Here is a 57,671-nt window from a genome sequence, read left to right as displayed (position 1 = left end):
GAACAAAATGGACCTGAGGCAGTAGAATTATCTGAAGAACTTATTTGGGACATTGAAGATTATGATATTTTAATAGTACAATTTACACCTGTGTCTAAAAAATTGATAGAAAAAGCTAAAAATTTAAAGCTTATAGGGGTATTAAGAGGAGGAGCGGAGAATATAGATTGTGAATATGCAGCAGCGAAGGAAATATCGGTTATGAATACACCGGGGCGTAATGCAAGAGCAGTAGCTGAATTTACTATTGGTATGATACTTTCTGAAATTAGGAATATAGCAAGATCCCATGCTGCTTTAAAGAATGGGGAATGGAGAAAAAAATTTCCTAATAGTGGTTTTGTGCCAGAACTAAATGGAAAGATTGTTGGACTTGTTGGATTTGGTTCCGTTGGAAAACTTGTAGCAAGTTATTTAAATGCTTTTGGATGCAAAATATTAGTTTATGATCCGTTTTTTAAAGGTAATATAGATTATATAGAAATTGTTGATCTAGAATATTTACTTAAGAATTCAGATATAATTTCTATTCATGCAAGACTTACAGATGATACTTATCATATGATTGGTAAAAAAGAAATATCATTAATGAAATCGACATCTGTTATTGTAAATACAGCACGTTCAGGGTTAGTTGATGAGAAGAGTATAGTAGAAGCTCTTGACGAAGGTAAAATCTCAGGGGCGGCAATAGATGTTTTTGATGTTGAACCTATAGTGAAAAATGATAAAATACTACAACTTGATAATATAACAATTACACCACATATGGCAGGTTCTACAAGAGATGCATTTATTAATAGTCCGAAATTCATGAGAGATATTTTAGCGAGAGCGTTAGACAAAAATGAAAATTTACCGATTGTAAATGGTATAAACCCGGAATTTTAAAATTATAACTATAATAAGAATAAGTTAACAAAAATGTAAACGAATATAATTGACAAATGAATAATAATCAAGTATAATTAAAGTAAAAAATAAGTTAATTTTTATTGTATACGTTTTTTTATAAAACAAAATAAAGTTAGTTGAATGGTGAAAATGAATTCGACTTAAGACTATTGTCAATAATAGTCTTGGGTCGATTTTTTTATTATTAAAAAGAAAAGGGGAATGAATTATTATGAAAAAGACAAAGATTTTACTTGTATCCGATGGTGGAGTTACTTCTGAATTGATGCAAAAAATGTTTGAACTTGAACAGTATGGTGAAGAGGTTACTATGATAGAAGATAAAGATATGTACGCTATGGGTCCAATTACTGATCGTATGCTTCAAATTGAGTTAGGCGGCGTTGATGCTGCACCTACGTACAAACCTCTGCTGGATAACTGCAAGGATAAAGATATTATAGTAGTTCATGTTGCTTCTATAAATAAAGAAATTATTGATGCTTGTGAAAATTTAAAGGTTGCTGCTGTATTGCGTGGTGGCTATGAAAATGCTGATGTAAAAGAATTAACTAAACGAGGAATCAAGCTTATAAATGCACCATGGCGTAGTGCTCATGCTGTAGCTGATTTTACCGTTGGTATGATGATTGCTGAAAATAAAAATATTGCACGAAGTCATAAACTTATTTGTGAAGGAAAATGGTGCAAAAAGTTTGTAAATCAGGAATACATTCATGATATGCGTGCATGTACTGTAGGAATAATTGGATTTGGATATATAGGCAGACGTGTTGTTGAAAGATTGAAGGGCTTTGGTTCTAATATTGTTGTATATGATCCATTTTTAGATCCTAAAGTTATAGAAGAAGCTGGATGCACAGCTGTAACACTTGAAGAATTGCTCGAACAATCTGATTTTATTACAATACACATCCGTCTTTCAGAGAAGACCAATAAGTTTATTGGAACAGAACAATTTGAAAAGATGAAACCTACTGCATATTTTATAAATACAGCACGTGCTGGAATAGTTGACACAGATGCCCTCATTCATGCTTTGCAGACTAAATCTATAGGTGGTGCTGCAATAGATGTATTTGATGAGGAACCACTTCCAGCTGATAGTCCATTCTTAAAACTTGATAATGTTACGCTTACATCACATCTTGCAGGAACTTCATGTGATACTATGCGTAATTCTGTAGAAATAGGTTTTGAAGATATTAAGAACTATTTACAGGGATTGCCAATGAAAAATGTGCGTAATTAAATTGTAAAACATTGTATTAAGCTAATATTGACAAATAGCCGATGGGTATATATTATGTAGTTATAATATAATAAAAATTCAGAGAATTGGAGAAAATTTGATGAATAGTGAAGATAACAGATTTCTAATAATTCCATCGGTAAGGATGAACAAGAATGTTTCATATGCACTTTCGCTTGATAATGAGTATATACTGCTTAGTGAGACACATATAGGAAATTTGAAATGTCTTGTTGATAAGTGTCATAAAGCTAATAAAAAGGCAATAGTTAATGCCGAATTAATAGGAGGTTTGAACCTGGACAAAATAGGGATTAACCTTTTGAAACAGCTGTATAAGGTTGATGGAGTAATTGGTGCCAATACTCCTAAAATGAATATGATGAAGGAAATTGGATTAATGACAATCCAGAGGATTACATTGATGGATTCAAAAGCTTTTGATACATCTTTAAGACTTATTTCAAACTCCAAATGTGATGCTATAGAGATAAGACCATGTATATACGGACTGAAGTTTGGTGATGAAATAAAAAAGGTAAAAAATGTTCCACTTTTATTAGGTGGTTTCATTGATAATGAAGATATGATTTATAAAGCGAAAGAGGCTGGATTTAGAGGAGTTACTACAAGCTGTAAATCTTTATGGAATATAAAAACAAAATAAATTAGTTGAATAGTGAAATTGAATTCGACTGGAGACTATTGTTTATAATAGCCTTTAGTCGAATTTTTTTATGAATAATGTAAATAAATTTATCTGATAATAAAAAATAAGGGGAGGAATTAAAATGTCATTAGTAAATTTAGAAACTATATTAGGCGATGCTAGAAAAAATAAATATGCAGTAGGTGCTTTTGATGTAAGCAATAATGATATGGCAATGGCAGTTATTGAAGTGGCTGAGGAACTAAAATCACCAGTAATTTTGATGGGATTAACAATTGATTTACAAGGAGATAAATTAAAATACTGGACAGATTCACTAAGGGATATGGCAAAAAAAGCTAGTATACCTGTATGTTTGCATTTAGATCATGCAACAGATGTAGATTTTATAAAGAAATCAATAGACAGTGGATTTACATCGGTAATGTTTGATGGATCTGTACTACCAATTGAAGAAAATATAAAAATCACAAAAGAAGTTGTAGAATATGCACATAAATTTAATGTATCAGTAGAAGCAGAATTAGGGCATGTTGGTGATGGAATTGTTGGAAATTCAGAGACGGGAGCAAAAAAGGATGACAAAGACGGATATGATAACCCTGATGATTTTTTAACAGATCCAAAAGAAATGAAACATTTCATCGATAGTACTAATATTGATGCATTGGCTGTTGCAATTGGTACTGCACATGGCGTATATGTACATGAGCCAAAACTGCATTTTGACAGACTGGATACTTTAAATAAAATTTCAACAGTTCCAATGGTAATGCACGGCGGTTCCGGAACACCGGATGAAGCACTAAAAAAATCAATTGAACTTGGAATTTGTAAAATAAATATATTTTCAGAGATGCTTACAGGATTCTTCACTTCACTAAAGGAATTACTGAATAGCAAGGAACATATGGCTATATGGCCATCCACAGCCTATGCTAAACCATTAGAGGCAATGAAGGATGTTGTTAGGGCAAAGATGACATTGTTAGGATCTAAAAATAGAGTAAAATAAGTATATCAAGCAAAGAAATATATTAAGTAGATAGAGATGAAAAATGCTCTATCTATTTTTTTGCAAATAAAAATATGTAATATTTTATTCATAATTTAAAATTAATGAATAAATACTATGTAGATTATAGTTTAAATATAGGATAAAATATATATTATGCGTCATCAATAAATTATTTCTTGTAAATTTTAAACGAAAAACTACGGATTATATAAAATTATGAAAGGGGTTTTTTTATGCATAAAAATAATGCTGATATAGGCGAGAACCTTGAGAGAGGACTGGAAGAAAGACATATTCAATTGATAGCACTTGGTGGTGCAATTGGTGTCGGACTATTCTTAGGATCAGCAGATACTATAAAAATAGCAGGACCGTCAATTTTATTGTCATATCTTTTAGGTGGATTTATTTTATTTTTTATAATGCGTTCACTTGGTGAAATTGCAGTTGAAGAACCATTATCAGGTTCGTTTAGCGCATATGCCAATAAATATATAGGACCACTTGCAGGATATTTGACAGGATGGACTTACTGGTTGAACTGGATTTCAATATGTATGGCGGAAGTTACAGCAATAGGTATATATATTGATTTTTGGTATCCATCTGTTCCAAAGTGGGTATCTGCCTTTACAGCTCTTATTATTATGATAATTATAAATTTAATTAATGTAAAAGCCTATGGAGAATTTGAATTTTGGTTTTCTATTATAAAGGTTGTAACTATTGTTGGTATGATAGTAATTGGTACCATTATGATTACAACAGGAATTGGAAATAAGGGAGTTATCGTTGGATTATCAAATCTATGGACTAATGGGGGCTTTTTTCCCAATGGAATAAAAGGTACAATTAAGGCTCTTCCTATGGTTACTTTTTCTTTTTTTGGAACTGAACTTATAGGTATTACAGCGGGTGAAGCTAAAAATCCTCAAAAAACAATACCATCAGCTATAAATAAAGTATTTTGGAGAATATGTATATTTTACATAGGATCACTTACAATAATAATGTCCATTTATCCATGGAACAAAATAGGAGTAATAGGAAGTCCTTTTGTTTTAACTTTTAGCAAACTTGGAATAAAAGTTGCAGCTGGAATTATAAATTTTGTTGTGCTTACAGCAGCACTGTCTTCCTGTAATAGCGGTATATATACAACAGGACGAATGGTCTATAATCTAGCACTTCAGGGTTCTGCACCGAAAGTATTCAAAAAGGTTAATGCTTCAAAAGTGCCTAGAAATGCTATTTTGGCTTCTTCGGCCTGTATGTTTATTGGTGTTGCGCTTAATTATTTTGTACCAAATAAAGTATTCACCTATGTGGTAGCAGTTGCAACTTTTGCAGGAATTTTTGCATGGTTTATGATTTTACTTGTTCATATAAAATATAGGAAGACTCTTACAGAGGACAAGATCAAAAATTTAAGATTCAAAGTCAAGGGCTATCCTTATGTAAATTATATTAGTCTTGCATATTTAGTATTTGTGTTTATAATGATGGCATTTAATAAAGATACAGTAATTGTTGTTGTCTTAGGACCATTATGGATTATTGCTTTAATTGCTATTTACTATATTTTTGGTTTAAATAAAAATGCTGATAACTAATACATGATATTAATAAAAAATACAAAAAGCATTAATAAGTTCTTTTTGTATTTTTTGTTAGCTCTAGTGTAATTAAGCAGCCTATTCATTTTGTAATATACTTATAAAAAAATTTTTTACAGGAGGTAAAATCTTAAAACCTTCATGAGCTGCTCCTGCAACTTCATCATATTGGACATGTATACCATTTTCTTCGAAGTTATTCCTGAGTGATTTTAACCTTTCTATACGGTTATCCCCATATGGACTATAATCACTTAAATATTCAATGTCTTTGCTTCCTACTACCATTTGGACAGGTACTTTTTTCAATTTATTTATGTTTATGGGCCTGCCAAACTGTTCTTCAAAATCCGCAATTCCATTAAACCAGGCTTTTGATGTGTCAAGATATGTTATTCTACCAGGCGATCCTATGGATACACCAAGCAAGCGATCAGGGTGGAGATAGAAAAAACGATGGGCAAATTGTCCGCCGCCTGAGAAACCATGCATTAAGAATTTTTCTTTTATAATTGAATATCTTAAAGCAACATCATCTATCATGGAAAGCAGAACCATATCAAAACGAATATCATGAAATTTTATGAATTTGTAATTATCCATATCAGCAGGTTCTATTACACCGCATGGAAAAAGGGGTGCTAAAATTATTGTATTTGTTGATTTTGCAAAGTCAATAAACTTGTCTCTATATTGCTGAGAAGCTCTTTCGGTTCCATGTATAATTACAACAAGTGGATATTTTTTATTTTCATCATAATTACGAGGTACATATAGACAGTATGAAAATCGTTGATCATACTGGCAGGCATAAAATGGAGTTCGTCGTCACAGTAAAAATTTATATGGCGCAAATTTTTCTTCATTACCAATATTTTGCCTTTTTTATTTTTGGCAGACTTATACTATTGTATTTTAAGTGCTTTTTTAATAAATTATTACATTTATAGTATTTTACTCATAAAATCAAAGGTCGATAGACCCTTTAATATTTGTTGCATTCTTGTAACTTTGCCTTGTCCATATAGTATACTGCTTTGTATATTTTCATTATACTTTGTAGGCTTTTTCTGCTGCTTTAAAAGTATTTTAACTTCGTCACTTATGGTTCTTTTAGACTCATTTAACTTATCTATAATCATTTTATTTATATCTATGAAGTCTACGACTTTGCTATTTTTTAGTATTTTCTTAAGCTGTTCATGTAAATCTCCAGAATGTTTAAGACAAAGAAGTTTGCTCATATGATTTGCACCACTTATAGACCAAGCAGTTCCATTGTTTTTCATTCTTAAAACTAGCACATTTCTTATACTACTCTCCATTGTACCTAATCCTTTAAATTCTATCCCGTCAGGGGGTTGAGGTAAGAAAATATCCTTTTTATCTTGATATCTGATCAGTGCATCAAAGTTATTATTATAATAGTTAAATACTTCTTTTAATTCTTCCTTAGCTTTTTCATCAGTTTCTTTATCTATAAATTCTTTGAGTTTTTCTATAGTTTCAGCATATTTCTTTTTCTTTAATAGTTTTTTAATTTTCTTTCTAGCTTCTTTATTTTTTATCTTTCGATTAGCTTTTTGATATATATGAAACAAATCTAATTGATAGATCTTATTTAAGCTATTTTCTGTTTCAGCACTAATCCAGGATGCTCCATCTCCATTTAATATTATATATTGAATTCCATCTTCATTATATACTTCAGCTATGCCACTATTAATAATGCTATCAAAAGCTTCAGTGCCTTCATATCCTGCATAATAACAGGTACCTACAGTATGATATGATTCATTATATTTACGCCAACCCTCATATACCTTTGCTAGCTTAAGTTCCTGCTTATGTTTCTTTCCCTGTATTCTCAAGAAGACTCCGTCTTTTTCTTCAAAAAGTATTTTAGATTCTTTCTCTCCTTTAAGTTCATTATTCAGATATTTTTCAACCCTTACATTTTCAAGCTTTTCAATGGCTGTTCCTACAAAATCTACTTTATTTTTTATAGTTTGATGGCTTACTTTAGTTACTGTTGTATTTTCTATTTTTCTAGCACTTTCTCTATAAGAATTGTCAACTGCATTGTCAATAATTCTTTCAACAAGATTTAAACTTGTTCTTCCTATAGTGTCTAAATCTAAAATATTGTCCAAAAGACATATTCCTTCTCTTGTATGCTTGTCTATATAATATCTTCTTTGAAAAGTTAAATCTCCCATAACAGTTTGAATAGTCTTTTGTGTTTTAAATTTATATCTATATTTCTTTTTATCTCTGCTGTTGAATAACTCTTCATCTAAATTTTCCATTAGCCCTTTAACAATTGATAAGCCTGCTTCACAAACGATTCCAAAAACTACCTTCTCAATTTCATTGAAATTTACTCTATCATGATTTAAAATAATATTATTCATACTAATACTCCTTTCTTTATGTTTTTTTATGGTAAAACTATTATAAAAGGATTTTAGTATGAATTAAAGGCCTACCGGCGAGGTAATTGCTGGTGGGCCTTCCTTATTTTTTGCCTAAAAATATTTTACTTACACAATTCTGAAAGTGGAAAATTATTTTTCATTACTTCAAGTCTCCTTTTTTAATATTCCTAAAGTTGTTTTACTTTTATTAATATAATTATATATCTTATAAATAAACATAAAAATATTTATTTAATATAAAGTTTGAAAATTGTATGGTAATTTATCTTGAATTACTATACAATTTTTATATACATTAACTATTAATTCTTCACTTTTAACTATTAACTAAAAAGTTAAGCATCAATTTACAAGGAGTGAGTGGAAATGACTAAAAAAGGTTCGGATAAAAAACAAACCAATATGCTTGCTGCGGCATTTATGCTTTTTATTTTACCTATACTTTCTGTATTTATAGGAACATTTTTAGGTTGGTATATTGGAAAATCGGCTGGGTTATCTATTAAAGTTTCAGAGGTTATAGGAGGTGCAGCTGCATTTATAATAGCAGTTATACTTATAAAATTATTTGATAAATCTGCTGTAGTAGATGAAGATCAGGAGAAGATTACCTGGGATGATATGTAATAGAAATTTGTAAGAAGAAAATGGATGCATATATTGAAAAGCATCCATTTTTGTATTAAACTTTGCTCATAAAAAAACTTATAATTAGTATGATAAGTACGGCAGTTGTGATTTTTACGTATAAGAAATCCTTTTCTTTGAAGAACACTATTATGGAAACAGCAACTCTGAGTACAGGTATCGCTATCAATACCATTAGTCCTAACATTATGATGGCATATGGTTTAAGATTCAAGCATCCTTTAAATACATCCATGGGGTGGGTTGGATATGAAGTTCCAGGATAACCGCTTTTCCCTGAAATCAAAAACATTAAGAGTCCGGTGAGTATAATTACGGAACTGGTTAAAATGCCTATTCTTAAAAATGTGCTTATTACAAGATCCATTTCTTTTACATTTTCTTCAATTTTTGAAAGTTTACCTTCATCCATTATAATCCCATCACTCCTTTATAAGCCATTTGAAGTGCTATGTATACCAGAAAAGGTATAAATATTCTTCTTATGGTTTTACTATTCATATGCTGCATAATTCTTGCACCTACAGTAGCACCTATAAGAACTCCAAGAGCAACAGGAGCCGCAATTTTTGGATCTATGGTACCCCTTAAAAAGTATACTCCGGCACTGGCAGCAGCAGTAACTCCCATCATAAAATTACTTGTAGCACTTGATACTTTCATTGGAAGCTTCATAAATAAATCAAGAGCCATAACTTTAAAACTTCCACTTCCTATACCCAATAGTCCAGACATAATTCCGGCACCGTACATTACGCTGAAACCGGCTGGAATATTAGCTACCTTGTATTCAACAGTTTTCTTTAGGGCAATGTCATAGTATTTACCATTTAAATTCAACTTTTTTGCCAGTGGATGTTCTACAACATTTTCAGGAAGTTCGCTTTTCCCTTTTTTAAACATGGCATATGCAGAATATAAAAGAAATATTCCAAATACTACATATAAATAATTTGCATTTACCAGACTTCCTAAAAATGCTCCTGTTATAGCACCTACGGTTGTTGCTATTTCAAGAAACATGGCAGCCCTTATATTTGTCATTTCGTCTCTTACGTAAGCAACAGCCGCACCACTTGATGTGGCGATTACTGAAATTATACTGGCTCCTATGGCATATTTTATATCAACTCCAAATAGGAGAGTTAAAGCGGGAGTTACCACAGTTCCCCCACCAAGGCCGAGAATAGACCCTGCTATGCCTGCTACAATAGATATTAGCAGTATTTTTATAGCGAATATTGACAAAATGTCATCTCCTTTACATTGAATAAATTCTAACTTTCAATTATTATTATATCAAGTATGTATGTATATTAAAAATATTAAATATATATCGATAATATATAAAAATTGTATATTAAATTTGTTGTTTATTAAAATTTGAAAGGTGATATTAAAATGGATATTAAACAGCTTAAGTATTTTCTTGCAATTGCAGAAGAAGGAAAAATAACAGGTGCAGCTAAAAAACTTAATATAGCTCAGCCGCCTTTAAGTTATCATTTGAAGCTCCTTGAAAAAGAGCTTGGAATAAAACTTATGGACAGGGGAAGCAGAAAAATTCATCTAACAGATGCGGGAGAGATATTAAAAAATAGAGCAGAGCAAATACTTGAGCTTGTGGATACTGCGACAAAAGAGCTAAAAGATTTTAATAAAGGAGCACGTGGAACACTATCTATTGGTACTGTGTCATCTTCGGGAGCTGCACTTTTACCGGATATAATAGAGAATTTTAACAAAAAGTACCCAAATATAAATTTTGAAATATGGGAAGGAAATACATATAATATACTGGAAATGTTAAACAGGGGAATAATACAAATCGGTATAGTCAGGACTCCATTTAATTCTCAGGGATTAAGCATAGAATATTTTTCAAAGGAGCCTATGATAGCTGTTTTTAAAGATGACTCTGGCTGGTTTGATGGTAAAAAGTTCATATGCTTAAAAGACCTTAAAAGTAAACCGCTTATTATATATAGACGGTTTGAAAAAATTATATTTAAATGTTGTTATGATAATAATTTTGTACCAGAAATAATATGCAAATGTGATGATGCAAGAACAACTCTTTTGTGGGCAGAATCAGGCATTGGAATTGCAATGGTCCCTAAAACGGCTATTGAACTTATAAAGGCTCCAGGGCTTATTTATAAAATAATTAATGAGCCGACTTTGGAAACTTGTATAGCTGCAATATGTGAAAAAAACAGATATATGTCTACTGCTGGAAAGAATTTTTTAAATATGATTTCAAATGTAAAAGACTGTTGACTTTATTATATACAAAGAATATAATAATATGCATATAAAACGTAACTATAATATTAAAATTAAATAGATTTATTCTTATCCAGAGAGGTGGAGGGAAAGGCCCTATGAAACCCAGCAACCAGCAAAGTTATTTGCCAGGTGCTAATTCCTGCAGTTTTAAACTGAGAGATAAGAGAGCGTGACCCTCTTTTATCGTAAAGAGGGTTTTTTACATATTAAAACAATTTTTGAAAGGATGCGTTTATTTTGCCTGAATTAAGTAGTAAATTGATTAATTTTACGGATTCTGTTATAAGGAGAATGACAAGAATATCTAATAAATATGGAGCTATTAATTTATCTCAGGGTTTTCCTGATTTTGATCCTCCAAAAGAAATAAGAGAGGCACTTAAAGTTGCAGCAGATAAAGGACCACACCAGTATTCGATTACCTGGGGTGCACAAAATTTTAGAGAAGCTCTTGCAGAAAAGCAGAAAAGATTTATGGGAATTGACATTGATCCGGAAACTCAAATAGCAGTTACTTGTGGAAGCACTGAAGCTATGATGGCATGTGTCATGACAGTTTGTGACCCGGGAGATAAGGTTATAGTTTTTTCTCCTTTTTATGAAAACTATGCAGCAGATGCAATATTAAGCGGAGCTGTTCCTATATATGTACCACTTAATCCACCTGAGTTTTCTTTTGATAAAGAACAACTTGAAGATGCTTTTAAACAAAAACCAAAGGCTCTTATACTTTGTAATCCATCTAATCCAACAGGAAAAGTATTTACTTTGGAAGAGCTTAAATATATTGCAAGTTTAGCTGAAAAATATGATACTTTTGTAATAACAGATGAAGTGTACGAGCATATAGTAATGGATCCGTACAAGCATATTTATTTTGCATCACTTCCAGGTATGTTTGATAGAACCTTAAGCTGTAGTTCTCTTTCGAAAACTTATTCTATAACAGGTTGGAGACTTGGGTATGTTATAGGAAACAAGAGAATAATAGAAAATATAAGAAAAGTTCATGACTTTTTAACAGTAGGAGCGGCAGCACCACTTCAAGAAGCAGCTGTAACAGGACTTAAGCTGCCTGATGAGTACTATGAAAAACTTAAAAATCTTTATACAAGGAAAAGAGATTTATTCCTTAAAGGATTGGATGAAGCTGGTCTTAAATATGTTAAACCTCAGGGAGCCTACTATGTTATAGTGGATGTTTCAGAATTTAATGTAAAAAATGATTTGAAATTCTGCGAATGGCTTGCAAAAGAAGTAGGAGTAGGAGCTGTTCCAGGTTCAAGTTTCTTTAAAGAAGATATAAATTATTTGATAAGATTTCATTTTGCAAAGAAAGATGAAACTCTTTTAAAAGCTATTGAAAGATTAAAGACACTCAAGGAAAAAGCTAAGTTTTATAAAGAATAAGAATAAGAATTGATTAATAGTTCGATAAATCATTAATTTTATTATTTTTTTAATATTCATTATATTCACTAAAGTATTATTAATATAAAGAGTTATACAAAATAAGGAGATGACTATATTATGAAAAGAATAGGCGGAGTTTTATTATCATTAACTTTAGCATTAGGTATATTTGCAGGATGCGGAAGCACCTCTGGAAAATCTGATGCTAAATCAGATACAATTAAAGTGGGAGTTACAGCAGGCCCTCACGAAGAGATAATACAAAAGGTTAAAGAGGTTGCAAAAAAACAGGGATTGGATGTAGAATATACTAGCTTTAATGATTATGTTCAGCCAAATACGCAGCTAAATGAAAAACAGATAGATGTTAATATATTTCAACATGAACCATATCTAAAACAATTTAACAAGGATCATAATATGAATTTGGTTAAGGTTGCAAATGCTGTAACTTTTCCAATGGGAGTATATTCAAGCAAGATAAAATCTTTGGATAAACTTAAAGAAGGAGACAAAATTTCTCTACCAAATGATCCTACTAATGAAGCTAGAGCGCTTGCACTTTTGGAAAAAGGTAAGGTTATAAAATTGAAAAGTGGAGTTGGCTTAAAAGCAACAAAAAAAGATATAGTACAAAATCCTAAAAAAATTCAATTTCTAGAGCTTGAAGCACCAATGGTTCCACGTTCATTAAATGATGTTGCAGTTGCAGTAATAAATACTAATTATGCGATAGAGGCTAAATTGGATCCAAATAAAGATGCAATATTCAAGGAACCAAAGGATTCACCATGGGTTAATATTATAGCTGCAAGACAGGATAATAAAAATGCTGAAAATGTAAAAAAATTAATTAAAATATATCAATCGGATGAAGTTAAGAAATTTATAAATGAACATTTTAAAGGATCGGTTATAGCAGTATTCTAGCAGTATAAACAGGAGGAATAAAATTGAGTAAATATAATTTTAAATATGGAAAAGATGAAATTGAAATAGATTTGGAAGGAAGGATAAATAATGTTCTTCCCAATAAATCAGATTATATTAAAGATGTAAAAAGCGAAATTATTAAATCTATTGAAAATCCTACAGGTACAAAACCTTTAAAGGATATAATCAAACCTGGCGAAAAGGTATTATTTGTAGTTTCGGATATTACTAGAGCATGGGTTAAAACGGGTAAGTTTTTGATACATATAGTTGATTATTTAAATTCAATAGGGGTTAAGGATGAGGATATTTCTGCTATAGTTGCAGTAGGAACTCATAGACCTGCTACAGAAGAAGAAAAGAAGATTATTGTAGGGGAAGAACTTTATACTAGAATAAAAGTATTCAATCATGACAGCAGAAATAATGATGAATTGGAGTACATAGGGACATCAAGTTTAGGCACTCCTGCATATATAAATAAGGCGGTTATTAACTCTGATAGGGTAATACTTGTAGGTGGAATTACATTTCACTTATTTGCTGGCTTTGGAGGAGGAGCCAAAAGTGTAGTTCCAGGAGTAGCTGGCATTGAAACTGTTCAGCATAACCATAGATTGGTTTTTAATAAAGGAGAACATTCAGGATTAAATTTAAATGCTAGAGCAAATAAAATTAAGGGAAACCCTATGCGAGAGGATATTACAGAAATATGTAGAAAAGTTTCTCCAGACTTCCTGATAAATGCTGTACTTGACTCAGACGGAAACTTTATACAATTTGCAGCAGGTGATTTTGAAAAAGCATGGCTTGAAGGGTGCAATACTACTAGAGATTTATATGGCATAAAATTAGAAAATAGGTCAGATATTACTATTGCATCAGCTGGTGGATATCCAAAGGATATAAACTTATATCAATCTGTGAAAACTATTGATAATAGCCTTTATTCAGGTAAAGATGGAAGTGTTCTTATATTATTATCACAATGTGTCGAAGGACTTGGAGCAGATGAATTCATGCAGTGGTTTAAATATGAAACATTAGATGACATGGAAACAGCATTAAAACAAAATTTTACTGTACCAGGTTATGCTGCTTATAAAACATTGTATGCAGCTAAAACGAGAAAAGTATTACTTTTATCTTCTCTTGATGATGATGTAGTTAAAAAATTTGGATTTACTCCTGTAAAATCATTAGATGAAGCTGTTAAGACAGCATATAAATTAGCAGGTGAAAATCCAAATGTAGTGCTTATGCCATATGGAGGAAGTACTCTCCCTGTATAAACTAATAAAATAGAAAAAAATTTTTACTGTATGTAAATTTTTATGATGGTTGATTTGTGATATACTATTATAAAGTAATTTCAAAATATAAATTAAAATAATTATAGGAGATATCATGATGAAACTTAAAAATACTAATTTAAATTTTAACATAAAATTATTATGTTTTTCAGCATTTATAACTTCGGCTTATTTTTTTATTAATAAACTTCAATTTATTGCAATTATACCTATATTAATGTGTATATATGATGGATTTATCATATTTAAAAATATCAAGAATAGGGATGGATTAAAAATAAGTGCTTTTTTAATTACTATTTTATTTTTAATAATTATACTTCATGTGGTGATTGTATATGGATTAGCCAGTCCTGTTCCAATATTTTTGACATTTATACTTACTAACTTATTTTTTATATACAATGTTATTTTACATATATATAATAGGTATAAGAAGTTAACCATGGCACTTCTCATAGTACTTTGGGTTATATGTGACAGTTTGCCTATTTTAATGATAATGGTATTGTCAGCTGGTCTTTCAAGTGGAATTTCCGGCTAAAATTGAAAAGTTAAATTGCTAATAATGTTTTTAAATCTGTAGATACTTTTTATAAAGTTATTTGCAGATTTTTTTTATAAATCTGTTGCTATTTTATAATACTTGTTATATATTATATATAACAAGTAGAAAAGGAGGTACTTTATGATAATAGAAATAGATTTCGAGTCTGAGATGCCGATATATGAGCAACTTAGAAGACAAATAATAGAAGGAATAGCTTCTGGCAGTTTAAAATTAGGAGAAAGTCTTCCGTCTGTAAGACAAATGGCAGAAGATATAGGTATAAATCTTCATACAGTAAATAAAACGTATAATGCCTTAAAGACAGATGGATATTTGAATATAGACAGGAGAACTGGAGCAGTAGTTAGAGACATTCTTCCTGAAAGTACTGAAGAATTTAATAAAAAATTTAAAGATGAATTGACTTATTTAATATCAGAAGCTTATTTAAGAGGAAACAAAATTGAAGATATTTTAAATTTATGCAGTAGTATATTTAATAAATATGATGAAAGTAGGTAGGTGAATTATTATGAATGAAAATTTATTTATGAGTATATATTTATTCTTTATATTTATAGTAATGCTTATAATGGGGATTTTTACCCCAAAGTTTACCAGAAAGGAAATTAAATTTGGAATAAGGATACCGGAAAATGAGGTAAATTCTTCAGAAATCAAGGATATAGAAAAAAAATTTATAACAAATAATTTAATAATAGGGATTCCTGTTATAGTAATATTTAGCATTTTAAATTATATGTTTCCTAATGTAATTATGATTCTTTTTACAACATTTGCATTTATATTTGTTATGTTTTTAGTGTATATGATATCAAACAAAGCTGTAAAAAAACTTAAGATTGAAAAAGGATGGCTTAAGGGAAATAAACAATCTGTAATTATTGATACTAATTTTTCAAAAGAAAAAAACAAAAACTTGGTAACACCATGGATTTTCTTGATTTCAGTAATTATCATTATTATAAATATAGTTTTAAGCTATAAATACTATAATTTATTACCAAATAAAGTTCCTACTCACTGGGATTTATCAGGAAATATAACAGGCTACCAAATTAAATCTAAAATGTTAATTTGGGAAATGCCTGGAACTGAAATTTTTACTACTATTCTATTTTTTATAGTATATAAAAGTATAGGTTGGTCAAAACAGCAGATAAATCATCAAGATCCAGAAGGTTCTGTAAAGAAAAATAGAATTTTTAGAAGAGCATGGTCAAAATATATAGCTATTTTTTCAATATTAACTAATCTAATTCTTACTGTGGGTACTCTTCAAATATTTAGAGTAGTTGATATAAATAATAAAATTATAAATGTAATTATTATTGGATTTTTAGTTATTACGTTAACTAGTACAATATTACTTTCTATAAAGTTAGGTCAAGGTGGAAGTAATATAAAGCTTAAAGGTGAAGATGAAAATAGCAAATTTGATAGTAGTTCCAGAGATGATGATAGATATTGGAAAGTTGCTAATACTATTTATTATAATCCGGACGATCCATCACTTTTTATAGAAAAAAGATTTGGAGTAGGGTGGACTATAAATGCGGGGAGACCACTTGGAATGGCTATATATATAGGAATGATTATATTTACTATAGTTATTGTAGTTATAGCAAGTTATGCTAGAAGATAATATTAATAAAAATTAAAAGAAAATAATATTAACAAAAAGTATATTATTATTTCGATAAATATATCATATGTTAATTACACAATTATCAAAAAATAGCTTGATATATTATCAATTTTCATTTATAATATGTGACATAACAATATTATAAATGAAAATTGATTTGTTTATATATCATTATGTCATCTTATATTATACTTAAAAATCTGAATAAAATTAAAATAGGGAGGAATTATAGTGAACAAATTTAAAAGAGGTTTATTTACTGCTTTGCTTTTGACTATTACAATTATTTTATCAGTTGGATGTGGAAGTACAAATCAAAATTCAAAAAATGAAAGTTCAGGACAATCAACACAAAAATCTATTAAGTTGACTGTATCTGCTGCAGCTAGTTTAAAAGATTCTATGAATGAGATAAAACAACTTTATATCAAGAAACATTCTAATGTAACTATTACTTATAATTTTGGAGCATCGGGAACACTTCAACAACAAATTGAACAGGGAGCTCCTGTGGATATATTTATATCTGCTGCAGTAAAGCAGATGAATTTACTCAAAGATAAAAATCTACTTGTAAATACTACGGTTAAAAATTTGTTGAAGAATGATATAGTGCTTATTGTTCCTAAGAATTCGACCAAAGTTAAAAATTTTGATGATTTGACAGACGATAATGTTAAAAAAGTAGCGCTTGGTGAACCTAAAAGTGTACCTGTTGGAGAATATTCGCAGGATGTACTTAAAAATTTAAAAATTCTTGACAATGTTAAATCAAAAGCTGTGTATGGAAAGGACGTAAAAGAGGTTTTAACATGGGTCGAAACTGGTGATGTAGATGCAGGAATAGTATATAAGACAGATGCACTTGTATCAGACAAAGTAAAAGTTGTTGCTTCTGCACCTAAGGATTCACATAAAGATGTGATATATCCTGCAGCAGTAATTAAAGGCAGTAAAAATATGGATGAAGCTAAGGAATTTATTAATTATTTATCAGGAGATGAAGCAAAAAAAGTATTTGAAAAGTATGGATTTAATGTTGGAAAATAACTAACTATTTAGTCCATTTAATCAATAGGGGGAGTATAGAATGGTATTTGATGTTTCACCAGCATGGATTTCATTGAAAACTGTTTTTACGGCTGTTGTAATAGTATTTTTTATAGGGATTGTGACTGCTTACTGGATGACAACTTACAATGGTAGGTTCAAGAGTATACTGGATACTATATTTACATTGCCTCTTGTACTCCCACCTACAGTAGCTGGATTTTTCCTGCTGCTCATTCTGGGTAAAAATGGACCTATTGGGAAACTTCTTTTAAAGATTGGAACTACATTAATTTTTTCTTGGCCTGCAGCAGTTTTGGCAGCTGTTGTTGTAGCATTTCCTTTAATGTACAGGACAACTAAAGGTGCTTTTGAACAGATAGATAATAATGTAATAAATGCTGCAAGGACGCTGGGCGTATCCGAGTGGAAGATATTTTGGAAAGTTATGATTCCGATGGCACGTCCCGGAATTGCAGCAGCTACAGTCCTTTCTTTTGCAAGAGCTCTTGGTGAATTTGGAGCTACACTTATGGTAGCCGGAAATATACCAAATAAAACTCAGACAATTCCATTAGCCATTTATTTTGCAGCTGAAAATGGGGACATGAACATAGCTCTTATGTGGGTTATATTGATTGTAATAATTTCTACTTTAGTAATGTTTTTAATGAATTATTGGAATACTCATCAACAGGAAAATATGTATGGATTCAGGAGAAGGTAAAATGGGGCTTTATGTTGATATTGAAAAAAAATTGAATGGATTTAATCTAAAAGTTAAATTTTGTACAAAAGATAATATTTTGGGATTGCTTGGGGCTTCAGGATCAGGAAAAAGTATGATACTTAGATGCATAGCAGGTCTTGTAACACCTGATACAGGTAAAATAGTTGTGAATGAAAAAATTCTATTTGATTCTAAAAAGAGAATAAACATGCCAATTAGAAATAGAAAAGTGGGATTTTTATTTCAAAATTATGCATTGTTTCCAAATATGACTGTAAGTCAAAATATAGGTTTTGCACTAGATAATATGGATAATAATAAAAAGATGAAAATAGTAAGTGAAAAAATAAGCATGATGAACCTTTCAGGTCTTGAAAATAGATTTCCAAGTCAGCTGTCAGGAGGTCAGCAGCAGAGGACAGCTATTGCAAGAGCATTGGCTGTAGAGCCTGAAATATTATTATTAGATGAACCCTTTTCAGCTTTAGATAGCCACTTAAGAAACAAGATGGAAGAACAACTTGTGAATATACTGGATAATTATTCAGGCTCAACAGTATTTGTATCTCATAATAGGGATGAGATATATCGTATATGCGAAGATATTGCGGTAATCAATAATGGATCTGTAGATGTCTATGGTGATAGAGAATATATATTTAAAACTCCACAAACTCTTTCAACTGCTGTACTTACCGGATGCAAAAATATATCAAAAATAAAAATAATAGATGATACTACAATAGAGGCTTTAGATTGGGGATGTACACTCAAAGTTGCTGAAAAAATAAAAGATGTTAGATCTTATGCAGCTATTAGAGCACATTACATAAGCTTTGATGATAAAGGTGATCTGGAAAATACTTTTAAATGCTGCCTTAATCATGTAATCGAAAGTCCGTTTACTGTTTCCGTATATTTAGATATTCTGGGTGACAAAACTTATACTAGAACTAAGAGTTTACACCTTGAAATTGAAAAGGAAACCTGGAATCGATTGAAAAAGAAAAATCAACCGTGGAATATAAAAATTCCTCCAGAAAAAATTTTATTATTGGTCAGATAAACTATAGAATATTTTTAATAGCTGCAAATTACAATTCAGCTATAATATTACCTGTTTCTGTGAGATCATATCCTCCTATTCCTAATAGTTCAGATTTGAATTCATCTGAGCGCAATATACTTATTATTGTTTTAAATGGAGATTTATCAAGGTCTTCTTTTTTTATAACTAATTCATATCTTTCTTTTTGAAGTGGTATAAAATCTATATTTTTAACTTGAAGACTTGTTTTTTCGTTACCCAAAGCCAAATTTGCACCACCTCTTGCTACAGTACTTGCTACTGCGAGGTGGGAAAAACATTCTTTATTATATCCTTTTATAGATTTTCCATCTATGTTGAGTAAACGAAGGTGTTCATCCAGGAGAATTCTAGTACCACATCCCTTTTCTCTATTTATTATGTTTATATCATGTCTTTTTAAATCTTCCCAGCCTTGAATTTTTTTAGGATTTCCTTTAGCGACATAAAAACCTTGCATTCTGCAGGCTAAATGAATTATTATTGTTGGAATCCCGGGAACCAATCTTCTTACAAAAGGTATATTATACTGTCCGGAGTCTCCATCCCACAAATGAGCAGTAGCTACTTGTATTTTACCAAGATAAAGAGCCAGTAGTCCATTGTAACTTCCAACGTATGAACGGAAAGTTCTAATATTAGGAGAATAAAGTTCTATATAGCGGGATAGAATATCAAGAAGTACATCTTGACCACATATTATAAAATTGTTAACATTGCCTGAATCTTGTTGAGAAAAAATATTTGTAGATGGTAAACTGTCATTTTTAATAGGAATAGATTGGATTGTTTTATTATTCTTGGTCTTATTTTTATAATTTTCCACATCCTTTAAATCAACTCTAATTTTTTTACCAACTTTATAACCATTTAATTCCCCTCTTTTAATTAATTCATAAACTGTGTTTTTAGCTACTTTCAACATTTCCGCTACTTCTTGTGGTGTTAAAGCTGTGTTCTCTAACATAAAATACCTCCTTTTATAAGAAATATAATAAATAGTCAATAAAATACTATATAAATTATAAATATGTATAATATTATAATGATTTTAATACATATCTAATAAAAATACAACTTTATTTAATATGAAACTAAATTTATATATAGTTATAAAAATAATCAAAACGTAACTACATATATATATGTAGTTATATAACGTTATATAAATAGATAAAACTTAACAAAACAAAATTTAAAAAGTACATTTTTTAATAAATTATAAGTGACTAATTAACAAAATAACAATTAAAAGAGCCTAATTTAACAATGTAATTATTTATAGCGTATATTTTTAATAAATTATCAAAAATCTATTGCATTTTTAAAATATGTGTGATATATTTTGTTATAAATTATTAAACAATAATTGAATTACAAAATTAAATTTTAAAAATCTAATTAATGTAAGGAGAGTTGAAAATGAGACAAGTAGCTATTTATGGAAAAGGTGGAATTGGAAAATCTACTACAACGCAAAATCTTACTGCAGGATTGGCAGAAATGGGTAAGCACATAATGGTAGTAGGATGTGACCCAAAGGCAGATTCAACTAGATTGCTTTTAGGTGGACTAGCTCAGAAGACAGTTTTGGATACCTTAAGAGAAGAAGGTGAAGATGTTGATCTGGATTCAATATTAAAGAGTGGGTTTGGAAAAATAAAGTGTGTTGAATCTGGTGGACCGGAACCAGGAGTTGGCTGTGCAGGAAGAGGTATAATAACTTCAATTAATATGCTTGAACAATTAGGCGCATATACTGATGATTTGGATTATGTTTTTTATGATGTATTAGGTGATGTTGTTTGCGGAGGTTTTGCAATGCCAATACGTGAAGGAAAAGCTCAGGAAATATATATAGTAGCCAGTGGTGAAATGATGGCAATGTATGCAGCAAATAATATATCAAAAGGTATAGCTAAATTTGCAAATACAGGTGGAGTTAGATTAGGCGGTATAATATGCAACAGCAGAAAAGTTGAAAATGAATATGAGTTACTTGATGCATTTGCAAAAAAGCTGGGAAGTCAGCTGATATATTTTGTACCAAGAAGTCCAGAGGTTACAAAAGCAGAAATAAACAAGCAAACTGTTATACAGTATGATCCAAAAGCTAAACAAGCAGACGAATACAGAGCATTAGCCAAGGCTATAGATGGAAATGACATGTTTGTAGTACCGAAACCAATGGCACAGGATGATCTAGAAGCCATATTAATGGAACATGGTCTTATGGATTAAAAATGAATATGAAATTTATAAAATATAAACTAGAAATAAATATCCCTTTAATTTTGAGCCAATTAAAGAGATATATATAAAATATTTAATAATTAAATTTTAACCATGTATAGTTTAACATAAAAAAGGGGAGTGTTCAATAAATGTTAATGGTAAAAGCTATTATAAGACCAGAAAAGGTTACAACTGTACTTTCCGAATTGTGTGATGCTGGGTTTCCTGCAGTTACTAAATTTGATGTAGTTGGCAGGGGCAAACAAAGGGGAGTAAAAGTTGGAGAAATATTTTATGATGAGATACCAAAACAAATGCTTCTGATAGTAATAAAAGATGATGACAAGGATGATATTGTAAAAATTATTACCAAGAATGCAAAAACTGGTAATAAAGGAGCTTTTGGTGATGGAAAGATATTTATAACTCCTGTAGAAGAAGCATATACAATAAGTTCAGGTACAAATGAATTGTAGAAGAGGGAGGAATGCATAATGAAAGAAGTTATTGCTATTATTAGGATGAATATGGTAGGCAAAACAAAAGATGCTCTTGCTAAAGCTAGTTTTTCTTCTATTACATGTAAAGATGTTCTTGGACGGGGTAAAAAAAAGGTGGATTTTTCTTTAATCAAGGATTATATATCTGAGGAAGATATATCAGATGTATCGAATAAAAAAATTATGGAGCAGATATCTGAAGTTCACAGATTGATTTCCAAGAGGATGATTATTATATTAGCCAAAGATGAAAATGTAAAAGAAGTTGTAGATACTATAATTGGAATAAATAAAACTGGAAATCCTGGAGATGGAAAAATATTTGTGTCTAAGATTACTGATGCTATAAGAATAAGAACGGAAGAAACTGGAGATGCAGCTATTTAGTTTTTATGAAAGGATGATTTTATGAAAAATGAATTAAGTAAAATTGTTGATGAAGTTTTAGAACCATATCCTGCTAAAACATATAAAAAGAGAAAAGAACACATTGTCATAAAGACAGAAGAAGATCCTAATCCAGTTATTACAGCGAATGTAAGAACTGTACCAGGTGTAATTACATCTAGAGGTTGTTGTTATGCTGGGTGTAAAGGTGTTGTTATGGGACCTATTAAAGATATGGTTCATATAACTCATGGACCTGTAGGATGCGCTTTTTATACTTGGGGTGGAAGAAGATTTAAATCAAAACCTAAGGAAGGCGGTCAAAATTTCAATGAATATGTTTTTGGCACTGACCTGCAGGAAAAAAATATAGTTTTTGGTGGAGCTGATAAATTGCAGAAAGCGATAGATGAAGCAATTGAAATTTTCCATCCTAAGGCCGTAGGTGTATATGCAACATGTCCTGTTGGGCTTATTGGTGATGATATACAGGCAGTTGCAGCTGCATCAAGAAAAAAATATGGTATACCAATACTTGCATTCAACTGCGAAGGATATAAAGGTGTAACACAATCAGCAGGACACCATATAGCAAATAATACTGTTATGAATGACATAATTGGAACTGGAAAAGGTGAGCACAAGAAGTATTCTATTAATTTACTTGGTGAGTACAATATTGGTGGTGATTCCTGGGAAATTGAAAGAATTCTCAATAAAATAGGATATACTGTTAGCGCTACTCTTACTGGTGATGCAAGTTATGGAGACATTCAAAATTCTAATTTGGCAGATGTAAATTTAGTACAGTGTTATAGATCGATTAACTATATAGCTAATATGATGGAAACTAAGTATGGAATTCCATGGATTAAATGTAACTTTATAGGCATACAAGGAACTATTGATACTTTAAGAGAATTAGCTAAAGTTTTTGATGATCCGGATTTGTATAAAAGAACAGAGGCTGTCATTGCAGAAGAGATTGGAGAAATTGAAGATGATATAAATTACTATAGGGAGAGACTTGAGGGAAAAGTGGCTTGTTTGTATGTTGGAGGATCAAGAGCTCAAACATATCAAGTATTACTTGAAGATCTTGGAATAAAGACTATTCTTGCAGGTCATGAATTTGGACATCGTGATGATTATGAAGGAAGTGAAGTTATTCCAACAATAAAAATGGATGCAGATACTAAAAATATACCTGAAATAACAGTTCATAAAGATGAAGAAAAATACCGTGTCATAATACCTGAAGAGAGGGCAGAAGTACTTAAATCAGAAGGTGTGCCATTAAATTATTATGGTGGTCTTGAAAAGCAAATGGATAATAATACTGTAATAATAGATGACATAAATGGACATGAGTTGGAAAGCTTTATAAAAAGATTACATCCGGATATGTTTTTGACAGGTGTAAAAGAAAAATATGTTATTGAAAAAATGGGAGTTCTATCAAGACAGCTTCATTCTTATGACTATACAGGACCATATGCAGGATTTAAAGGAGCAGTAATATTTGCTAGAGAACTTGCAAGAGGAGTATATACTCCGGCATGGAAGTATTTAACTCCACCTTGGAAAAAGCAGCCATTATTAGATGGAAAAGTAGCAGTTTCAGGAGGTGAAAAATAATGTTAGATGCAACACCAAAAGAATTAGTTAAAAGAAAAGCTTTGAGAATAAATCCAGCCAAGACTTGCCAGCCGGTTGGAGCTATGTATGCAGCTTTTGGTATCCACAATTGCTTGCCACACAGTCATGGATCGCAGGGATGTTGTTCTTATCACAGGACGGTACTTTCAAGACATTTCAAGGAACCAGCAATGGCTTCCTCCAGTTCATTTACAGAAGGTGCTTGTGTATTTGGTGGTGGGGCAAATGTAAAAGCTGCTGTTAAAAATATATTTGCAATGTATAATCCAGATATAATAGCTATTCATACAACTTGTTTGTCAGAGACTATAGGAGATGATTTGCCTAGTTATATAAGAGAGATGGAAATACCTGAAGGAAAATTAGTTATTCATACTAATACTCCAAGTTATGTTGGATCACATGTTACCGGATTTTCAAATATGGTAAGAAGTATGGTTGAATATCTTTCAGTTAACAGCGGAAAGAAGAACGACAAGATCAATATAATACCAGGATTTGTTGGACCTGCTGATATGAAAGAGATGAAGAGAATATTCAAACTTATGGATATCCCATATATAATATTTCCTGATACAAATGGAGTATTTGATGTTCCAAATACAGGAGATTATAAAATATTCCCTAAAGGTGGAACAAAAATTGAAGATATAGTAGATGCAGGAAATTCAGATGCAACTATAGCCTTTGGAAGTTTTGCTTCAGGGGATGCAGCTAAGAAACTGGAAACCAAGTGCAAAGTACCTTTTGAGACATTGGAAGCTCCTATAGGGATTGATGCTATGGATGATTTATTGATGACGTTAGTTAAATTAACCGGCAAGGAGGTACCCGAAGAACTTGAGGAGGAAAGAGGTCAACTGCTTGATTTAATGCTTGATAGTGCACAATATTTCAATGGTAAAAAAGTAGCTATAGTTGGTGATCCTGATGTGGTTATTTCACTTACCCAGTTTGTTATAACTTTAGGTATGATACCGAAATATGTAATAACAGGTACCCCGGGATCAATATTTGAAAAGAAAATCAAAAGTATGATGGACGATGCTGGTATAGATGGTGGAGTTGTTAAGGCTGATAGTGATTTCTTTGAGATGCATCAGCTCATAAAAAATGAAGGTGTGGATCTGCTCATATCCAATACTTATGGTAAATTTATAGCAAGAGAAGAGGATATCCCATTCGTTAGATTTGGATTTCCTGTAATGGACAGATATGGACATCAATATACTCCGAAGGTTGGATACTGTGGTGCAATAAAGCTTGTTGAGTCAATGTGCAATGTTATGCTTGACAAGGTAGAAAGAGAGTGTGCGGAAGAAGATTTTGAAGTAGTAAGATAAAAACTAATTGTTGTGGATGTCGCATTAAGAATTTTTAGAAATTATGCTTAGTGTGACATCCACTTTAAATAAGGCTTTTGGAGGCGAGTTTATGGAAAATAGAAAAGCTGAAATTATAGAAGATAGAAAAGAATTTGTATGTTACAATTCTAAAAATAATGAAAACAAACTTAAATGTGATCAAAACAGTGTATCGGGCGCAGTCAGCCAGAGAGCCTGTGTGTATTGTGGAGCTAGAGTAGTCTTAAATCCTATAACTGATGCCTTTCATTTGATTCATGGACCTATAGGATGTGCAGCTTATACGTGGGATCTTAGAGGTAGTTTGAGTAGTGGCTCTGAATTGTTCAGAAATAGTTTTTCTACAGACTTAAGCGAAACAGATGTCATATTTGGAGGAGAGAGAAAGTTAAAGGATTCTCTTGATGAAATTGTTGAGAAGTTCCATCCCAAAGTTATTTTTGTATATGCAACTTGTATAGTTGGGGTTATTGGTGATGATATAGATGCCGTTTGTAAAATGGCGGAGAAAAAGTATTCGATAAGAGTTATACCGGTAAAATCTCCTGGATTTTCTGGAAATAAATCAATGGGGTACAGAGCTGCCTGTGATGCAATAATAAAACTTATAGGCGAGAAAAAAAGCAAAAAGAAGGTAAATGGAATCAATTATCTTGGCGACTTCAATCTAGCAGGTGAAGTTTGGGTGGTAGAAAATTATTTGAAAAGAATAGGAATAGATATTGTTTCCAAATTAACAGGTGATGGAAAATATGATGAGATAATAAAGGCCCCCGAAGCCAAGCTGAATATAGTTCAATGTGCAGGCTCTATGGGATACTTAGCTAAAAAGATGGAAAGTTTATATGACATTCCATTTATAAAAACAAGTTTTGTAGGATTGGAGGACACAGAAAATTCATTGCTTCAAATTGCTAATATTATGGGAAATGAAGAGACGATACAGAAAGCTGAAGATTTTATAAGGCAAGAAGAAGAAAAAATTCAACCTGAATTAGATTATTATAGGAGAAGATTGACTGGTAAAAAAGCTGCTATATATGTAGGGGGAGGATATAAAGCAATATCACTTATAAAACAGTTTAGAGATCTTGGTATAGAAACTATTATGGTTGGAACTCAGACAGGTAAACCTGAGGATTACGATATAATCGAGAAGATTACAAATGAGGGAACTGTAATACTGGATGATGCCAATCCTTATGAACTTGAAAAATTCATGGTTGAAAAAGGAGCGGATATATTAGTAGGTGGAGTTAAAGAAAGACCACTTGCATATAAACTTGGAGTTGCATTTTGTGACCATAATCATGAGAGAAAACATATACTTGGTGGATTTCAAGGTGCGATAAATTTTGCAAAAGAGATAGACCTTACGGTAAATAGTCCTGTTTGGAATTATGTATAAAAGAAATTTTGAGGAGATGATTGATGATGAGCAATAAGAAACTGGTAAATGTAGATATAAATCCATGTAAGATGTGTATGCCAATGGGTGGGGTTATGGCGTTTAAGGGGATAGAAAACAATATGGTCATATTACATGGATCTCAAGGCTGCAGTACTTATATTAGAAGACATATGGCTACGCATTACAATGAGCCTGTGGATATAGCATCGTCTGCTCTTACTGAACAAGGTACTGTATATGGTGGAACTAAGAATCTTAAAAAGGGATTAAAAAACATGATTAAGATGTACAATCCTACTACTATTGGGGTGCTTACTACATGTTTGGCAGAGACTATTGGAGAGGATACTAGAAGAATAGTAGAGGAATTTTATGAAGAAGAAAAAAATAATGAAGAAATTAAGAATATAAAGATAATAACTGCATCTACTCCCGGATATGGTGCTACACAAGCTGAAGGATATTTTGTTGTACTTAGAAAAATTGTAGAACAAGTTTGTGAAAAATCAGAAAAAACTGGAAAGTTAAATATTATATGTGCCAATTTAAATCCAGGAGATGTGAGAAATATAAAGGAAATATTGAACTCTTTTGAAATAGGATATACTATTTTGCCGGATGTATCAAATACACTTGATTCACCGCATAATGAAAAGTATAGAAGAGTGCCTAAAGGAGGCACCAAGATAGATGATATAAAAAAGATGCCGGGTTCTATAGCTACAATTGAAATGGGAAGAACGGTATCAGATGAAAATTCACCGGGAATATATTTGAGAGATAAATTTGGAGTACCACTTTATAAATGCAATATACCAATAGGTCTTAGAAATACAAATGAATTTATCTCATTAATATCGAAAATAACAGGTTTTTCTATACCTGAAGATTATATAACTCAAAGAGGCAGATATTTAGATGCCATGATAGACAACCATAAATATACTGGTGAAGCCAGAGTAATACTGTATGGTGAACCAGAACTTGTATATGCAACTGCAAGACTGTGTCTGGAGAATGGAATACTTATAAAGATGGTTGGTATGGGATCTAAAAATGAAGCTTTGAGAAAAAGACTTAAGGAAGAACTTAAAGTTCAGAAGGAGGATTCTATTGTTTTAGATGACACTGATTTTGGTACTATGGAAAGTTATGCTAAAAAGTTAAAAATAAATCTTTTGATAGGAAATTCTGATGGAAGAAGAATGGCTAAAAGAATTGGAATCAAAATAATAAGAATTGGATTTCCTATTCATGATAGAGTTGGAGGACAAAGGCAAATAATAACAGGATATAATGGCTCATCATTTTTAATAGACAGTGTGGCAAATGCTATGCTTGAGCATGTACAGGATACCTATAGGGAGAAAGCATATAATGATTTTTATGCACCTATGGCTAAGATGAAAGATAATATGGAATTAAGTTGTAACAAAACCTCTACTCATCCGTGTTTTGGTGATAATGCCCATAAGTTTGCAAGAATGCATATACCTATAGCACCAAAATGTAATATAAGTTGTAATTACTGTAGTAGAAAATATGATTGCGCAAATGAAAGCAGGCCTGGAGTTACTAGTGAAATTCTAAGTCCTAAACAAGCACTTGAAAAATTTAAATTAGTTAAAAGTAAAATGAAGAATTTGACTGTTGTAGGTATAGCAGGACCAGGTGATGCGCTGGCAAATTTTAGTGAAGTAAAGGAATCACTTGAACTTATAAGAAAAGATTCACCAGAAACTACATTTTGCTTGTCAACTAATGGACTTATGCTTCCCTTCTATGCAAATCAACTTGTAGAACTCGGGGTATCACATATAACTGTAACTATAAATGCAGTGGATAAGAAAATAGGTGCAAAAATATATAGAGAAGTTAATTATTTGGGACATAAATATTATGGCGAAGAAGGAGCTGAAATACTTTTGAATAATCAGCTTACAGGACTTAGGTATCTATGTTCTAAAGGCACAATCTGTAAAGTTAATATAGTTATGCTAAAAGGAATAAATGATAAACATATCAAAGATGTGGTAAAAAAGGTTAAACAATGTGGGGCATATATGACTAATATAATGCACATGATACCAGTTCAGGGAAGTAAATTTGAAAAATTACCGCTTGTCTCCAATATAGAGTTAAATCAAATGAGAAAAGATTGTGAAGTGAACATAAAACAGATGTATAACTGCAGGCAATGCAGGGCAGATGCTATAGGAACTTTGGCACAGGATTGTTCTATAGATTTCAGAAATATTGGATGTGGCAGTTGCTTTGATAAATGTTCAAGCAATGTAGAAAAAAATGTATCTGAGAGTGGAAAATATAAGTTTGCAATTTCATCAAAATCAGGTATCAATATAGATCAGCATTTCGGACATTCTACTGAGTTTTATATTTATTCATATGATTCTGGAAATATAAGATTCTTGGAAAAAAGAAATGTGGATAAATATTGTACTGGATCTGATGAGTGTGATGAACATGAAGATAAAATTTCAAAAACCATTAAAATTATAGGGGATTGCGATGCAGTTCTTGCATTAAGGGCAGGATTTGAACCAAGAGAAAGATTGGAGGCAAAAGGAATTAAGTTAATAGAAATGTATGATTCTATAAATAAAGGAATTGTTAGGGCTGTTAATGAAATTATAAAAAATAAAACATCAAATAGTAAAGTTGATTTTCATATTCTGCGAGATTGAGAAGGTGATATATATGTCAATTGTACTGAGGAATAGCAGAAAAATTATTATAGATAGAAGTTTGCTTGAGGTTACAAATAAATTAAAAGAAATTAATAGCGATGTTTCAAGAGAATTTCTTATGCTTCTTAAAGATCTTGGGGTAGATATAATAGAAATCAATGATGTTGTGCTAAACAAGGTAAAAAATTTACCTGAAAATTTAGACTATATATATAGAATTGATAATATTTCAAATCTACATTTTATAGATAGATATAAGATGAATTTTAAATGTTTAGTTATAGATTATAAGGAGTTACTGAATTTAAATAAAGAAATTTTAAATAGATTGAGAAACAGTAGGATAATGATTGAAGTTGATATTAAAGCCATAGATCAATTGTGCTTGGAGAAAAATATTGAAATTTTCAATAAATTGGATGTTGAATGTGTCAGAATAAAAGGCGTTATAAAATATGATATTTATGGTTTGGATAGATTGATAGAAAATATAAGAAGATATTTTTCTTCAAATGTGGATTTGTGTGCAGACAGCGGATTTTATATGGCAACGGCAATAAGCATTGAAGCCTGTATGGATGGAGCAGATTCAATAACGGCAGCTTTTAATGGACAGATTTATGGACTTGCAGCACTTGAAGAGGTTATTTTGGGACTTAAAGTTATAAAAAATGGGAAGTTATCTGGAGACTTAAAAGTAATCAAGAAATTGACAAAAGTGTATGAAAAATTATCCTATGAGAAAATATATTGTATGAAACCTGTAATAGGAGAAGATATTTTCAAATGTGAATCAGGTATTCATGTAGATGGAATGGAAAAGGATCCAAATACCTATGAACCTTATAATCCATATGATATAGGATCGATAAGGACTGTCTACATTGGAAAACATTCCGGTAAAAAAAGTGTAATGATAAAGCTTAAAAAGTTAAATATAGATTATAGAAACATAAATGTAAATGAGATTTTAAAGAAGGTAAGAGAAACCAGTATTAAATTAAATAGAAATGTTTTTGATGATGAATTAATTCAAATTTGTAATGATTTAAAAGATACTTGTTTGAAATGAGGTGATTCATAATGGGCATTAATTTTGTAGATACTACTTTACGGGATGGGGAGCAGAAGGCTTGTATAGCTTTGAATGTAGAGCAGAAAGTAAAAATTGCTAAAATTATAGATGATATGGGTATTGATCAGATAGAAGCAGGTGTACCCGCTATGGGCGGAGATGAAAAAAAAAGTATAGAAAAGATTATGAGCCTTGACTTGAAAAGCAAGATATCATCATGGAATAGAATGAGTATTAAAGACATAGATGATTCTGTAGATTGCGGCGTTGATATAATTCATATATCAATTCCGTCATCAGATATACAGATTAGATCGAAATTAGGAAAGGATAGAGAATGGGTTATAAATAATATGAGAAACTGCATCACATATGCAATTGATAAAGGGTATGAAGTAACTGTAGGACTTGAGGATGCAAGCAGGGCAGATATAAATTTTTTAATTGAATTGTGTACAGTTGTTTTTGAAATTGGAGTAAAAAGAGTTAGATATGCAGATACTGTAGGAATTCTATACCCTAGAAAGATATTTTACAATATAAAAAAGCTTATGAAGGAAGTGCCATTGGAAGTAGAAATTCATGCTCATAATGATTTTGGTATGGCACTTCCAAATTCTTTTGGAGCAGTAGAAGCTGGTGCAAAATTTGTAAATTGCACAATTACCGGCATGGGTGAGCGAGCTGGTAATTGTGATTTTATAAAGTTTGTGGAAGTAATGAATAAGTTGTATGATAAAGGAACATATTCTAGAAATTTTAGTGATTTAATTGAGATGGAAGAAACTATAAGAAATATAATTAATTATGATTAATATGTGTTGTGATTATAAAATAGAAATTAATCATGGGGGTAAAGGCTATGAAACAAGTAAATACTAAATATGGAATACTAAGAGGAATATCTAGTATAGAGTATTATAGTGGGGGAAGTGTGAAAGAATGTACATTAAATACTATTAACAAATTAAAAAGTCCATATGGTGTTTTAATACCAAAATATAATTATGGCATATCAAGAAGCAAGAATACTGTGTCTGTTTCATTTTATGAAAATGGCAATCTAAAAAGTATTTATTTGGAAAATCAAATTAAGATCAAAACTTCTATTGGAATTTTACCTGCAGAATTTATTACATTTTATGATAATGGCGATATAAAGAGACTCTTTCCGTTAAACGGAAAAATAACTGCTTATTGGACGGAACAAGATGAATATAAAATGGCTGAAGGAATAGAATTTAATCTTGCCATAGGGAAAATAAAGGAAAAAGTCATAAGTATATATTTCTATGAAGGTGGTAATATAAAGAGCATAACTTTCTGGAGGAAAAACAGTGTAATTATACGTACTCCGATAGGTGATGCCTTTGCACGAATAGGTACAGCTTTTTATCCTGATGGAAAGCTTAAGTCATTTGAACCTAAAAAAAATATGGATGTAAATACGAAGATAGGAGTTATAAGGGCTTTTGATACAGAGGCATTAGGAATTCATGGTGATTCTAATTCCCTGGTATTTTCTAAAGAAGGTGAGATAAGCTCAATTGTAACTTCAACGGATAGAATAGAAGTTTTAAATAGAAAAAGTGGTGAAAAACAAGTATACAGGCCATTATTAAAAAGAAGTATAATTGATGAAAACAGCATGGATATTATTCCATTAAGAATTGAATTCCAGGGTGACAAGGTTAAATTCAGAAATGGATTCCAGCATAAATTTCCATGTGAATGTGTGCTTAATGAATGCGATTTTAAAATAAAACATTTGAAACTTGAGTATAGCTCTCCATGTTCATCTTGTATATAATAAATTTCAAAAAACTTTACTTATTACTATAAACTATTGTATAATAAAATAGAAGACAAATTGATTTAATGAAACAAAGCTTAAAATTTGTTAATTTTATCTTTTTGTGATATAATAATATAATTAGAAACACCGATATACAAAATCAAGATATATCAATTATAAGTGTTTTATCTTTAGGAGGATAATAAATGAAAATAGGAACAGTAAAATGGTTTAATTCAGAAAAAGGATTCGGATTTATCGAAGTTGAAGGAGAAAATGATGTATTCGTACATTTCACTGCAATAAAAAGTGATGAACCAAGAAAGAATCTTGAAGAAGGACAAAAAGTTCAATTTGATGTAGAAGAAGGACCAAAAGGACTTCAAGCTGCTAATGTTGTTAAACTTTCATAGTTTTTAACGTTAATAAATTGGATTTTAATATAAACATTAAATGTTTTACCACCTTTTAAAAGGTGGTTTTTTATATAAATCTAGATTTTCATTACTGAAATAAAAATAAAATAATATTATTAAAAGGAGTTTTTATAGTGAGAAAAAATTATAGGATGAAAAGAACTATATCTGTAAAAATGTTTATTTCAGAATTAGGTCAAAATTTTTCAGAATATATAAAAAACAGGCTTATGGATTTAGAAATTAGGTGTGTTTTAACAAGAAAAGATAAAAGCTATATGCTTGATATAAAACATGTAGAACATATCAAGTATGCATGTACTACAGAAAATACAGCTAAAGTTGCTGAAAAAGAATATGTATATGGATGTTTTATAGTAAAAGATGATGAGTTATATTTTTCTAAAAATTTTGTAAGTACAGAAAATGTTATGATGCCGGATAAGGCATGCAATATATATGATTCTCTGGAAGGTGAGGAAATCTCTATAGATTGTGAAGATGGAGATGGAGATGGAGATGGAGATGAAGATATAATGGCAAAAAAAATTGATGATAATAACATCAATTTTATAATTGACAGCATATTAAAAATATGTCCAGATGTGTCACAAAAGTATTTGGATATTGTACATGAAATGATTTCCCATGCAGAAATTAAAAAAAATAATACATTTCATATTACCACATATTAATAATCAATATTTTATGTCGTTTCTATATTTTGTATGATTTCTATACAATAGTTATATTAAAACTGATATAGTTTTATAACTATACCAGTTTTATAAAATTATTTTATTAATTAATTGTCATTTTCTATAAGTATTTTAACTTTATCTATTCTTCTTTCTTTTACACTTTCTATTTTAAAAATTAGATTATTGTACCTTAAGGATTTATATTCATTATGTTTTGGAATATGGCCCAATAAATCTATTACAAAGCCTCCTAAGGTGTCAAACACATCGCATGGAAGATTTATGTTTAATTCTTCATTCACATCATCTATTGGTACAAGACCATCTACTATATAAGTATTAGAATTCAATTTTTTTATAGGATCCATATCATCATATTTATCATGCTCATCAGGAATGTTTCCCATAACTTCTTCTATTAGGTCATCTATAGTTACTATACCTGTGAAATCGCCATATTCATCTATTAAAACTGCCATATGATTATTTGTACTTTGCATTTCTTCAAATAATTCATCTATATTTTTTGTTTCAGGAACAAAATAGGCAGTTCGTATAATGTCTCTTGCAGATTTGTGATCCAAAGTTCCATTATGGAATTCTATAAATAAATCCTTCATATATAAAATACCAATTATGTTGTCAATAACATCTTCGTATATAGGTATCCTTGAATACTGCTGCTTTGCCAATTCTCTTAAAATTTCGTCAAGTGGTGTATTTACATCTAGGGCGAATACATTTACTTTTGGTGTCATTATATTTTTGGCAAGAGTATCATCAAATTTAAATACTCCATTTATCATTTCTTTTTCTGTTTCATTTATTATTCCAGTTTCTTCTCCTGCATCTATCATAAGCTGTATTTCTTCTATAGATATATTGTTATTTTTACTTGTATATTTTATTTTAGCTGCTTTAGATAATGCATTAACCGATAGAGTTAATATTTTATCAAATAAAAAAGTTATCTTTGATGTAAATAAAAGAGGTTTTACCACAAATAATGCTACTTTCTCAGAATTCTGAAGAGCTACTTTTTTAGGAAAAAGCTCTCCTAAAACCAGTGTAAAGTATGATAAAATTATGGTGCCAAGTATTATTGATATTTCATTGCTTGATGGCACATTTAAATTTTCAAGCACTTTGGCTAATGGCTTTGAAAGCGAAGTAGCAGAAAGTGCACTGGCAAGAAAACCAGCCAGAGTTATTACATCCTGAATAGTTGCTAAAAATTTATTTGGCTCTTTTATAAGATTAAGCAGCAATTGAGCTTTTTTATTACCTTTATCCGCAATAATTTTTATTTTAGATTTGTTCATTGAAACTATGGCAATTTCTGCTGCTGAGAAAAATGCATTTAATATTATAAGTATAAAGATAAAAAAAAGATCAAACAAAACGCTACTCGGACCACTGTCCATATAAAAATTCCCCCTTGTTAGTATAAAAACTTAATATATTATTAGTATATTATAACATACATATTCAATTATGATTTGATTAATATAGTATAATTTTTGAAACAACATTTAATTTTATAACGTCTAATTATATGGTCGAAAAATGAAATTGTAAATAAATATATAATTTACATACTATATTATTAATAAAGTATTTTAAAAAGATTTAAACTGGGGGATAGAATAATGAATTTAAGAAAGAATATTATGTTTGTATTATTTGCATTTTTATGTGTGATTTTTGCATTTAATTTTAAAGTGTATGCCTCAAGTCCGAATATATCACGAACTGGCGGAAAAGATAGATATGATACATCCGTGAAAATATCTGAAGCTAATTTTACAAGTTCAAATTATGTTGTAATAGCATCTGGAGAAAATTTTCCCGATGCACTATGTGCTGCACCTCTTGCAAAAAAATATAATGCACCCATATTAATAACAGAACAGAATGGACTTAGGGATGATGCAATATCTGAAATAAAAAGACTTGGTGCTAAAAATGTCTTGATAGTTGGAGGAGAAGGAGCTGTATCAAGTAATGTAGAAAGTGAATTAAAAAATATAGGCATTATGGGCACTTCTATAAGTAGATTTTCTGGACAAACTAGATATGACACTAGTATTGAGGTAGCAAAAAATATAGGTACGAGTAATGGATATTTCCTAGCATCCGGACAGAATTTTCCTGATGCACTTTCTGCAGCATCTATAGCAGCTTCAAAACAGATGCCAATAATTCTTACGGAGAAAGATTATATGGAAGCTTCTGTTAAACAGTTTGTAGATAATAACAAGAGTAAAACAAGTTATATCATTGGAGGCGAGGGAGCAGTTTCAGATACAATTGCAAACTATACAGGAAATTCCAAGAGGCTTTCTGGAAGCAATAGGTATGAAACTAATTCTGCTGTAATAAATGAATTCTTGAAAAGCGGATTTATAAGCATGAATACAGTTTATGTAGCTGGTGGAAATGGATTTGCAGATGCTCTTTCCAGCTCTTCAGCTGCAGCTAAAACCAATTCACCTATTGTCCTTGTAGACAATAATAATATGAGTCAGCAATCTATAGTAAAAAACAATATATCTTCTGTATCTTCTGTAAAAATTATAGGTGGTACTGGAGTTGTTACGGATGCTGTAGTAAATAGTCTTTTAAACGGGTCTACAGTTAAATCAAAAACTGTAACTCTTGATGCAGGTCACGGTGGATATGATTCTGGAGCTGTGGGGCCTACAGGCGTTCTTGAAAAGAATGTAAATCTTGCGGTTACACTAAAAATAGGTGAAATACTTAAGCAAAATGGTATTAACGTAGTATATACAAGGACAAGCGATAATGTGTCATGGCCGGCTGATGTAAATGAAGACTTACAGAAGAGATGTGAAATATCCGATGCAGCAGGTTCTGACTATTTTGTAGCTATCCACATGAACAGTGCAGATGCTGAAGCTGCAAGCGGAACTGAGACTTATTATTATAGTTCAAGTACTGATGGAAAAGAACTTGCAAGTGATATACAGTCTTCTCTTGTAAATGCAATAGATTTAACCGATAGAGGTATAAAAACTGCGAATTATTATGTTATAAAAAATACAGCAGCACCGGCTGTACTTGTGGAAGTAGGTTTTATAAGTAATCTGGAGGAGGAAAAGCTTTTAAATAGCGACAGTTTTCAAAATAAGGCGGCCCAGGGTATAGCTAATGGAATACTGGAAAAAATCAATCAGGATAAATGAGAGTAAAGTTTCAATATGAAACTTTAGATAAAATGACTATCAAAATGAGACTGAATTTTATCATTTTGATAATCATTTTTTATCTTATTGATGAGTTAAGGCAATTGTTTAGGATGGCACGATTATTGCTTGAATATGTTATAAAAGGTTTCAGATTGTTTGAGGGGGAATTATAATGCACATTCCAGATAATTATTTAAGTCCATCTACTTGTGCGGTTATGGGAATAATAATGCTTCCCATATGGATAAAAGCTTCTAAGAAGGTAAAAAAAGAAGTGAGTAAGAAGAAAATCCCTATATTGGGGGTATGTTCAGCTTTTTCATTTCTTATAATGATGTTCAATGTCCCTATACCAGGAGGAACAACAGCTCATGCTGTAGGAGGAACTCTGGCAGCTATATTGCTTGGACCATATGCGGCCACAATCTGTATTACAATAGCGCTTTTGATTCAGGCACTTTTCTTTGGAGATGGTGGGATACTGGCATTTGGTGCAAATACATTTAATATGGCCTTTATAATGCCATTTGTAGGATATACATTATATAATATGATAAGATCAAGACTCAAGGGAAGAAAAGGTGAATACATAGCAGCTTTTATTGGAGCTTATGTAGGTATAGTGGCAGCTGCTTTTGCGGCATCCATAGAATTTGGAATTCAACCGCTTTTGTTTAAGGACTCAAATGGTGCCGCTATATATTGTCCTTATGGTTTAAAGGTGGCCATACCTGCAATGGTACTTACACATCTTTTGATAGGACTGATTGAAGGAGGGATTACAGCAGCTGTACTTGCTTATGTTAGAAATGTATCACCAGGTATAATTTATGAGGATAAAAGAACCAATAAAAAGCCATTGTATGGACTTCTATTGATACTCATAGTACTTTGTCCTATTGGTTTACTGGCAGCAGGAAGTGCATGGGGTGAATGGGATGGAGAAGAAATAAAAAATCTTGTAGGGTATATACCTAAGGCATTTCAGCATGGATTTAAGTACAATGCCGCAGCATCAGATTACTCAGTAGCAGGTATGAATGATGTGGTAGGATATATTATATCAGCTGTAGGTGGAGTTGCAATCATACTTATAGTATTCAAATTGGTTTCTTCTATTATGAAAAATATGAAAAAAAAGACCAGTTAAAATAAAATCAGTTTACAGCTAATATATTTAACTGTAAACTGATTTTTTAACTTTTAACTTTTAGCTATTAATTCTTAACTATTAATTTTTAACTGAACTAGTGCATCTACAAGAGCATCAATATCAGATTTTTTATTGAAATATCCAAGTCCTATTCTCACACACCCTGTGTTATAAGTACCCATGATCTTGTGTGCTGTAGGAGCACAGTGAAATCCTACCCTTACCATGATGTCATATTTTTTACTGAGTTCAAAGCCTATTTCGTCACATGGAATCCCTTCTATATTAAATGAAATGACGCCTACTATCTTACTTGAAACTTTTGGACCATATATTTTTATACCAGGTATCTGTCCTAATTTTTTTAGAGCATAATCTATAAGTATATTTTCTTTTTCTCTAATTGAATTTACACCTATATTATTAATGAAATTAATTCCTTCTGACAATCCAACAAGTCCCACTACATTTAATGTACCTGCTTCAAATTTATTTGGAAGATAATCAGGCTGATATGGATATTTGGAGTCAACACCTGTTCCTCCAGCTTTAAGAGGATTTATATTTTTGTCACAGTTTATTAGAAGACCTCCTGTACCTGTTGGACCAAGGAGACCTTTATGGCCGGTAAAAGCAAGCAAGTCAATATTATCATTTTTTACATCTATAGGATAACCACCTGCTGTCTGGGCACTATCTACCAAAAATATTATATTATTTTTTCTAGCTAAAGCTCCTACTTCTTTTATTGGCTGAATTGTGCCAAGAACGTTTGATGCGTGAGTAAATATGATTAATTTTGTATTTGACCTTATAAGGTGTTCTACGTCAGAAGCTTTAGTTATACCATTTTTATCACAAGGAACTTCTGATATTTGTATCTCTTTATCCCTTTGCAAAATTTTTAATGGACGTATGACTGAATTATGCTCTATACTACTTGTAATTACATGATCTCCTTTTTCTAAAATGCCATTTATAGCTAAGTTTAATGCTTCTGTAATATTATATGTAAAGACTACATTTGATGGTTTATTGAAATTGAAAAGATTACATATATTTTTCCTGCAATTGTATACCAATTTATCTGATTCTATTTCAGATCTATAAGCTCCCCTGCCGCAGGTAGCACCTATGTTTTTCATGAAATAAGTCATTTTATCTATAACTTCAGCTGGCTTTGGATATGATGTAGCTGCATTATCTAAATAAATACCCAATTTAATCACTTCCTACGTAAAATAATGATATTATTTTAAATCATAATAGATTAAATTTCAATGGGATTAAAATATCTTTAAAATGGCAAAGAACATACAAAGTATAATGAAAATATATAAATCAAGATAATATTTATAGATGTAAAAGTTAATTACAAGTATGTAATAATTATGATGGTATTACCAATTCTTATTATTAATTTTAAATTTAACTGTTTATCAATTTGTTAAATTGATGGGGATTTTGAAAGAAATCGAAAAGATATTTAATATATTTTCCAAAATAACTATACAAAATAGATATTTTGTCCAAATTTATGATTATAGAATCTAAATTTCATATAAAATTTAGACTTTATTAAACAAATATATGTTTTTTTTATAATATAAAAGTAATATAATATATATAGTAATATATATATTGGGTTTATATCTATATTATGTTATAAATAATCATACAAAATATCTATTTTGTTTAAATTTATGATTATTTTATTATATTTGGATTATTAAAGTCATATAAGCAATAAAAATATAATCATATGACTTTGTATAATATTTTTAGAAATATTATACGACTATTGACATTATACTTATAAAAGAAAAAATTAATTCATTTACTGATAAATTTAGATATAAAAAACAGATTATAAAACTAAGGGAATATAAGTTAAATTGTCAAAAACCGAATGCTAATGTATTTATTATATTTTAATGTACATATTTTACAAATATATAACTATATAGTATATTTGTATTATTAGGAAATTCTTTTAAAATTGATTCTGGTAAATAATTTTTTAATAAATTTTTTATTTTCAAGTTTAATATTACTATGGTATTATATATTTAAATAAAATACAGGCTTTAATAATATAAGGAGTGATATGCTTGAATAATATTTATTATAACAGTACAAGAGGAAATAAAATGGAGAAATTACCTGCATCAGCTGCAATTTTAAAGGGGATAGCAAATGATGGAGGACTTTTTGTACCAGATGAAATACCTTTCGTAGGAAATGAATTAAAAAATTGTATTGACATGAATTATAAAGAATTAGCTTCATTTATTATAAGCAAATTTTTCACAGATATAGACAAAAAAGAATTAGATGAATGTATAGATTTAGCTTATGATAATAAGTTTGATTCAGATGAGATTGTCCCACTTAAAAAGACTAAAAAAGCGTTTTATTTGGAATTATATCATGGACCAACTCTTGCTTTTAAGGATATGGCATTATGTCTTCTTCCACATTTAATGAAGACTTCGGCAAAAATACAAAATTTAAAAAAACAGATAGTTATACTTACGGCTACATCAGGTGATACAGGAAAAGCTGCCCTTGAAGGTTTTGCAAATGTAGAGGGAACAAAAATAATTGTATTTTTCCCTAAAAATGGAGTAAGCGAGATACAGAGAAGACAGATGATAACTCAGGTAGGAAATAATACTAAGGTAATTGGCATAGATGGAAATTTTGATGATGCACAAAGTGAAGTAAAAAATATTTTTAATGATGCTACTTTAAAGGATCAGCTTGATGAAAATGGATATATGTTTTCTTCTGCAAATTCAATAAATATAGGAAGACTTGTTCCACAGGTAGTTTATTATTTTCATGGATATATGGAACTTGTTAGAAGAGGAGAAATAGATTTTGGAGAAAAAATAAATTTTGATGTACCAACGGGAAATTTTGGAAATATATTGGCTGCTTATTATGCTAGAAAAATGGGTTTACCTATAAATAAGCTTATATGTTCTTCAAATGATAATAAAGTTTTATTTGATTTTTTATCTACTGGAACTTATGATAAAGAAAGAAATTTTATAGTAACTATATCACCTTCTATGGATATACTTGTTTCAAGCAATCTTGAAAGATTAATATATGATATAAGTTCTAAAAATACAGATTTGGTTAGAATGTTTATGGATAATTTAAATAAAGAGGGAAAATATACAATAACAGATGATATGAAAAAGGAACTTAATTTATTTTATGGTGGATTTGCAAATGAAGAAGAAACACTTGATTCTATAAAACATAATTTTGAAAATTACAATTATTTAATTGATACTCATACGGCAGTGGCTGATGCAGTATATGAAAAGTATGTTAAGGATACAGGGGATAAAACAAAGACTATAATAGTGTCAACTGCAAGTCCATTTAAATTCACAAAATCTGTTATGAGAGCACTTGATGAAAAATATATTAATTATGATGATATGGAACTTGTAGATATTATGAGTAGAGTATCAGGACTTAAAATTCCAGAAGCTGTTGAAAAACTAAAAATAAATTCTATTATACATAAAACTATATGTAAAAAACAGGAAATGAAAACAGAAGTAATTAAGTTTATTATGAATAAATAATTAATATAAAAGATGTGTATAATTCCCTTTAATTAAAGTTTTATGCTATTTATACAAAAAATATTAAATACTTTTTTTGCCATTAATTATAGAAAAGATAAGTCTATTTATGTTATTCTATAATATGAAGTTAATTTTAAATTTTAAGTATGTTAATATAATATAAAATATTGTTTTTAAATAGGGGAAAAGTTTATGTCAATGTTATTATGGAAAAAGTATAATCAACTTAAAAAAGATTACGAAGAGTATCAAAAAATGGCTGAATATACGATGCAAAATCAAAACACTCAAATTATAAAATTAGACAAAAAACTTGACATGATGTCATTAATAGTAGAGATAAGCGAATATATTAATAAGAATATAGGAAGTAAAGAGATAGTATCTACTATTAATGATATAATGATTGGTATTCTAGGAGTAACTTATTCAAGTGTCTACTTAGTTGAAAATAGAAAACTTAAATTGAAAGGTTCCAATTTAAAAAATATAAATCATCATAATAATATATATGAATTTAATTCAGGAAAGATAGAAGAACTGCACACACATCTATTAAATTCAAAAAGTAATGTATATACTGGCAGGCAGAATATAGAAATTCATTCTTCTATATTTATGCCAATATATTTAAAGGAAGAACTTTTGGGGGCTATTGTAGTTGAGCATAATATATATAATTATTTGAATGAAGAACATATAAAATTATTGACAGCCCTCATAAATCAAATTGCTATTTGTATAGAAAATAATAAACTTTATAATAAAATAAAAGAAAATTCACAAAGAGATTTTTTGACAGGACTTTTTAATAGAAATTACTTTTTTTCTGTGATAGATGAGAAAATTAAGAATTCAGGAAATGGCTGTTCTATTGTAATGATAGATATAGACGATTTTAAATTGTGTAATGACACTTTTGGACATCAATACGGTGATAAAGTTTTAAGACGTGTGAGTAATATAATAAAAAATAATTTAAGATGTGAAGATTTAGTGGCAAGATATGGTGGGGAAGAAATAATAGTTTATATGTATAATATAAAAAATGTAAAGGATGTATATTATAGAATGCTAAAAATTAAAAATATGATAAGGGATACATCTATAAATTATGGCAATATTTCTTCCAGTGTAACTGTTTCTATTGGAATAGCAGTATCTGAAAAAAATAGTGACAATATAGAAGAATTAATAAGAAAAGCAGATGTTAATTTGTATAAAGGAAAAGGTTTGGGAAAAGATAGTGTGATTTATTAATATAAGATTAGGTGATAAGTTATGAGTACAAAATGGACTGAAGAACAAAAGGAGTCTATATTTGAAGAAGGTTCCAATCTTTTAGTTGCGGCTGGAGCAGGAGCTGGCAAAACTGCAGTACTTGTTCAGAGAATAATAAGAAAAATAACAGACGAAGATTTAGATATTGATATAGATAAATTGCTTGTAGTTACGTATACAAATGCGGCAGCGTCAGAGATGAAAGAGAGAATTGGTGATGAGCTTCAAAAGAACCTAGAAGAAAAAATTGAATCCAGGAGACTCCAAAGACAGCTTACTCTTTTAAATCAGGCTAATATAATGACCATGCATTCTTTTTGTCTTAAAGTTATAAGGGATAATTTTCACATGGTAGATTTAGATCCTAATTTTAGAGTATCAGATAATCAGGAAAATATACTTTTAAAACAAGATGCGGTGCAGGAATTATTTGAGGAAAAGTATGACAAAGAGGATAATGATTTCTTAAACTTAATTGATTCTTATGGTGATAAAAATGATTCTACGGTTCAAAATATTGTATTATCTCTTTATGATTTTGTTCAGAGCATTCCCTGGCCTAAAAAATGGCTTGCTGGGGCAGCTGAAAGTTTTAATTTAGGTGAAAATTTTAAATTTGAAACTTCTAAATGGGCAAAAATTATTATATTGAGCATTAAAATTGAAATTAAGGCATTAAAGGATAACCTTGAGAAAGCAGTGGGTTTAATATATGCTGGTTCTGGCATTGAGGCATATAAAACTGCATTTTATGATGATATAAGTAAATTTGATGATTTATTAAAATTAGATGATTGGAATAAAGTTAGAGATGAAATTTTAAATTTTAAATTTCAAAAACTTACTTCTGTAAAAAATGATCAATGTGATAACAACATTAAAAGCAGAGTAACCAAAATAAGAAAAAATGTTAAGGATAGTTTAAAAAGTATGTCAGAAAAGATTTTTGGATATACTGATGATGCTGCAAAGAGTATAAGAGATATGTATCCAGTCATGAAGTGCCTTGTGAAAATTGTAATGGATTTTAATGAAAGGTATTCTTCAAAGAAAAGAGAAAGAGATATAGTAGATTTTAATGATATAGAGCATTTATGCCTCGATATACTCACAGCTTCAGATGAACATGGTAAAATCATACCTTCAAGTACTGCTCTTTATTATAGAAAGATTTTTAGGGAAATATTGATAGATGAATATCAGGATATTAATGGAGTTCAGGAAGTTATAATAAATATGATAAGTAGAAAATATGAAGATTCAAATCTTTTCATGGTTGGAGATGTAAAACAGAGTATATACAGGTTCAGGCAGGCAAAACCTGAATTATTTCTTGAAAAGTATAAAAGTTACTCAGATGAAAAGGGAAAAAGCAATAGAAGAATAAAATTATTTAAAAATTTTAGAAGTAGATTTAACATAATAGGGGGAGTCAATTATTTATTTAAACAAATAATGTCAGAAGAAATTGGTGAACTCAATTATGATGAAAATGAAGAGCTTGAGAGCGGAGCTTCTTATCCAGAACTCACTAATCTACAAATTGAAAAAAATATAAAAATCTTTAATGATAGTGCTATAGAGTTGAACTTAATAGACAAAATTACTGAGGATGAGGAAGAAGAAAATTTAGATAACATTCAGGTAGAAGCCAGACTTATAGCAAATAAAATAAATGACTTAGTAAATCCCAAAAATGGAAATACCATATGTATATATGATAAGAATATAAATGGATACAGACATTTAATGTATAAAGATATAGTAATATTAATGCGTGCTACTAGAAATGCAGCACCAGATGTTGTAGAAGAACTAAATAATTTACATATACCTGTCTTTGCGGATACATCCATAGGTTATTTTGAAACTACTGAGATAAAAACAATTATGAGTCTTCTTAAAATAATAGATAATCCAATTCAGGACATACCACTTATATCAGTCCTTCGTTCACCTATAGAATCCTTTTCTCCTGAGGAACTTATTGATATAAGACTTGTAAATAAGGATATACCTTTTTATGAAGCATTAAAGATATGCAGCGTTGATTCAGATGATCATTTGAAAAACAAAGTAAATAATTTCTTGAAGAGATTAAATAATTGGAGACATAAGGTTTCATATATGTCTATAGATGAGTTTATATGGTACTTATACATTGAAACAGGTTATTATGGTTTTGTAGGTGCCATGTCAGGTGGTACTCAAAGGCAGGCAAATTTGAGAATGCTGTTTGAAAAGGCAGAGCAGTACGAAAAAAGCAGCTATAAGGGTCTTTTTAACTTTATAAATTTTATGAATAAATTGAAAAGCAGCAGTGGTGACATGGGAAGTGCTAAAATACTTGGCGAGAATGAAAATGTAGTTAGAATAATGAGTATACACAAGAGTAAAGGTCTGGAATTTCCTGTTGTTATACTGGCAGCATCGGGGAAAAATTTTAATTTTATGGACATGAATAAACCTATACTTTTTAATGAAGAGTTTGGACTTGGACCTGACTATGTAGATGTCAAAAGACGTATACGGTATCCGACTATTATAAAACAGATAATGAAAAACAAGGCTAAGGTTGAAACATTATCAGAAGAAATGAGAATATTATATGTAGCTTTTACAAGGGCAAAGGAAAAACTTATTATAACGGGCATGGTAAATGATATTGAAAAAACATGTAAAAAGTGGTGTGAAGATGCACTTGTTCATGATAAAAAGATACCAAAATACAGTATAATGAATGCAAAAAACTATATTGACTGGATAGGTGAAGCATTGGCAAGACATAGAGATGGTAAAATTATCAGAGATTGTGAAAATGAGGAATACAATAGCAATCTTATAAATGACAGTTCAAAGTGGAGTATTAAGTTCTGGAAGAGGGAAGATTTCTTTAAAACGTTAGAAAAAGAAGAAAAAATTGATGTAGTTGAAGAAATTGAACGTAAATATTTAAATGAGGATAAAAGTAAGTATTATGAAGAAATAAACAGGAGATTAGACTGGAAGTATAAATATGATGAGATTTCAAGGATACCTGCTAAATTTTCTGTGTCAGAATTAAAAAGAAGATTCAATCTTATTGATATGGAAGATAGTGCACATTTTATAGAAAAGGTAAATTTAAAGAGACCTAATTTTATAAAACAAAAGAAAAATTTTTCAGCTTCAGAGAAAGGTACTCTTATGCATCTTGCCATGCAGCATATTGATATTAAAAATGTAGAATCCGTAGATAGTATAGATGAACAGATAAAAAGTTTAGTAATAAAAGAATTTATTACAGAAGAAGAAAGTATGGTAATTTCTCCATATAAAATATTAAAATTTTTCAAGTCCAGTCTTGGCAAAAGGATGGAGAAGTCAAGAAAAATATCAAGAGAAGTTCCATTTTACATGAAAGTAAACAGCAGTGATTTATATAAAAATTTATCAATAAAGGATGAATACGTACTTATTCAAGGTATAATTGACTGCTATTTTGAAGAAGATGATGGGTTGGTTCTCATAGATTACAAGACGGATTATGTAGATGATATTGATGAGCTTGAACATAAATATAAAATTCAAATTTATTATTATTCACAGGCGCTTGAGAGAATGACAGGTATGAAAGTAAAAGAAAAATATTTATACTCATTTTATAAGGACGCAGCCCTGTTTGTGTTATAGTAAACTTTGATTTTTAAATTTGATATAGTATAATAACTATTAGAGTGATGCATTTTTAAGTACAAAGGGGGGCTCGTAAAAAGCGAGCTGAGAGTAAGCTGTTTTGCTTAGACCCATAACCTGATTTGGATAATGCCAACGTAGGGATATAGTTCGCAGAAGGATTGCCAAGCTGCATATATACTTTCGTATGTATGCGGCTTTTTTATTATTTAATTCTGCAGCGTGCGATTGACATACCTTTCAGTTTGTATTTATAAAATGAGATATTATAAGCGGAAGATTGGGGGCACCACCTTTTGCCGCTATACAAAATTAATGTATTGATTGCCGCATTAAGTGCGGTGGAATGGAGGAAATATGAAAACAACATTAACAATCGCAGGCAGTGATTCCTGTGGAGGCGCTGGCATCCAAGCAGATATTAAGACCATGACCACAAATGGCGTGTATGCCATGAGTGCGATAACGGCGCTTACTGCGCAGAATACTACCGGCGTTACTGGAATTATGGAGGTTACTTCTGAATTTTTAGGTAAGCAGTTAGAGGCTGTGTTTACGGACATTTATCCGGATGCAGTAAAGATAGGCATGGTATCATCAAGTGAACTTATAAAGACCATAGCCAAAAAATTGAAAAAATTTGAAGCAAAAAATATTGTAATTGACCCTGTTATGGTTGCTACTAGCGGCTCAAAGCTTATTAGTGATGAGGCCATAAGTACTCTTAAGGAATATCTATTGCCTATGTCCACCGTGCTTACACCTAATATTCCAGAAACGGAAGTCTTGTCAGGAATGTTAGTAAAAACAACTGATGACATGATAGAGGCTGCTGGGAGCATAAGTGATACATATCATTGTGCAGTATTATGCAAGGGCGGGCATAAGTTAAATGATGCAAATGATCTTCTATACAGCGATGGAAGCTTCAAATGGTTTAATGGAAAACGCATTAACAATCCTAATACTCATGGAACAGGATGTACTTTATCTAGTGCTATAGCATCGAATCTGGCAAAGGGGTATGACCTTGATACTGCAATTGAAAAAGCAAAAAGATACATCTCGGGAGCACTTGAAGCAATGCTTGACCTTGGTAAAGGCAGTGGACCTATGAATCATGCATTTGCCGTTAAAGGCGAGTATTAGGAGGCACCAATATGAAAAATGAAAAAACTTCTTTATTAAACAACGGACTGATTTGGTTTGGTGCCGGTGTCTCTATTGCAGAAATACTTACAGGTACATATTTTGCACCACTTGGATTAAAAAAAGGCATAGCTGCAATTATAATTGGACATATTATTGGCTGTGTCATGCTTTTTTTAGCAGGAATTATTGGTGGAAAAACAAGAAAAAGCTCAATGGAAACTGTTAAAATGAGCTTTGGACAAAAGGGAAGCATACTATTTTCGGTATTGAATGTAATACAATTGGCTGGGTGGACTGCAATTATGATATATGACAGTGCTATTGCAACCAATGGAATTATAGGAGCAGGCGCATGGGTATGGTGTATTGTTATTGGACTTCTGATTATTGTCTGGATATGGATTGGCATAAATAATCTTGAAAAATTAAATTATGTTGCCATGACTGCTTTATTCATATTGACGCTTTGGCTATGCAAGTGTATATTTTTTGGAAATTCAGTTTCAATTGTATCAAAAAGCACCCTTACATTTGGTGCTGCAGTAGAGCTTGCGGTTGCAATGCCGCTGTCATGGCTGCCACTTATAAGTGATTATACAAGAGAGGCAGAAAAACCATTTAAGGCAACCTTAGTCAGTGTAATAGTGTATGGTATAGTAAGTTCATGGATGTACATTATAGGAATGGGAGCAGTGATTTATACAGGTAAGAGTGATATTTCACAGATAATAGTTAAAGCAGGGTCAGGAATTATAGGACTGCTTATCATAGTATTTTCTACAGTGACTACTACATTTATGGATGCATTTTCAGCTGGAGTTTCTACAGAAGCCATATTAAATAAACTGAATAGCAAATGGGTGGCAATAATCATAACAATAATAGGAACGATTGCAGCCATGATTTACCCAATGGATGATATTACCAACTTTTTATATCTAATAGGTTCCGTATTCGCACCTATGATTGCAATACAAATAGCAGATTATTTTATACTGAAAAAAGATTGCATCAAGGCAAAATTCAATATTAAGAACCTTATTATCTGGCTGCTTGGCTTTATATTATATAGAATATTGATGCATGTGGATATAGTTATTGGAAATACTTTACCTGATATGGCAATAACAATATTTATGTGTGTGGTGGTTAGTAAAATAACTAAGATAATTAAAAATTAAATAACTATAATTTATGAAAATCTAACAATTTATTGTATTAGACTGGAATATAGAATCTTTTGATATAATAAAATTATCCTACATGTATAATCATACTTTAGGTGTATTGCATTTGTAATAATTTTATTTTAAGGAGAAATTAATTATGTCTAAGGTTGTAGATAAGTTTATAAAATATGCAAAAATTAATACTAGATCGAATGAAGAAGGAAATACAAGTCCTACTACTTCAGGACAGCTGGTACTTGCAAAAGAATTAGTAAAAGAATTAAAAGAAATAGGAATAAAAGAAGCTTCAATAGATGAAAATGGATACGTAATGGCATCAGTACCATCCAATGTTAATAAGGAAATTCCTAGAATAGGGTTTATTGCACATATGGATACAAGTCCAGAAATTTCAGGAATGAATGTAAATCCTAAATTTATTGAAAATTATGATGGTAAGGATATAGTTTTAAATGAAGAAAAAAATATAATTCTTTCTCCAAAGGATTTTCCAGAATTAAAAGATTATATTGGAAAAACACTTATTACTACAGACGGAACTACTTTGCTTGGAGCAGATGATAAAGCTGGTATAGCTGAAATAATGACAGCTGTAGAGTATCTGGCAAATCACCCTGAAATAAAACATGGAGATGTTAAAGTAGCTTTTACTCCAGATGAGGAAGTTGGCAGGGGATCGGATAATTTTGATGTTAAAAAATTTAATGCTAATTTTGCATATACTATGGATGGAGGCACTGTAGGGGAGCTTGAATTTGAAAATTTTAATGCTGCTTCTGCTAAAATTAAAATTAGAGGAAGAAATGTGCATCCGGGATATGCAAAACACAAAATGATAAATTCAATGCTTATAGCAAGCGAGTTTATAGATATGCTTCCTAAAGATGAGACACCAGGTACTACGGAGGGATATGAAGGATTTTATCATATTGTTTCAATGAACGGTGGGGTAGAAGAAACTGAACTTCAGTATATAATAAGAGACTTTGAAAGTGATAAATTTCAGGAAAGAAAAGAGTTTATCTTAAAATGTGCTGAAATTATTAATGAGAAGTATGGAAAGTGTACAATTGAAGTTGATATAAAGGATCAGTATAGAAATATGAAGGAAAAAATAGAACCTGTTAAATATATAGTCGATATAGCTTATAAGGCTATTTCAAATGCTGATTTAAAGCCTGAATGTGTTCCTATAAGAGGCGGTACTGATGGAGCTATGCTATCCTTTAAAGGCTTGCCAACACCAAATATATTTACAGGAGGGCACAATTTTCACGGCAGGTATGAATATATTCCGGTATTTGCGATGGAAAAGGCTGTTCAGGTTATAGTAAATATAGTGAAATTTACAGCCAGTTATGATAATAGAAAATAAGCCAAAAATATAAAACAGATTAAGATATTATTTATGATCCTAATCTGTTTTGTATTTATTGTATAAAAAATTTTTTCTCCAACTTTCTAAATATAGCAACCAGAAAGGTTGATATAATTAAATAAATCACACCTGATATTATAAATGGAAAAATTGTAAAATCACTAGTTACAATTTCTTTTGAAGCTCTCAAAAGATCTCCTATACCTATGGAAGCTATTAATGAAGTATCCTTTATTAGGTTTATGTTTTCATTGCATAAAGATGGAAGCACTACAGGTATAGCCTGTGGAATTATAATTTTTATCATTATTTGAACATAATTCATTCCGAGGGCTTTTCCAGCTTCGTATTGGCCTACATCAACAGATTCTATGCCAGCTCTAAATACTTCTGTAAAATATGCTGCATAATTTATAATAAATGCAAAGCTTGCAGCAGCAAATGGATTTAATTTTATACCAAGTACAGGCAGTCCAAAATATATAAAAAATAATTGTAATAATAGGGGAGTACCTCTAAATATCCAGGTATATAAACTGAGTATAGCTTTTAATATTTTTATTTTTGATATTTTACCCAATGCACATATTATACCAAGAGGTATTGAAAACACTATTGATATTAAGAATAATTCTATAGATATTATACTGCCTTTTAGTATAAGCCCTATAATGTCAGCAGAGTAAGGCAATTAAATCAACTCCTAAATAACTATTTTTCTGAAGTTACATCCTGACCAAACCATTTTTCAGATATCTTTTTTTCAGTACCGTCTTTTTTAATGGAGTCAAGAGCAGCATTTAACTTGTTCTTAAAACTTATATCATTTTTTCTTATACCTACACCATAGTCTTCTTTTCCAAAGTTATCATTTAATATACTATAAACTCCAGCTTTTTTGGAAGCATAATATCTTCCAACTACTTCATCTACTACTACTGCATCTATACGTGCTTCTTTTAAATCAAGCAGTGCTTCTGTATTATTTGAATATTTTTTAACTTCTTTTATAGATTTTTTAGTAGAACTGTCAGAGTTAAGTGCTATTTCACTGCTGCTTCCAAGTTGAAGTCCTACAACTTTACCAGATAGATCTTTTTTGGTTTTTATATTGGAATCTTTTCGTGCAACTATTATCTGTCTGTTTTGAAGATATACATTTGAAAAGGCAATTTGCTGTTTTCTCTTGTCTGTAATTGTAAGACCGTTCCATATAACATCTATATCCTTATTTTTCAAACTTAGTGTAACTCCATCCCAATCTACAGGCTTGAATTTTACTTTTACACCCATTCTTTTTGCGGCTTCTTTTGCCATATCTATGTCAAACCCAACTATGTTGCCTTTAGTATCTCTGAAACCCATAGGTGGAAAACTGTCGTCAAGACCAACTACAAATTCACCTTTTTGTTTTATGTCATTCCATGAAGAATCGGAACCATTTTTGCTTTGTCCACATCCTGAGAATATTATTCCTACTAAAAATATTAAAGTAGTTAAAAATACAATTCTTTTTTTCATATAAGTAACCTCCAAATAATTTCTAATTAATTTTAAACTTACATGAATATTATACTTTAGCAAATTAAATTTGTAAATCAATCAAACAAAATAAAGGAGCAGGATAGCAGATTTTATAATTAAAAAAATGCTACCTTGCTCCGTAAAATTTATTTTAGTTTTAAGGCTTTTGCACTGGCGGTTATATCACTACTTTTAAGTATTGCTGTTACAACTGAAATTCCATCTATGCCAGTAGAAAGAACATCTCTGAAATTATTTTGATTTATGCCGCCTATGGCTACAGCAGGTATATTTATGCTGTCATAAATTTCTTTAAGTCCTTTTATTCCTATAGGATTATCTATATCCTTTTTGGTTCCTGTATTGAATAAGGTACCTATTCCAATATAATCTGCCCCTCCCTTTTGTGCATCCAATGCCTCTTTTGTGTTTCCAGCAGATATTCCTATTATCTTATCTTTACCGAGTATTTTTCTTGCTATAGAAATAGGCATATCACTTTGTCCTAGATGGACACCGTCAGCATTCATAGCTTGGGCTATATCTATTCTATCATCAATTATAATTGGAATTTTATAGTGGTCTGTTACCTGTTTGACATCAAGGGCAACATTATAAAATTCTCTTGTAGAGGCTGATTTTTCTCTTATCTGTACTAAAGTCACTCCACCTAATATGGCTTCCTCCACTGCTTTTTTTAAAGTTTTATTTCCAAGAAATCTTCTATCTGTAACAAGATATAAGCTATAATCTATTTCCATATTATTTTTCCACCTTTTCTCAATTTTTCTTCTGTTAATTCATAAATAGAATCAATAAGCTTAACTCTAAAGCTTCCGGGTGCTTTTGCTTCTTTAAAAGCTTCTTCTCCTGCTATATTCATTGAAAGTATGGCAGCAACGGTTGCTATAAATTTATTTTCAAAAGCACCTGCCGCAGCACCGCATAGAGCACCAAGCATACATCCGGCACCTGTTACCTTGGTAAGCATTTTTGTGTTATTTTGTATTATAGCACTGTTTTTGCCATCTGTTATAAAGTCTTCTTCTCCACTTGCTGCAACAGTACAATTATATTTTTTAGCTAGGGTTATACAGCTGTCCAGTGCTCCTTCTGAACCATCTAAGGAATCCACACCTTTAACATCAGCATTTTTTCCTGCTAGAAAGTTTATTTCTCCTGTATTGCCTTTTATAATGTCGACTTTACCAACTTGAAATATTCTATTTATAACATCTATTTTTCTTGGAATTGCAGCACAGGCTACAGGATCAAGTATTACAGGAATACTATGTATTTTTGCAGATTCTGCAGCAAGTATCACGGAGGTTTCCTGTTCTTTATTTAATGTTCCCAAATTTATGTATAAAGCATTTGATATTTTAACGAAATCAAATACCTCGTCATAGGCTTCACACATGGCAGGAGAAGCACCATAGGCAAGAAGTATATTTGCACAGTCATTAATTGTTACATGATTTGTAATACAATGAACAAGTGGATTTTTCTCTCTAATTTTTGTTAAAACATTTGAAACTTCATTTAAAGTATTCATTTTTTTATTGCCTCCATTTAATTTAAATTAAGCTATGTCCGCATTTTATAAGTACGTTTCTAATGCCAAGCTCCTTTATTTTCGTATATAAACTTAAAATAAAAAGTGTATTGAAAAGAAACAATACACTTTAAAAATTATATATGTACAATATTTCCCTATTAATTTTACTATATGAAATAAAATTTGCAATAATATTATTGCATTTTTGTTAACAAAAAATTCAAAAAATACACATCACAGTAATAGTTATGTCACAATACTGTGACAATTAAGAGGTATTATAAAAGCATAATAAATAAAGCTTATACACAGAGAAGCTTAATATAGTAGTCCCCTCATAATTAGACAGTCAATCTATAGATAAGAATTTTTTCTAGAGATTGGCTATTTTTTTTATTTTTAAGCAATGAGTTTAAACAATGGGGAAATAAAAATAATTAACGAAAGTGTAATTATAAATATTACTGTTATCCATATTATAATATTTTGCAGACCATTATTCACATATTCACCCATAACTTCTTTATTATTAGTAAGGAGTACCATGAATATCAGTATAATGGGACACAGAATTCCGGCAAGCTGCTGTGTAACAATCATAACACCTACTAATGATACATCAGGTATTAATACGAGTATTGAACTGAATAGTATAATGAATGTAAAGATTCCATAAAAAACGGGTGAATCTTTATACTTGTGATTAAGTCCGCTTTCAAAACCAAAAGATTCACATATGGCATATGCAGTTGATAATGGAATAATCATTGTTGCAAGTACAGATGCACCAAAAAGTCCAATTCCAAAGAGTATTGAAGCATAATTGCCGGCAAGTGGTTTTAATGATGCAGCTGCCTGTTCCGCACTATCTATTTTTATTCCCGCTTTGTATAATGTAACAGCAGTACATACTATTATGAAAAATGCAACTAAATTTCCCCAAATTGAACTTAAGTATACATCTAACTTTTCATATTTGTAATCTTTTATTTTTAGACCTTTATCTACTACAGAAGATTGAAGGTAAAATTGCATATATGGAGTAATTGTAGTTCCAATCATTCCTATGAATGTTAAAATAAAGCCTTTATCAAATCTTAATGTAGGTGTAAAAGATGATCTTAACACAGTATTCCAGTTGGGCTTTCCTATAAAGCAAGTTATTATATATGAAAAGAATACAAATGTAAACCCTAAGAATATTTTTTCAGTTTTCGAGTATGAGCCTTTTATAATGAGCAGCCAGACTGCAAATGCCATTATTGGAACTGAAATATATTTATTTATGCCAAATAACTCCATACTAGCAGCTATTCCGGCAAAGTCTCCTATACAAACACCAAAATTTGCAATAAATAAAACAATCATTGCAAAAAAGGCAAGCTTAATGCTAAATTGCTCTCTGATTAAATCAGAAAGACCTTTTCCTGTTACCACAGCCATTCGTGCATTCATTTCCTGTATGACTGCCAAACTGAATGTTATTAATAATAGTCCCCACAGCATACTGTAGCCATAAGATGCACCTACGGTAGCATAAGTTGCAATTCCACCAGCGTCATTACCTGCATTTACAGTAATAAGCCCGGGACCAATTATGCCTAATATAATTAAAAACCTATTTTTCTTTTTCATATTATTTTTTTCTCCCGTTTTTCTAATGTAACTTCAAAATTTATGATAATTTAAATACTTGTATATGAAAAAGTATAGAATAATACTTTTTCATATACAAGTATTTTTATGTTAATAGAAAAAGTTTTATAGACCTATTTTATGAAATAGTTTCAATCCAAGAGCAATCATTCCAGAAGTTATCATAGGACCTACAGGAACTCCACCTAAAAAAGCAGCAGCAATTACTGCACCTAAAATTAATGCTGGCATAATTTCACTGTGTCCTTGAACAGTTAGGTACTGCATTCCGAGTCCGCTTAGATAAGTAGTGAAAAGTGAAATTAACAGGGCAAATAATCCAAGCCATGATGTAAAGATTTTTCTAATACTTGTATATTCTACACTTCCATTTGCAATAGGAATTAAAATTGAAGCCACGAGTATTACTACACCTAAAAATACTCCATTTTGTTGAAGGGTAGGGAATATGAATTTATCTATATGTGTGAGTTTTAACATTAAGAGTATGCATACAGCTAGAGCTACAGAATCAGCTTTTCCTAAAACGGCAGCTGCTAGTATAGCTATTAAAATAATAGTTGATTGCAATTATATCACCTCCATAATTAAGAGTTTAATTTTTATACTATATATTTTATGATGCTTAAAGCAATATATGTTAATAGATGTCATATTGTAACTTAATTATCTATATGTTATACTTTTTTAGAATTTTAAATATAGTGTTTAATCATTCTGCAACGAAGGAGATCTTAAAATGATCGGTAATAAATTTTTTATAAGAAATAATTCTAAGTATAATTATGTAATGCAATATTTCAACTTGACAATTGGATGTGCAATAGCTGCTTTAGGTTTTAATTTATTTTTAAGGCCAAATCAAATAGCATCTGGCGGAATGGTAGGTATATCATTATTAGTAAATAGATTATTTAATATAGAACCTGCTATTTTGCAATGGGGTGGAAATATTCCATTGATTTTTGTTGGATTAATTTTAATGGGAAGGAAATTCACACTAAGAACTATTTTTGGTTCTCTAGTTTTACCGCTATTTATACTTTTAACAACAAATATACATTCACTTACATCAAATTTATTGTTAGCTTCCATATATGGAGGATTACTTTCAGGATTAGGACTTGGTATAGTCTTTAAAAACAATGGTTCTACAGGGGGTACCTCAATAATAGCTAGTGTTATTAATAAATATAGTGGAATAAGCATTGGAAATTCTCAGGGAATAATAGATGGTACTGTAATTATTGCTGCTGCATTTATTTTTAATCCAGAGAAGGCACTATATGCTATTATATCTTTATTTATAACTACCAAGGCTGTTGATTTAATACAATTAGGATTCAGTGGATCAAAGGTTGTTTTCGTAGTTTCTGATAAATCAGAAATTATAAAAGATACTGTTCTTAAAGATTTGGATAGAGGGCTTACAAAGTTATCAGGCTTTGGTGGATACAGTGGAAAGGAATGTACAGTTCTAATGGTTGTTATGGATCAATCAGAAATAAATAGGTTTAAAAGTTTAGTAAAGAATATTGATAGTAATGCATTTGTAATAATAAGCGATACACATGAGGTTTTAGGACAGGGATTTAATATTCATAGAAAAACAGAGAATTAATTGAGTAACGCCTTCTCTACCAGTAGTGAATAATTATTTTATTATGCCGCATAATAAAATTTAGAGAAGGTGATTTAATGTTTGATTCACTAAAAAATATTTTTTCACTAAGTGATAAAAATAACAACAAAATTGATTCAAATAAAAATACTAATACATATGATTATAAAAACGTTAAAGCTTCACATATATTACAAAACAATAAAATAGCTATAAAACGCATATTTGATAACTTCTCGGATTTAGTTATTAGGGAAGTCAAGATAACCAATAATCCTGAATTTAGCAGAAGTTTAGCACTTAAAAAATTTTTAGGACGGTAGTCCTCTAGATTATAAAGGTTTATGAGCATTTTTAGTAGAATTAATAAATTCCGATTTTTACTGGAAATTATATAGAAAAAATTTGCATAATAAAAGCATCCTTTTTATAATGGTTTTGCTAAAAAATCAAAAAAAGGATGCTGATAAAATGAGCAAAAGTTATTTGAAACAGTTACTCACCTACATTAATAGGGTATATGATATAGGTGAAAAAATCAATACCTTAAAAGATAAAAGGATAAAATCTCCAGTAAAAATTTCAACAATTACTTTCTGTGTTTTATTTAGTTTTATGCTTCAAATAAGAAGTTTCAATAGATTAGAACATTGGATTGAAAAGAATAAATTTAAAAAGGTACTACCTAAAAATACTAAAATGCTACGCATTGATGCCGTCAGGCGCTGTTTAGATAATTTTGATTTTGATGGTTTAAAAAATATCAGCAAAGATATAATAAAAACTACTATAAAAAATAAAGTATTTAGGAATGGTACTAT

52 protein-coding genes and 2 riboswitches (1 of these 54 running past the window's edge) are annotated in these 57,671 nt (G+C 30.4%); of the genes, 39 read left to right on the top strand and 13 right to left on the bottom strand.

The window, feature by feature from the left end:
• The 5 genes from J2Z42_RS04080 to J2Z42_RS04060 form a co-directional block, all read left to right on the top strand.
• Positions 1-891, top strand: the 3' portion of a protein-coding gene (locus J2Z42_RS04080) for a 2-hydroxyacid dehydrogenase (RefSeq protein ID WP_209701103.1). 150 nt of this gene lie to the left of the window's left edge; only the last 891 of its 1,041 coding nucleotides appear in the window; its start codon lies beyond the left edge, outside the window; its stop codon occupies positions 889-891.
• A 235-nt stretch (positions 892-1,126) separates the two neighbouring features.
• Positions 1,127-2,167, top strand: coding sequence for a 2-hydroxyacid dehydrogenase (locus J2Z42_RS04075; protein ID WP_209701102.1), 1,041 nt, complete (start codon positions 1,127-1,129; stop codon positions 2,165-2,167).
• A 100-nt stretch (positions 2,168-2,267) separates the two neighbouring features.
• Positions 2,268-2,834 (top strand): glycerol-3-phosphate responsive antiterminator, encoded by a 567-nt coding sequence (locus J2Z42_RS04070; protein WP_209701101.1) that lies wholly within the window; start codon positions 2,268-2,270, stop codon positions 2,832-2,834.
• 124 nt (positions 2,835-2,958) lie between these two features.
• The gene (locus J2Z42_RS04065; protein WP_209701100.1) at positions 2,959-3,852 is read left to right on the top strand and encodes a class II fructose-bisphosphate aldolase; all 894 of its coding nucleotides are present in this window, start codon (positions 2,959-2,961) and stop codon (positions 3,850-3,852) included.
• A gap of 236 nt (positions 3,853-4,088) precedes the next feature.
• On the top strand, positions 4,089-5,468 hold the full coding sequence (locus tag J2Z42_RS04060; protein ID WP_209701099.1) for an amino acid permease: 1,380 nt from the start codon (positions 4,089-4,091) through the stop codon (positions 5,466-5,468).
• Positions 5,469-5,549: 81 nt separating this feature from the next.
• Here the strand turns inward: J2Z42_RS04060 and J2Z42_RS04055 are convergent, their stop codons facing one another.
• Together J2Z42_RS04055 and J2Z42_RS04050 are read right to left on the bottom strand one after the other, a co-directional pair.
• Positions 5,550-6,074, bottom strand: coding sequence for a hypothetical protein (locus tag J2Z42_RS04055; protein ID WP_209701098.1), 525 nt, complete (start codon positions 6,072-6,074; stop codon positions 5,550-5,552).
• Positions 6,075-6,415: 341 nt separating this feature from the next.
• Positions 6,416-7,885, bottom strand: a complete 1,470-nt coding sequence (locus J2Z42_RS04050; RefSeq protein WP_209701097.1) for an ISLre2 family transposase — start codon at positions 7,883-7,885, stop codon at positions 6,416-6,418.
• Positions 7,886-8,275: 390 nt separating this feature from the next.
• On the opposite strand from J2Z42_RS04050, the gene J2Z42_RS04045 reads away from it, so the two are divergent.
• Entirely contained in the window at positions 8,276-8,536 is a 261-nt protein-coding gene (locus J2Z42_RS04045) for a SoxR reducing system RseC family protein (RefSeq protein ID WP_209701096.1), read from the top strand.
• Positions 8,537-8,591: 55 nt separating this feature from the next.
• Here J2Z42_RS04045 and J2Z42_RS04040 read toward each other — a convergent pair whose 3' ends face one another.
• Together J2Z42_RS04040 and J2Z42_RS04035 are read right to left on the bottom strand one after the other, a co-directional pair.
• Positions 8,592-8,969 (bottom strand): DUF1634 domain-containing protein, encoded by a 378-nt coding sequence (locus tag J2Z42_RS04040; protein ID WP_209701095.1) that lies wholly within the window; start codon positions 8,967-8,969, stop codon positions 8,592-8,594.
• Positions 8,969-9,805, bottom strand: coding sequence for a sulfite exporter TauE/SafE family protein (locus J2Z42_RS04035; protein WP_209701094.1), 837 nt, complete (start codon positions 9,803-9,805; stop codon positions 8,969-8,971). Before J2Z42_RS04035 ends, J2Z42_RS04040 begins: the two co-directional genes overlap by 1 nt.
• Positions 9,806-9,958: 153 nt before the next feature.
• Here J2Z42_RS04035 and J2Z42_RS04030 point away from each other — a divergent pair, with 153 nt between their 5' ends.
• The 10 genes from J2Z42_RS04030 to J2Z42_RS03985 all read left to right on the top strand — a co-directional run bounded on the left by J2Z42_RS04030 (position 9,959) and on the right by J2Z42_RS03985 (position 19,570).
• Positions 9,959-10,837 carry a LysR family transcriptional regulator gene (locus J2Z42_RS04030; RefSeq protein ID WP_209701093.1) on the top strand — a complete coding sequence of 293 codons (879 nt, stop codon included), beginning with the start codon at positions 9,959-9,961 and terminating at the stop codon, positions 10,835-10,837.
• A gap of 72 nt (positions 10,838-10,909) precedes the next feature.
• A riboswitch (SAM riboswitch) is annotated at positions 10,910-11,012 on the top strand.
• Between the two features lie 71 nt (positions 11,013-11,083).
• A complete protein-coding gene (locus J2Z42_RS04025) occupies positions 11,084-12,256 on the top strand; it encodes a pyridoxal phosphate-dependent aminotransferase (protein ID WP_209701092.1) in 1,173 nt (390 codons plus the stop codon).
• Between the two features lie 120 nt (positions 12,257-12,376).
• Positions 12,377-13,189 (top strand): MetQ/NlpA family ABC transporter substrate-binding protein, encoded by an 813-nt coding sequence (locus J2Z42_RS04020; RefSeq protein ID WP_209701091.1) that lies wholly within the window; start codon positions 12,377-12,379, stop codon positions 13,187-13,189.
• A gap of 23 nt (positions 13,190-13,212) precedes the next feature.
• Positions 13,213-14,484, top strand: a complete 1,272-nt coding sequence (gene larAH10 / locus J2Z42_RS04015) for an NPN-dependent 2-hydroxyacid racemase, LarAH10 family (RefSeq protein WP_209701090.1) — start codon at positions 13,213-13,215, stop codon at positions 14,482-14,484.
• Positions 14,485-14,602: 118 nt separating this feature from the next.
• The gene (locus J2Z42_RS04010) at positions 14,603-15,049 is read left to right on the top strand and encodes a hypothetical protein (RefSeq protein ID WP_209701089.1); all 447 of its coding nucleotides are present in this window, start codon (positions 14,603-14,605) and stop codon (positions 15,047-15,049) included.
• Between the two features lie 144 nt (positions 15,050-15,193).
• Positions 15,194-15,577, top strand: coding sequence for a GntR family transcriptional regulator (locus tag J2Z42_RS04005; RefSeq protein WP_209701088.1), 384 nt, complete (start codon positions 15,194-15,196; stop codon positions 15,575-15,577).
• Between the two features lie 10 nt (positions 15,578-15,587).
• On the top strand, positions 15,588-16,721 hold the full coding sequence (locus J2Z42_RS04000) for a DUF1648 domain-containing protein (protein WP_209701087.1): 1,134 nt from the start codon (positions 15,588-15,590) through the stop codon (positions 16,719-16,721).
• Positions 16,722-16,955: 234 nt separating this feature from the next.
• The gene (gene modA, locus J2Z42_RS03995; protein ID WP_439897310.1) at positions 16,956-17,774 is read left to right on the top strand and encodes a molybdate ABC transporter substrate-binding protein; all 819 of its coding nucleotides are present in this window, start codon (positions 16,956-16,958) and stop codon (positions 17,772-17,774) included.
• 40 nt (positions 17,775-17,814) lie between these two features.
• Positions 17,815-18,501 (top strand): molybdate ABC transporter permease subunit, encoded by a 687-nt coding sequence (gene modB, locus J2Z42_RS03990; RefSeq protein ID WP_209701086.1) that lies wholly within the window; start codon positions 17,815-17,817, stop codon positions 18,499-18,501.
• A 1-nt stretch (position 18,502) separates the two neighbouring features.
• On the top strand, positions 18,503-19,570 hold the full coding sequence (locus J2Z42_RS03985) for a sulfate/molybdate ABC transporter ATP-binding protein (RefSeq protein WP_209701289.1): 1,068 nt from the start codon (positions 18,503-18,505) through the stop codon (positions 19,568-19,570).
• 28 nt (positions 19,571-19,598) lie between these two features.
• Here J2Z42_RS03985 and J2Z42_RS03980 read toward each other — a convergent pair whose 3' ends face one another.
• Positions 19,599-20,558 carry a substrate-binding domain-containing protein gene (locus J2Z42_RS03980; protein ID WP_209701085.1) on the bottom strand — a complete coding sequence of 320 codons (960 nt, stop codon included), beginning with the start codon at positions 20,556-20,558 and terminating at the stop codon, positions 19,599-19,601.
• A 455-nt stretch (positions 20,559-21,013) separates the two neighbouring features.
• Between J2Z42_RS03980 and nifH the strand changes: the two genes are divergently transcribed.
• The 12 genes from nifH (at position 21,014) to J2Z42_RS03920 (ending at position 33,836) form a co-directional block, all read left to right on the top strand.
• Positions 21,014-21,832, top strand: a complete 819-nt coding sequence (gene nifH, locus J2Z42_RS03975; RefSeq protein WP_209701084.1) for a nitrogenase iron protein — start codon at positions 21,014-21,016, stop codon at positions 21,830-21,832.
• Positions 21,833-21,975: 143 nt separating this feature from the next.
• Positions 21,976-22,302, top strand: a complete 327-nt coding sequence (locus J2Z42_RS03970; RefSeq protein WP_209701083.1) for a P-II family nitrogen regulator — start codon at positions 21,976-21,978, stop codon at positions 22,300-22,302.
• 18 nt (positions 22,303-22,320) lie between these two features.
• Positions 22,321-22,713, top strand: coding sequence for a P-II family nitrogen regulator (locus tag J2Z42_RS03965; protein WP_209701082.1), 393 nt, complete (start codon positions 22,321-22,323; stop codon positions 22,711-22,713).
• Positions 22,714-22,734: 21 nt separating this feature from the next.
• A complete protein-coding gene (nifD, locus tag J2Z42_RS03960) occupies positions 22,735-24,351 on the top strand; it encodes a nitrogenase molybdenum-iron protein alpha chain (protein ID WP_209701081.1) in 1,617 nt (538 codons plus the stop codon).
• Positions 24,351-25,715 carry a nitrogenase molybdenum-iron protein subunit beta gene (nifK, locus tag J2Z42_RS03955; RefSeq protein ID WP_209701080.1) on the top strand — a complete coding sequence of 455 codons (1,365 nt, stop codon included), beginning with the start codon at positions 24,351-24,353 and terminating at the stop codon, positions 25,713-25,715. The genes nifD and nifK overlap by 1 nt, the downstream gene beginning before the upstream one ends.
• Positions 25,716-25,806: 91 nt before the next feature.
• Positions 25,807-27,144: a nitrogenase iron-molybdenum cofactor biosynthesis protein NifE gene (gene nifE / locus J2Z42_RS03950; RefSeq protein ID WP_209701079.1), complete on the top strand. Its 1,338-nt coding sequence runs from the start codon at positions 25,807-25,809 to the stop codon at positions 27,142-27,144.
• Positions 27,145-27,170: 26 nt separating this feature from the next.
• A complete protein-coding gene (gene nifB, locus J2Z42_RS03945) occupies positions 27,171-29,852 on the top strand; it encodes a nitrogenase cofactor biosynthesis protein NifB (protein ID WP_209701078.1) in 2,682 nt (893 codons plus the stop codon).
• Positions 29,853-29,865: 13 nt separating this feature from the next.
• Positions 29,866-30,927: a homocitrate synthase/isopropylmalate synthase family protein gene (locus tag J2Z42_RS03940; protein ID WP_209701077.1), complete on the top strand. Its 1,062-nt coding sequence runs from the start codon at positions 29,866-29,868 to the stop codon at positions 30,925-30,927.
• Between the two features lie 11 nt (positions 30,928-30,938).
• Positions 30,939-31,745 (top strand): hydroxymethylglutaryl-CoA lyase-like TIM-barrel protein, encoded by an 807-nt coding sequence (locus J2Z42_RS03935; protein ID WP_209701076.1) that lies wholly within the window; start codon positions 30,939-30,941, stop codon positions 31,743-31,745.
• 47 nt (positions 31,746-31,792) lie between these two features.
• On the top strand, positions 31,793-32,740 hold the full coding sequence (locus J2Z42_RS03930; RefSeq protein WP_209701075.1) for a hypothetical protein: 948 nt from the start codon (positions 31,793-31,795) through the stop codon (positions 32,738-32,740).
• 191 nt (positions 32,741-32,931) lie between these two features.
• Positions 32,932-33,138 (top strand): cold-shock protein, encoded by a 207-nt coding sequence (locus tag J2Z42_RS03925; RefSeq protein WP_209701074.1) that lies wholly within the window; start codon positions 32,932-32,934, stop codon positions 33,136-33,138.
• Between the two features lie 137 nt (positions 33,139-33,275).
• Complete coding sequence (locus J2Z42_RS03920; RefSeq protein ID WP_209701073.1) at positions 33,276-33,836, top strand: hypothetical protein; 561 nt, start codon at positions 33,276-33,278, stop codon at positions 33,834-33,836.
• A gap of 110 nt (positions 33,837-33,946) precedes the next feature.
• Here J2Z42_RS03920 and J2Z42_RS03915 read toward each other — a convergent pair whose 3' ends face one another.
• Complete coding sequence (locus J2Z42_RS03915; protein ID WP_209701072.1) at positions 33,947-35,266, bottom strand: hemolysin family protein; 1,320 nt, start codon at positions 35,264-35,266, stop codon at positions 33,947-33,949.
• A gap of 225 nt (positions 35,267-35,491) precedes the next feature.
• Between J2Z42_RS03915 and J2Z42_RS03910 the strand changes: the two genes are divergently transcribed.
• Both J2Z42_RS03910 and cbiM read left to right on the top strand, forming a co-directional pair.
• Positions 35,492-37,048: an N-acetylmuramoyl-L-alanine amidase gene (locus tag J2Z42_RS03910; RefSeq protein WP_209701071.1), complete on the top strand. Its 1,557-nt coding sequence runs from the start codon at positions 35,492-35,494 to the stop codon at positions 37,046-37,048.
• 175 nt (positions 37,049-37,223) lie between these two features.
• A complete protein-coding gene (cbiM, locus tag J2Z42_RS03905) occupies positions 37,224-38,201 on the top strand; it encodes a cobalt transporter CbiM (protein WP_209701070.1) in 978 nt (325 codons plus the stop codon).
• Between the two features lie 74 nt (positions 38,202-38,275).
• Here the strand turns inward: cbiM and J2Z42_RS03900 are convergent, their stop codons facing one another.
• Positions 38,276-39,424, bottom strand: a complete 1,149-nt coding sequence (locus J2Z42_RS03900; RefSeq protein WP_209701069.1) for an aminotransferase class V-fold PLP-dependent enzyme — start codon at positions 39,422-39,424, stop codon at positions 38,276-38,278.
• 891 nt (positions 39,425-40,315) lie between these two features.
• On the opposite strand from J2Z42_RS03900, the gene thrC reads away from it, so the two are divergent.
• The 6 genes from thrC (at position 40,316) to pepT (ending at position 50,488) form a co-directional block, all read left to right on the top strand.
• The gene (gene thrC / locus J2Z42_RS03895; protein ID WP_209701068.1) at positions 40,316-41,812 is read left to right on the top strand and encodes a threonine synthase; all 1,497 of its coding nucleotides are present in this window, start codon (positions 40,316-40,318) and stop codon (positions 41,810-41,812) included.
• Between the two features lie 195 nt (positions 41,813-42,007).
• Positions 42,008-43,075 carry a sensor domain-containing diguanylate cyclase gene (locus J2Z42_RS03890; protein ID WP_245331482.1) on the top strand — a complete coding sequence of 356 codons (1,068 nt, stop codon included), beginning with the start codon at positions 42,008-42,010 and terminating at the stop codon, positions 43,073-43,075.
• 21 nt (positions 43,076-43,096) lie between these two features.
• On the top strand, positions 43,097-46,768 hold the full coding sequence (gene addA, locus J2Z42_RS03885) for a helicase-exonuclease AddAB subunit AddA (RefSeq protein WP_209701067.1): 3,672 nt from the start codon (positions 43,097-43,099) through the stop codon (positions 46,766-46,768).
• A gap of 55 nt (positions 46,769-46,823) precedes the next feature.
• Positions 46,824-46,934: riboswitch (TPP riboswitch) on the top strand.
• Positions 46,935-47,128: 194 nt separating this feature from the next.
• Entirely contained in the window at positions 47,129-47,920 is a 792-nt protein-coding gene (gene thiD / locus J2Z42_RS03880; protein ID WP_209701285.1) for a bifunctional hydroxymethylpyrimidine kinase/phosphomethylpyrimidine kinase, read from the top strand.
• Between the two features lie 11 nt (positions 47,921-47,931).
• Positions 47,932-49,104: a putative hydroxymethylpyrimidine transporter CytX gene (gene cytX / locus J2Z42_RS03875; RefSeq protein ID WP_209701066.1), complete on the top strand. Its 1,173-nt coding sequence runs from the start codon at positions 47,932-47,934 to the stop codon at positions 49,102-49,104.
• 145 nt (positions 49,105-49,249) lie between these two features.
• Complete coding sequence (pepT, locus tag J2Z42_RS03870) at positions 49,250-50,488, top strand: peptidase T (protein WP_209701065.1); 1,239 nt, start codon at positions 49,250-49,252, stop codon at positions 50,486-50,488.
• Between the two features lie 55 nt (positions 50,489-50,543).
• Here pepT and J2Z42_RS03865 read toward each other — a convergent pair whose 3' ends face one another.
• The 6 genes from J2Z42_RS03865 to J2Z42_RS03840 all read right to left on the bottom strand — a co-directional run bounded on the left by J2Z42_RS03865 (position 50,544) and on the right by J2Z42_RS03840 (position 55,799).
• The gene (locus J2Z42_RS03865; RefSeq protein ID WP_209701064.1) at positions 50,544-51,182 is read right to left on the bottom strand and encodes an amino acid ABC transporter permease; all 639 of its coding nucleotides are present in this window, start codon (positions 51,180-51,182) and stop codon (positions 50,544-50,546) included.
• A gap of 20 nt (positions 51,183-51,202) precedes the next feature.
• Complete coding sequence (locus tag J2Z42_RS03860; RefSeq protein ID WP_209701063.1) at positions 51,203-52,012, bottom strand: amino acid ABC transporter substrate-binding protein; 810 nt, start codon at positions 52,010-52,012, stop codon at positions 51,203-51,205.
• A gap of 149 nt (positions 52,013-52,161) precedes the next feature.
• A complete protein-coding gene (gene thiE / locus J2Z42_RS03855) occupies positions 52,162-52,776 on the bottom strand; it encodes a thiamine phosphate synthase (protein ID WP_209701062.1) in 615 nt (204 codons plus the stop codon).
• Positions 52,767-53,570: a hydroxyethylthiazole kinase gene (gene thiM, locus J2Z42_RS03850; protein ID WP_209701061.1), complete on the bottom strand. Its 804-nt coding sequence runs from the start codon at positions 53,568-53,570 to the stop codon at positions 52,767-52,769. Before thiM ends, thiE begins: the two co-directional genes overlap by 10 nt.
• 402 nt (positions 53,571-53,972) lie before the next feature.
• Positions 53,973-55,208, bottom strand: coding sequence for an Nramp family divalent metal transporter (locus tag J2Z42_RS03845; RefSeq protein ID WP_209701060.1), 1,236 nt, complete (start codon positions 55,206-55,208; stop codon positions 53,973-53,975).
• A gap of 126 nt (positions 55,209-55,334) precedes the next feature.
• On the bottom strand, positions 55,335-55,799 hold the full coding sequence (locus J2Z42_RS03840; RefSeq protein ID WP_209701059.1) for a DUF441 domain-containing protein: 465 nt from the start codon (positions 55,797-55,799) through the stop codon (positions 55,335-55,337).
• A gap of 169 nt (positions 55,800-55,968) precedes the next feature.
• Between J2Z42_RS03840 and J2Z42_RS03835 the strand changes: the two genes are divergently transcribed.
• The 3 genes from J2Z42_RS03835 to J2Z42_RS03825 form a co-directional block, all read left to right on the top strand.
• Positions 55,969-56,850, top strand: coding sequence for a YitT family protein (locus tag J2Z42_RS03835; protein WP_209701058.1), 882 nt, complete (start codon positions 55,969-55,971; stop codon positions 56,848-56,850).
• A 77-nt stretch (positions 56,851-56,927) separates the two neighbouring features.
• Entirely contained in the window at positions 56,928-57,173 is a 246-nt protein-coding gene (locus J2Z42_RS03830) for a hypothetical protein (RefSeq protein ID WP_209701057.1), read from the top strand.
• Positions 57,174-57,321: 148 nt separating this feature from the next.
• The coding region (locus tag J2Z42_RS03825; RefSeq protein ID WP_439897309.1) for a hypothetical protein at positions 57,322-57,671 on the top strand (350 nt) is incomplete at its 3' end.

Source organism: Clostridium algifaecis, assembly GCF_017874415.1.
Classification (GTDB): Bacteria; Bacillota; Clostridia; order Clostridiales; family Clostridiaceae; genus Clostridium_B; species Clostridium_B algifaecis.
This window is presented reverse-complemented; position numbering and strand designations above follow the sequence as displayed.

What these genes read in the sequence shown, in the direction of transcription:
- J2Z42_RS04075 (WP_209701102.1), top strand. Translation starts at nt 1,127, where the DNA reads ATGAAAAAGACAAAGATTTTACTTGTATCCGATGGTGGAGTTACTTCT.
- J2Z42_RS04070 (WP_209701101.1), top strand. Translation starts at nt 2,268, where the DNA reads ATGAATAGTGAAGATAACAGATTTCTAATAATTCCATCGGTAAGGATG.
- J2Z42_RS04065 (WP_209701100.1), top strand. Translation starts at nt 2,959, where the DNA reads ATGTCATTAGTAAATTTAGAAACTATATTAGGCGATGCTAGAAAAAAT.
- J2Z42_RS04060 (WP_209701099.1), top strand. Translation starts at nt 4,089, where the DNA reads ATGCATAAAAATAATGCTGATATAGGCGAGAACCTTGAGAGAGGACTG.
- J2Z42_RS04055 (WP_209701098.1), bottom strand. Translation starts at nt 6,074, where the DNA reads ATGGATAATTACAAATTCATAAAATTTCATGATATTCGTTTTGATATG.
- J2Z42_RS04050 (WP_209701097.1), bottom strand. Translation starts at nt 7,885, where the DNA reads ATGAATAATATTATTTTAAATCATGATAGAGTAAATTTCAATGAAATT.
- J2Z42_RS04045 (WP_209701096.1), top strand. Translation starts at nt 8,276, where the DNA reads ATGACTAAAAAAGGTTCGGATAAAAAACAAACCAATATGCTTGCTGCG.
- J2Z42_RS04040 (WP_209701095.1), bottom strand. Translation starts at nt 8,969, where the DNA reads ATGGATGAAGGTAAACTTTCAAAAATTGAAGAAAATGTAAAAGAAATG.
- J2Z42_RS04030 (WP_209701093.1), top strand. Translation starts at nt 9,959, where the DNA reads ATGGATATTAAACAGCTTAAGTATTTTCTTGCAATTGCAGAAGAAGGA.
- J2Z42_RS04020 (WP_209701091.1), top strand. Translation starts at nt 12,377, where the DNA reads ATGAAAAGAATAGGCGGAGTTTTATTATCATTAACTTTAGCATTAGGT.
- J2Z42_RS04010 (WP_209701089.1), top strand. Translation starts at nt 14,603, where the DNA reads ATGAAACTTAAAAATACTAATTTAAATTTTAACATAAAATTATTATGT.
- J2Z42_RS04005 (WP_209701088.1), top strand. Translation starts at nt 15,194, where the DNA reads ATGATAATAGAAATAGATTTCGAGTCTGAGATGCCGATATATGAGCAA.
- J2Z42_RS04000 (WP_209701087.1), top strand. Translation starts at nt 15,588, where the DNA reads ATGAATGAAAATTTATTTATGAGTATATATTTATTCTTTATATTTATA.
- modB (WP_209701086.1), top strand. Translation starts at nt 17,815, where the DNA reads ATGGTATTTGATGTTTCACCAGCATGGATTTCATTGAAAACTGTTTTT.
- J2Z42_RS03985 (WP_209701289.1), top strand. Translation starts at nt 18,503, where the DNA reads ATGGGGCTTTATGTTGATATTGAAAAAAAATTGAATGGATTTAATCTA.
- J2Z42_RS03980 (WP_209701085.1), bottom strand. Translation starts at nt 20,558, where the DNA reads ATGTTAGAGAACACAGCTTTAACACCACAAGAAGTAGCGGAAATGTTG.
- nifH (WP_209701084.1), top strand. Translation starts at nt 21,014, where the DNA reads ATGAGACAAGTAGCTATTTATGGAAAAGGTGGAATTGGAAAATCTACT.
- J2Z42_RS03970 (WP_209701083.1), top strand. Translation starts at nt 21,976, where the DNA reads ATGTTAATGGTAAAAGCTATTATAAGACCAGAAAAGGTTACAACTGTA.
- J2Z42_RS03965 (WP_209701082.1), top strand. Translation starts at nt 22,321, where the DNA reads ATGAAAGAAGTTATTGCTATTATTAGGATGAATATGGTAGGCAAAACA.
- nifD (WP_209701081.1), top strand. Translation starts at nt 22,735, where the DNA reads ATGAAAAATGAATTAAGTAAAATTGTTGATGAAGTTTTAGAACCATAT.
- nifK (WP_209701080.1), top strand. Translation starts at nt 24,351, where the DNA reads ATGTTAGATGCAACACCAAAAGAATTAGTTAAAAGAAAAGCTTTGAGA.
- nifE (WP_209701079.1), top strand. Translation starts at nt 25,807, where the DNA reads ATGGAAAATAGAAAAGCTGAAATTATAGAAGATAGAAAAGAATTTGTA.
- nifB (WP_209701078.1), top strand. Translation starts at nt 27,171, where the DNA reads ATGAGCAATAAGAAACTGGTAAATGTAGATATAAATCCATGTAAGATG.
- J2Z42_RS03940 (WP_209701077.1), top strand. Translation starts at nt 29,866, where the DNA reads ATGTCAATTGTACTGAGGAATAGCAGAAAAATTATTATAGATAGAAGT.
- J2Z42_RS03935 (WP_209701076.1), top strand. Translation starts at nt 30,939, where the DNA reads ATGGGCATTAATTTTGTAGATACTACTTTACGGGATGGGGAGCAGAAG.
- J2Z42_RS03930 (WP_209701075.1), top strand. Translation starts at nt 31,793, where the DNA reads ATGAAACAAGTAAATACTAAATATGGAATACTAAGAGGAATATCTAGT.
- J2Z42_RS03925 (WP_209701074.1), top strand. Translation starts at nt 32,932, where the DNA reads ATGAAAATAGGAACAGTAAAATGGTTTAATTCAGAAAAAGGATTCGGA.
- J2Z42_RS03915 (WP_209701072.1), bottom strand. Translation starts at nt 35,266, where the DNA reads ATGGACAGTGGTCCGAGTAGCGTTTTGTTTGATCTTTTTTTTATCTTT.
- J2Z42_RS03910 (WP_209701071.1), top strand. Translation starts at nt 35,492, where the DNA reads ATGAATTTAAGAAAGAATATTATGTTTGTATTATTTGCATTTTTATGT.
- cbiM (WP_209701070.1), top strand. Translation starts at nt 37,224, where the DNA reads ATGCACATTCCAGATAATTATTTAAGTCCATCTACTTGTGCGGTTATG.
- J2Z42_RS03890 (WP_245331482.1), top strand. Translation starts at nt 42,008, where the DNA reads ATGTCAATGTTATTATGGAAAAAGTATAATCAACTTAAAAAAGATTAC.
- addA (WP_209701067.1), top strand. Translation starts at nt 43,097, where the DNA reads ATGAGTACAAAATGGACTGAAGAACAAAAGGAGTCTATATTTGAAGAA.
- thiD (WP_209701285.1), top strand. Translation starts at nt 47,129, where the DNA reads ATGAAAACAACATTAACAATCGCAGGCAGTGATTCCTGTGGAGGCGCT.
- cytX (WP_209701066.1), top strand. Translation starts at nt 47,932, where the DNA reads ATGAAAAATGAAAAAACTTCTTTATTAAACAACGGACTGATTTGGTTT.
- pepT (WP_209701065.1), top strand. Translation starts at nt 49,250, where the DNA reads ATGTCTAAGGTTGTAGATAAGTTTATAAAATATGCAAAAATTAATACT.
- J2Z42_RS03860 (WP_209701063.1), bottom strand. Translation starts at nt 52,012, where the DNA reads ATGAAAAAAAGAATTGTATTTTTAACTACTTTAATATTTTTAGTAGGA.
- thiE (WP_209701062.1), bottom strand. Translation starts at nt 52,776, where the DNA reads ATGGAAATAGATTATAGCTTATATCTTGTTACAGATAGAAGATTTCTT.
- thiM (WP_209701061.1), bottom strand. Translation starts at nt 53,570, where the DNA reads ATGAATACTTTAAATGAAGTTTCAAATGTTTTAACAAAAATTAGAGAG.
- J2Z42_RS03845 (WP_209701060.1), bottom strand. Translation starts at nt 55,208, where the DNA reads ATGAAAAAGAAAAATAGGTTTTTAATTATATTAGGCATAATTGGTCCC.
- J2Z42_RS03835 (WP_209701058.1), top strand. Translation starts at nt 55,969, where the DNA reads ATGATCGGTAATAAATTTTTTATAAGAAATAATTCTAAGTATAATTAT.
- J2Z42_RS03830 (WP_209701057.1), top strand. Translation starts at nt 56,928, where the DNA reads ATGTTTGATTCACTAAAAAATATTTTTTCACTAAGTGATAAAAATAAC.